The sequence below is a fragment of the Gemmatimonadota bacterium genome (genome assembly GCA_030747075.1).
Taxonomy (GTDB): Bacteria; ARS69; ARS69; order ARS69; family ARS69; genus ARS69.
The window spans coordinates 1-46,680 of the sequence record JASLLL010000021.1; the positions used below are offsets into that span (position 1 = coordinate 1).

A 46,680-nucleotide genomic window follows, 5' to 3' on the forward strand; every position below is an offset into this window, starting at 1 on the left:
GCAGCGGGTATATCGCCAACCCGTTGAGTCAGCGTGAGATGCACAATCTCGGTGCGGGCAGGCATTGGGTCGAATCGCTTCCATGCCCGAATACCCTGCACGAATCGGGCCAACAACAATCTTCAGAACACAACCGAAGCCTCACACGCCCCGCTGCATACAGCGTCAGTCTGCCAGCGAATCCAGCATCCGCCGCGTCCGCGCGAGCCGCTCCTTCCGGTCCCGGACAAACCCCTCGATCCCCGCAAAGATGTCCTCTGGCGACAGGTGCGCCTCGGCCATCACTTCGTCCACGGACCCCCCCGTGCGCCACCGGTCGTCCCGGTCCGAGGACATGGCGTACTCGTGGGCCACAGGATTCTTCACCCAGTCGTACATGAGTCGGCGAGAACGGTTCGTGACAAAGGTTATGTCCAACTGCGCCTCCGGCGGGAGAATGCTGTTTCGATACTCCTCTGGCTGCCGCGCAAAGAGCTGGGGGCTGACCGCCGCGACGATCCGCGCGTTCAGCCCGGCCCGATCGATCTCGGGAAGAACCTTCAGCAGATTGGCGGTACTCATGGTTCCCTGGACGAGCACCGTCCCGCCCTTTGGCTTTCCTTCCTCCCAGTCCCGAATGAGGTACGCCCCGCGAGCGGCCTCAAGGTGCGACGCCATACCCAGCGCCTCGCGGTCAGGAATCTCCACCGGCGGACGGGTGAGGTGCAGCGCCACGATCGGATAGTCCATGGCGAACGCCGCACCAAGCATAACCGGGACTTCGTTGTACTCCCACGGATGCAGATTCACCACGCGCCCCTCCGGGAAGAGGTCGGTCACCCCCGGCGCGAAAACGCCGAAGTGCGTCCGGGAGTCTTCCGCGGTCTCCGGCCCGGAGTGGCCTGCGACCCAGAGCACCTTGCCCACCCGAATGTCGGAGTCCTGCGAGATCTGGCTGAAGAGCCGCATGGGGCCGTACTTCAGGTAGCTGAACGAGCCGTAGGTGGAGCAGGCCGAGTAGAACCCGTTGAACTTCTCAAGCGGCGAGATGGAGAGATTGGTGCACGCCAGCCCGGTGCAGATTCCGGCGTTCGCGAACTCCGTGATCTCCTGGGGGAGCAGCGCCCCCTCGGGGTTCTCGCTTCTCTCGTACCAGCCCCAGCCTTCCTCCCCGCCGAAGCCCTTGGCGAAACCGGAGATGTTGGTGGAGTCCGCAAGATCCGCGGACATCGCCAGGAAAAGCGGCCGCCCGTAGTCCTTGCGGCCCAGCGTGTTCACGAACGCACCCCATGTCGCCAGCGCGGCCCGGTTGGGCTTCTTCTCTCCCGGTTTGGCCCACATTTCCTCCGGGTAGTTGCGATAGTCCCAGAAGCGGGCGTCCTCGAAAGGAGTCCGCTCCGGATTCACCTGCACACCGGGAACCGAATCCGGGACCATCCCCCCGATCTCCACAAGTCGGTCCGCAATATAGTCCAGAAGTTCAGGATCCTTCTCGAAGAGGCTGAGCACGCGCTGGAGATTGGCGGCGTACTGCTCCCGCTGAGCCTTGGGATCTTCCGGCGCACGCTGGTCCGTCCCCTCGAAGTCGATGCCGTACTTCTCCGTGAACTCCTTGCGAATCGTCCAGAAGGTCTCGGAGTTCATCTTGTGCGGAGCCCCGTGCGAACTGGCCCCGGTGACCATGTACCCGCGCCCCTTGATCGTCTTCATGTAGGCGCAGGAGGGAACGCTGTCCGGATTCTCCGCCTCGATGGCACCCTGAAGCGCGCGCGTCACATCCGCCCATGCCGAGCCGTCTTCCGCAGCCGACACTCTCCAGCCGGAGGAGCCGAACCAGTCCTGCGGAGTCCCGTAGACGACCGAGGAGGCCGAGCGCGGATCGATTCCGTAATCGTTCCAGTCGACGACATACACAAGATTGTCCAGACCCAGCCCCCACGCACTGTTCTTCGTTTCGTGGATGGCTCCCGCGGTCAGACCGCCTTCTCCCTCGAACGCGAAAACGCGAACTCCGCCCGCGCCCGCACGCTTGAGCGCCATGGCCTGCCCGGCAGCCGCCGGCGAACCGTGCCCTGACGGGCCCGTGTTGTACTTGAGGAAGAGCGTCTTGCCTTCCATCTCGGCGTGTCCGGCGAGCCCCCCGTTGCATCGGAAGTCCAGCAGGTCCTCCCAGCGGAGCATCCGCCGGTCCGCATCCGTCACGAGGTACTTCTCATCTCCGGTCTGGTCGTACTTCAAGCGAAGCGCATGGTTCAACACGGTCAGCACCGCATAGACCAGTGGCACCGTGTGTCCCGCCACGAGCACAACGCGGTCTCCGTAAGGCTTTTCCGGATTGCGAATGTCCCAGCGCATGAACCCGCCCAGAAGAGTGGCCACCATGGCGTGGACCTTGGACCGGCTTCCGCCCGGGTGGCCGCTCTGCCGGTAGTTCAGCATCAGGTCGATCAGGGAGTCGACCATGTCCTTGGTCTTCTCCCAGTGCGGGAAATGCCCTTCCAGTTCGGTGAAGCGCGTCTTCGGGTCTGTCGATTCCATGGTCTTCACAATCCGCTTTCCTTTGCGTGCCGGGAGGCGCGGCCCCCCTCGGTCGATGACTTTCCCGCGCCACCGGCCGGGACTTTGTCGTTCCACGGGAGTACTCCGTACCAGAATACCCGGAATCGGTCAGGAATCGAGGCCTGAACGCACAGCATTCCCCGCCCGGATGGATGCGCCACCCGGACGCGGGCGCAGTGAAGAAGGTGGGAGGCCGGATGGGGCACGCCGTCCGGAGGGCCATAGAGCCGGTCGCCCGCGACCGGATGCCCCAGATGGGCCGCATGGACACGAATCTGATGCGTCCGGCCGGATTCGGGAACCACGCGCACCAGCGTCCGAACCGGCCCTTCGGGCGGCTCCGAGTACCCCAGCGGCACGAAGTGCGTCCGCGCAGGTTGCCCGGAGGCGTCCACCATCCGCCGGGAAGTGCGCCCGCCATCCGCCCTCGCGACCCGGGCGTCCACCTGCACTTCTGCGCCGAGACGCCCTTCGAGGAGCGCCGCGTAGGTCTTCGCCACGCGTCGCTTGCGAAACTCGCGCTCCAGATGCCGCGCCGCATCCGCGGACTTCGCCAGGACCACCACCCCGGAGGTGTCCCGGTCCAGACGATGCGCCGGGCGCAGATCCGCGCCCCACCGCTCCCGAAGAATGGCGATCAGCGTGTTGGAGATATACGCCCCGCCCGCGTGCACCGGCAGATTCCCCGGCTTGTCGACCACCAGCACCTCTTCGTCCTCGTGCAGGACGGCGATGCGCCGGTCTACCTCCGGCTCTTCGTGCTCAAAGGAGTAGGTCACGCGATCCCCCTTGCGCACCACCGTCTCCGCGGCCGCCGTGACTCCGTTGACCGCCAGCGCACCCCGGGCGATGCGCACGGCCCAGACCTCCCACGGGCGGTAACGAAACCGGTGGCAGAGGAACTCGCGAAGCGTCCAGCCGGAACGGTACGGGTCTACCTCGCAGGAGCGTGTGTACTCGCGCAAGTCACTCTCCCAGGAGGTTGGTGAGAAGCCGAAGTGTGGTCACCACATCCAGCCTCCCGTGGTGCAATACGGGGACGAGCAGTTCGGCGTCTCCCGTTCTCACATACTCGTGATAGACGGCCGGGATTTCATCTCCCGGGATGTCTCCGGCACGATGAAGCCCGGTGACATGGCGTTCCAGAGTCTGGAGACGGCAATCCGGAAGTTCATCGCGATACCGACGACGCGCCGGGTGAAGAAGGTCCAGGTGGTTCATCTGTGCCGCAATGACATCCCCGACGCCGTGAAACCCCCCGCGCTCCCGAAGAAAGGGCGCGTCAAACGACTTCCCGTTGAAAGTCACCAGCACCCTGCGTTCCGCCAGCAATGCGCTCGCTGCACGAATGACCGCCCCCTCCCGGGCGTAGTCCGGGGCCAGCAACTGAAGCGTCACCGCACGCCCGTTCTCCACCAGCAACAGCCCCACCAGAAAGAGCGGATTCCCCCACAAGCCCGCCGTCTCCAGATCCAGTACGACCAGATCCTCCAGGGCACACCCCGCGGCTTCCGCGAGACCGTGGTCCATGCTCTCCGGCGGCCTCCTCGCGAAGTCCGCGAGCGCCCGACGCGCCCGGGCCTCGGCATCTTCGCCCGGCAAAAGCTCCGCCAGTTCCCGCCGAATGGCCGTCACTTCCACGCCACCCGCGGAGAGAGGTCCCGCCCCCGGGATATCCCGCAAGTCCCGCGCCGGAGCGGTCACGCCGGACATGACGCCTCAGCCCGCGCCACCAGTCCTTCGAGAATGAAGAGCGCGGCCTCCCGATCCGGAATGGGCCACGCACCGCCTGCTTCGGGATCCTGATGCTGCGCTGGCCGAAGAACCGGCAGCCCCACACACGAAGGGCACCCCCCGGAGCACGGGCACTCCCGCACAAGCTCCAGGCAGGCGCGAAGCGCGCGAGCCGGATCCCGGAACGCGTGTTCCACGAACCCGAGCCCTCCGGGATAGCGGTCGTACAGGAAGATGGTCGGCTGCCCCAGATTCCGGCTGTCCACAACGCCGCCAATGTCCGCCCGGTCGCACATGGCAAACAGGCCGATCACGCTGATCAGCAGGTTCCTCACGCCGACCAGCCCCTCCACCGGCTTCTTGCCCTTTCCCGTGACCTCCCGCCGCAAGTCCTCTCCCACGGTGATCCACGAAGAGGTGGTTTCCATATGCTGCTTTGGAAGATCCAGATTGCCGTACCCGATGGAGTCCGAGGAGAAGAACTTCACCTTCTTGAAGAAAGAGGTGAACCACGACACCGTCACATCTCCGAAGCCGAGCATCGCCCCGGCCCACTCTCCTGCTTCTCGTTCATTCCGGAGGAGTACGGTCTGCTCGATGACCGGCGTCGTGTAGTAGTCCACTTCCCGGCGCTCCACGAAGGCTGTCTTCCCGGTGAGGTCCAGTTCTCGAACGACAAAGGTCTCTCCATCGTGAAGGTAAACAGCCTCCGGGTAGAGCAGTTCCAGAGCCGAGATGGCATCCACATTCCCGATGACGCGCGCGTCTTCCGAAGCCGGACCCTCTTCCCGCACCACGGGCCGGAACGCGGAGCCGGCCTGCCCGGGCGGCGGCGCTTCCAGAATGGTGTAAGTGTCCGACGACATATGCCGAAGGCCCACATTCCGAGCCGGGAAGTCTGTGTTCGCCCAGTAACTGCGCCCGTCGAGGCGACGGGTTCTTCCCGCACCATCCAGTCCGCGCACAAGTTCTCCTGTGCGGGGGCCGAAGTGCTCTCCGTCTGAATCCGTCAGCGGAAGCTCAAACGCCGCGCATTCCAGATGCGCCGCCAGAATGTGCGGATTCTCAGGGTCGATGACCGCGCTCTCCGGCGATGACCCGAACAGATAGTCCGGGTTCCGCGCAAGATACTGATCCACCGGATCGTTGTAGGCGACGAAGACGGTGAGCGCGTCCTCCTTCCCCCGACCCGCGCGACCCGACTGTTGCCAGAGCGATGCCACCGTCGAGGGGAAGCCCACGACAATCGATGCTTCCATCGTGCCGATGTCAATGCCCAGCTCCAGCGCATTCGTCGATGACACCCCGAGGAGTTTCCCGCTGAAGAGGTCCTTCTCGATCTCCCGCCGCTCCTCGGGAAGATACCCGCCACGATATGCGCGCACCGAGTCCACCAGTTCGGGCTTTCTGCGCTGGAGTGACTCCCGGGCATACCGGTGGATCAGTTCCGCAGTCACCCGTGCCCGCGAGAAACAGATGGTCTGCACGCGGTCCGCCACCAGCGAGGAAAAGAGATGTTGCGCCTCCACATGGGAGCTGCGCCGGTCCATCTTCGCCGTGTCCAGGAAGGGCGGATTCCACACCACGAAACTCTTGCGCCCGCGCGGAGAACCGTCCTGATCCACCAGCGAAACCGGTTCTCCCACGAGTCGCCCGGCAAACTCCCCCGGGTTCGCAAGCGTGGCGGAACCCAACAGGAAGCGCGGGTCTGACCCGTGATGCCGGCACACGCGACGCAGGCGGCGGAGCACATTGGCCACATGGGATCCGAAGATCCCGCGATACGCATGAATCTCATCCACCACCACAAACCGAAGTCCGGACAGAAACCGCGTCCACTTCAGGTGATAGGGGAGTATCCCCGAATGAAGCATGTCCGGATTCGTGAGCACGAGGTTGCCCGAATCCCGGAGCTTCCGGCGACCGTGCGCGGGAGTGTCTCCGTCGTAGGTGCCGGTGCGCAGGACTTCCGCCACGCCCGGGGACAACTCCGCAACGCGCAGAAGGCCGCGTAGTTGATCCTGCGCGAGGGCTTTGGTCGGATAGAGGAAGAGCGCCGTGGAGTCTGGATCCGCAAGCAACGACTCCAGAACCGGCAGCGTGTAGCAGAGCGTCTTCCCGGAGGCCGTGGAAGTGACCACCGCCACATTTCGGCCCGCACGCGCTTCCTCCAGCGCATGAACCTGATGGCTGTAGAGCTGCTCTACCCCCAGCCCTTGAAGTGCCTTTTCCAGCGGCTCCGGGAGTGGGTGGCCCGGCCGGGCGAAGCACGCCTCTCGCGGGGGGATCTCTTCCACATGGGCGATCTGTCCGTCGTAATCCCTGGATGCTTCCAGCTTGTGAAGACAACGCGCGACATCCACCGGCACCCCCCCTTCGCCCGAGACCGGCACAGTACTAGACATCTGGCCAGCGGTCAAGTGCGCCCCCCGGCGGACCGAGTGCAGTATATTACAAGTAGGACGGCAGCCCCCCGAATACGCCGGGAGACCGCTCATGCCGCGCTTCAGACAGAGAGGACGCGCAGTGGCCGGCGCGCTGGTGACGGTAAGTGTCTCGGTCGTTCTGTCGTTTGTCGTGGCCGAGACCGCCTTTCGCGCGGTCGGAGTCGGCAAATCGCCCGAACCGAGCGCCTCCGCCGGACGGCCGGCCCCGGGAGCACCGACGAGGGCCGGATTCCTGCGGTGCCAACGCGACTCCCTGGTCGGCTGGATCTTCCCGCCTTTCGCGGAGGGCCGATTCCCCAGCGACCATCACCCGACCCCCGTTCGCTCCGATGCTCTCGGCCTGCGAAACTCCACTTCCGTCGCCGATGACGGGGGTGATGTCATTCGCGTGCTCTTTCTCGGCGATTCCTACGCATTCGGATGGGGGGTGGCGGAAGAGGAAGTGTTCGGCCGCCGCGTGGGAGAAATCCTCCGAACGCGCCATCCCGGCATCCCGATCCGAACCGTGAATGCCGGCATTCCCGGATACAGCGTCTTTCAGCAGAACGCGCTCCTGGACCGAATCCTCCAGGACGCATCCATCGGCGTGGTGGTCTCTTCGTTCAGTCTCGCGAACGATCCGGTCGATGAGTTGCGCATTCGCCGGTTCGCCCCCGACCGCCTCGACGAGTATCGCCCGACCATCCTCGATCCGAATGCGTTGCTTCCGAAACTCATCGCGCGAAGCCGGGTTCTGAGCTGGGCCGCAGGGCGAACACGACCGCTTCAGTTCCATGTCGCCAACGGGAGCGGGGACGCCATTCGCGCCGCCTGCTCGTCACGGGAGAATCTCGCCGCGCGGTGCGCCCGGGAGAACATCCCGCTTCTGCTGGTCACGATTCCCCGGAGAACCGAAGTGGTGGGCAACGCAGTCATGCACCGCCTGAGCGCGCTGACCACGCGGCACTGCCGCGGCCGGCTCCGCAGACTCACGCCCGCGGAGGGGGTGCGGGTCGTCGATGTGACGGGAGCGCTGAGCAGGGTTCCGCGCCCGGAAGAGGCGTATCTGGCGAACGACCGGCACTGGACGGCCTTGGGGCATCAGACGGTCGCGGAGGCGGTGGCGCGCGAGATCCCGCCAGAGTGGATCCGTCAGGGCCGGTGAACGACCTTGCCCGTCGCCCCGAATCCCCCCGCGAAGAGCCGGACGAAGTACACACCCTGTGAGACCCGGCGACCGGAATCGTCCCGGCCGTCCCAGAGCCGCGCATGACGCCCGGCCGGAAGCGCCGTGTCCTCGAGAATGCGCACCCGGCGGCCCGCCACATCATGAACCGAAAGCACCACGGGGACGCTCCGGGGCAACGCAAAACGGATCGTGGCGCCCACGCGGAACGGGTTCGGGACCGGCGGTGACAGCGCGAACTCGCTCGGCAGACCCGGCGTCACGACTCCGGTCACGCCGTCACCCGCAACCGTCGCCGGATCCCCTTCGTTTCCGGCAACATCCACCGCCGTCACGAAATACCACCCGGCGGGATCCCCGGTCTCTTCCCAGATCCACTGGGTTGTCTCAGCGATGAGTTCCGCGTCCGCAAGTTCGGAAGTGGGCGATGCATACACGCGGCAGAAATCGAGATCTCCGTCAACCGGAGGAACCCACGCCAGAGTCGGCGCAGTAAAAGACAGCCCGGTGGGCCTCCCCGGCGGGAGGTTGTCCACGGAAACGCCGGTCACCGGAGAACTCACAAACCAGACGGCCGGGTCCACCGTATGAACCGACACGACATACACGGACTCACCCGAGTGCTGCGCCGTGGAGTCGGTCGGCGACCGCACGGTGACCGTGTAGGATTCCTTCCGGCCGGCGGGAAGGGCCTCCACGGCCGCCCAGGTTCCCGGGGGAAAACCTCCCGAGCGACCACGCAGAGAGATCGTATAGAGGGCGCCGTTGAGTTGCTGGACATCCAGCCCGTCGACCCCCCGCGATCCTCCGCCCCGGAGTGTCGATTCATCCGAGGACTCCTCGGCACGCCGCACGCGATCGCGAAGCACCGGATCCTCCACGCGACGCCAGAGGTAATACTGCCGGGCCGGAGTGGGGATATTGTCGAAGTCGTGCCCGGACCGCGTGAACGCAAGGTCCACCCAGCCTCCCTGGTCCTCGGGAACATCGGTGGCGCTGTGGAGAATCGGGGGATCGTAGAGCCACTCGATCTTCAGGCTGTCCACCGACGGTGCTTCTCCGGGCACCGGTTCCCTCAGCGCACACCGCCAGCGGATGTCGTCGCCGGTGCCCCACAACCACGCCCACGAGCCGTCCGCGGGGAGTTCCTGCCAGGTCTCGCCTCCGGACGGACTGAGTTCCCATTCGACTGCCGGTGATTCCGCCGTCGTCAACCGGGCCCACAAGACCCCCATGTCCCGGTGCGGCAGCGACAGGGAGGTCGCCGTGTTCGCCGTCTCTTCCCGCTCCAGCGAGTAGACGCTCCACAGCCGAAGGCGCTCCCGCGTGTGCGGCCAGTAGTTGTCCGCCAGAAGCAGGAGGTCTCCGGAGAAGGCAAGTCCGTCAAAGTCCCCCGGCACATTCATGGAGAGGAAGGGCGAGGACGGATCGGTGATATCGATCACCTGCAGACCGGCATACCGGGCGGCGGCATAAGCGCGATTCCCGGAAATCACGATGTCGTGAATCTCCCCGGACGGATCCACGCTTCCCGTCACTGTGGGAAGCGTCGGGTCGGTGATGTCCACCACCAGCACCCCCTTCCAGCCGATTGCGGCGCACACCAGGTCCCCGTCGATGTCGACACCCTGGAAGTCCCCGGGGACATCCAGCGTCCCCACGAGGTCAAGATTGCCGGGGTCGGTGGCGTCGATCACCTGAAGCCCCGCCCAGTGGTTCGCCACGACTGCCAGGTCACCATCCACCGCTACGGCGCTGGTGATGCTGGTCGTGGGTACGCTCCCCAGAGTGACGGGCGCGAACGGGTCGCTGATGTCCACCAGAACGGTGCCTCCCAGTCCCGCGGCAACCCACGCTCGCCCCCCGTCCAGAGCGACATCGAACGCCTCCCCGCCGACGGCGTGCGTCGAAAGTGTGACGGGTACCGAGGGATCCGTGACATCCACCAGGGACAGGCCTTCCGGCCCGTCTGCCACCGCGACCAGCGTCCCGGATACCGCGACATCCAGCGTGGACCCCGGGGTGATGAGTTCGCCGATGAGCCTCGGCCGGGAGGGTTCGCTGATGTCGAGGATCTTCATCCCCCATCCCTCGATGGCCAGAAACGCCAGGTCTCCCTCGACGGCAACGCCGCGGGAGGTCCCGTAGCTGCGCCAGAAGCCCACCGGAACGGGCTCGATCCGGGAGGCGCGAACGCGCACCACTCGAACGCCCCCGACCCCGTCCGCCACCCACGCGTGCTCCCCGGCCAGCGACAGCATGCCGGCGACTCCGGGCGTGTCGACGGTTTCGCCGAAGGCGGGATTCACCGGGTCGGTCACATCGACCAGAAGGACTCCTCCGCTTCCGAAAGCCACGCACGCGAAGTTCCCGTCGACCACGATGGCGCGGGCATCCCCGATGCCGGACCACCCCCCCGCCCGGAAGGGTGCCGACGGGTTGGAAATATCGACCACGGACACACCCTCGGGCCCGTCCGCGACATAGACGAGCAATCCGGCGGGAGCGACGCCCATTGCGGACCCGGGGGTGGAGACGCTGGTGAGAAGAGCGGGCGCGAAAGCGTTTGAGACATCAATCAATGCGACGCCGGAAGGCCCGTCCGCAACGCAGGCGTACTTGCCGGTCAGTGCCACATCCGTTGCGTGGCCGGGAGTCGGAGTGGTCGAGACGTGCGCGGGGATTCCACCACCCGAGAGGTCGCAGATCACCAGTCCGGAGTCTCCCGCCGCCACATAGGCGTGCCCGCCGTGCACGACGACTCCGAACGCGCCGCCGGGGGTAGGCAGGGTGAACGCCCGCACGGGAGCCGAAGGGTCCGTCACATCCACCACCGCCACGCCCGCCGAGCCGCAGGCCACATACACGCGATCTCCGGAGTGCGTGAGCGCGAGCGCATCGCCGGGCATGGGGAGCGTGGCGAGAGTCGCGGGGGTGCCGGGGTCGCGAACATCCAGCACCGCAAACCCGGCGGTACCGGCGGCGACGAATGCATGATCCCCGGCGGAGACGACGGCGTGCGCTTCGCCGGAAACTGCCACCATGCCCACCTCCCGGGGGATTGCCGGGAGTTCCAGCCGGTCAACCGTCGTGTCCCAGTTCAGCGTCGTTCCACTGGCGTCCATGTAATCCGTCGTCGCAAAATCCTCCACATACGCTGCCGATGCGTGCGTAGCGACCAGTGTTATGCACGCGGCAATCCCCAGACCGCGAGCCTGCCGCATCATCCAGTCTTCCAACCGACGACTCCTCTCGCGCACCTCGACGCAGAGACGCTCCTCGCCCGCACCCGCATTCCCCGTCAGAATCACGCTGCTACCTCAGCCTCAGTACCTTCTCCGTCGCCATGCGCGACCCCGACTCCAGTGTCACGAAGTAGATGCCCGGCGCCGCCGACGCGCCGAGTTGGTCCAGCCCGGACCAGTGCACCAGATGCCTTCCGGCCGCCGCCTCGCCGTCGAACAGCGTGGCCACCCGACGACCCGACACATCGTGAACGGCCACAACAGCCCTTCCCGCATCGGGGATGTCGAAGGAGATGACGGTCGCGGCGCGGAAGGGATTCGGACTGCCTCCGAAGAGCGCGAACGACGCCGCGCCGGAGGCCGATTCGTCCGCGCCGGAAGCAGTCGCACCGGAGACCGTGGCCGGATCGCTCTCGTTCCCCGAGTAGTCGAGAGCCGTCACGAAGTACCATGGGTACACCGCGCCGGAGACATCCATGGTCGTGTCCAGCGTGTGCGCCACGAGTGTTGCGGCAGCGAAGTCATCGACCGGTCCGCCGTACACACTGAAGTGCGCAAAGTCCGCGCTCGGGGAGAACTCCCATGCCAGGCTCTGAGACGCGAACACCAGGCTGTCGGGAACGGCGGGCGGAAGATTGTCAACTGAGACGCCGCTGTCCGCTGCGCTTACGAACCAGATGCCCGGGTCCACCGTATGCGCGCTCACGACGAACACCGACTGAACGACCGCAGCGTCTGTGGAGTCGCCTGCCGTATGTCCTTCGACGAGGTAGTGGTCCCACTGCATGGCGGGAGCACTTCCGACCGGGGTCCATGTCCCGGGCGGGAAGTCGCGCGCCATCTCGTCCTTCACGAAAAGGTCATCGTCCACGATCAGAACCGCCCGATCGGCTCGCGCGCCGCGGGTATCGACACGCCGCCAGAGCGTATAGTTCGCTGCGGGCAGGGGGAGTCCCGGGAAGTCGTAGCCGGATCGCTCGAACTGGACATAGACCCAGCCGCCCTGATCGGAGGGCACATCCGCAACGGAGAGAATCGAAGCGGACTCACTCAACCAGTCGACCGTCAGCGAAGAGACGGACGGGTTCACATCGAGCGCGGAAACGGCGTGGGTCGAACGCCAGGCAAGGGAGGTCCCCGGCGCAAGCCCGCTCTGCCACTGCCCGTCCGCCGGGATCTGCGCCCAGCTTGCCCCGCCGTCGAGAGTGACTTCCCAGTCGACGGTCTCCGATTGCACCGTCGACAGCCGAGCCGCCGCCATGTTGTCTGCGGTCACCACCACGGGGAGAGATCCGGCACGATTGGCCGTCCGGTCGAGGTCGTCGTCGAAGACGCGAAGAACATGGAGTCCGGAGTACTCGTCGGAGAGAACCGCCGAGTTGCCGAAGAAGAGGACGCCTCGCGCGAAGTCGGGCGAGTCCCATGTTCCGAGGTGGGCGGGTTGCGTCGGGTCGGAGACATCGAGCGCGATGAGTCCGCTGTACCGGTCGCAGACCAGCAGCAAGTCCCCGGAGGCGGCCACGCCGTACGCCATGTCGGGCGTGTCGTAACCGCCCACGATCACCGGTGACAGGGGGTCGCCGATGTCGAGAACTGTCACGCCCTGAACTTCGTCCACGGCATAGGCGGTCGTGGCCTCGATCACGATGTCGAATGTGTAGCCGGGCATTGTGACGGTGGTCTCCAGCACGGGAGTCGCCGGGTCGGAAATGTCGATCACGGAGAGTCCGCCCGCGCGCGAGGGAACAAACGCGTGGTTTCCGTAAAGGGCCACACCCTCCGCGGAGCCCGGGACATTCACCGACCCGACGACGGTCAGGTTCGTCGGGTCGGTGATGTCCACAATCACAAGCCCGGCGTACTTCGAGGCCACAAACGCGTAGTCGCCCGCAACCTCCACCTTCATCGCACGATCCCCGGTGATCACGGAGCCGATCTCCACGGGATTCGTCAGGTCGGAAATGTCCACCGACACGAGGCCGCTCGTCCTGCACGCGACATAGGCGTAGTCGCCGTCGACATCGACATCGAGACAGGGAATCGGGATCGACGCCGTCCCGACCACGGTGGGCGTGGCGGGATCGGACAGATCGACGATGAGAAGGCCGCCGGTCCAGTCGGCGACAAACGCGTGGTTCCCGGCGATGTCGGAATTGAACGCCCGAGTCGTGGAGAGCGCCCCTTCCGTAATCGGCGGGACAGGCGCACGAACAGCGACGATGGCGAGCCCCCCCGCTCCGTCCGCCACGAACGCGCACCCTCCCGCCAGCACTACGGCATCCGCGCTGCCGGAGGTCGCCGCCGAGTCGACAACCGCCGGGAACACGGGGTCGGAGAAGTCCACTTTGCGAAGTCCGGACGACCCGGCCGCCACCCATGCGACCTCTCCGGACACGGCGATGGAAGACGCGTCTCCCGGGACTGGCGCGGTGCCGAGAATCGCGGGCGCCGAGGGATCGGCAATGTCGAGCACACACACGCCGGACGCTCCATCGGCGACCAGTGCGTGATTCCCGGAGAGAGCGAGGGACCGGGCATCCCCGGGGGTGGACAGCGTGGCGACCAGCACGGGGGCCGACGGGTCGGCGGTGTCGAGGACGACCAGCCCGCTCCCGTCGGCGACAAACGCGCGATCTCCGGCGACGGCAACGGCTGCCGCGTCGCCCCCGGTGGAGAGCGAACCCAACGCAACGGCCGCCACGGGGTCGGTCAGGTCGAAGAGCGCCAACCCGGCACTGCCCGCGGCCACGAAAAGCAGGCGCCCGTCCACGGCCAGCCCGCGCGCGGAACCCGCCGTCGCGATGCTCCCCGCCACGAACGGCAGGGACGCGTCGGACACATCCACCACGACAACACCGGAAGCTCCGGTCGCGACATACGCGTGGGGGCCGCGAAGCACCACCGCCGAGGGCGAACCGCCGAGACCCACGGATCCCAGAAGGACGGGGGCGGCGGGATCGATCACATCCGCGACGGCAAGGTTCCCGAGGGCGTCGGTGACATATGCGCGATCATCCGCGACAAAGACGGCGGACGCGGCCCCGGACAGGGAGAGCGACCCCAGGACCTCGGGTGAGTACGCGGGAAGTCGCACTTCCGTCGCCGCCGTGTCCCAGAGCGCCGTCGTGAAGGCGGGATCCCGGAACGCAGTGCTGGAGAAGTCCTCGGTGAATGTGCCGGACGGGGCCGGACCCACCATGAGGAGCGTGGCGAGAAGTGACATCCCCGCTGGGCGAAGCATGGCCATTTGGTTCCCCCGGACGCAAAAGCACGATGCAGTCGCCCCTTCCCGGACTACGAAGGGAAGGAGCGCACAAGCTGGGTCGCCAAAAGTATAGCATATGGCTGGGGGTTTTGTCGCATTGTTGATTTCCGCAACGAAGCGTCAATTCCTGCAAGAAGCGGCGGAGCGTCCCTGGAAAGGCCCTGTGCGCCTGTTTCGATCCGGGGAAGGGCGCGGCCTATCGGACGCGATGCACGCGCCTCACGGCTTCCCGCCCGGCCGCCTTCACGCGCACAAAGTAGATTCCCGCGGCCGTCTCCGCGCCGCCTGCGTCACGCCCGCTCCAGCGAAGGGTGTGCTCCCCCGCCGCCTGGAGTCCCGCGCGCAGCGAAGCCACGCGGCCACCACGAATGTCGTGGACCGTGATTTCGACGAAAGCAGGAGCGTCCAGCGCATAGGAGGCGAGAACGCCGCCCCGGGTGGGGTTCGGACGCGGGGCATCCAGACGGAGTCCGGCGCCATCGACGGCCTCCGGCGCACCGTTCCCGGACCCGATCACGCCCGTCAGCGGAGAGATCAGGTTGGGGCGGTCGTTCAGAAGCGTGCTCAACGCCTTCGCCTCTCCGTCGGGCGTGAAGGTATCCCGACAGTGCTTCAGCGAGTAGGACATGTACTGCGCGGGGTCCGGTGCGTAGGGGTCTCCATTGGCATCCGTCTCCCCGCCGACATACTCACATGCGTTCGTGACATTTCCGCTCCCCAGTCGCGGGTCCGCCGGGGTGTCGCACAGGAGATCCCCCGCCACATCGCAGTTGGAGCCGTCCACGAGTTCGTCACCGAAGTACGGCTCGTGGGTGTGGAAGAGGTCGAAGTAGTGCCCGATCTCGTGCGGGAAGGTCGAGTGGTTCGTGGCGGTCGCCGTGCAACTGTTCCGCATCGCGATCGCCTGCACGGAACTGGTCGTGAATGCGGAGATCCCGCACAGGCTCCCGTTCTCGTACGCCAGAACTTCGGTGAAGTAGATGTTGATCGCGTCCGGGACCGTGTTGGTGGTGCGGAGGTCGTTGATCTCGGCCAGGGTGCTGATCCCGGAGTAGAAGGCGTCGTCGTCGATGTAGTCGATCGCGCCCAGCGTGTAGAACACCATCCCCGTCGCGGCATACGCGGCGTTCGCATCGGCCAGCGCGTCCTCGTAGCGCGACTCCGCAAGGCCGCCGCTCCCGTCCGTTCGGCGCACGATGTGCGGCGCGATCGAAACATAGTGCGGCCCGGCGGGAAGGACACGGTCGGGCATCCCGCTTTCCGCTTCCCACTTTTCGAGAAAGGCCCGCCCTTCCTCGGCCGTCACATAGGAACCGCAGGCGTCCTGCGGGCGTGGCGCGTCCGGAACGGGCGCCGTGTGCGTGTCCAGCGCAACCGCGGACGAGGGGCCGAACATCACCAGGGCAAGCAGCAATCCGGAAGCGAAGAAGAAGTGACGGCGCGGCATGGCTCAGACCTCCGTAGCGAGGTGGCAGGTTTCCGGGACATCGCGCCGGGGGAAATCGAGGAAGCCGGACGGCCCGAATCAAGGGGGTCCCTATGATACCGCGAGCAGGGGTGAGCCCTCAAGGAGCTTCCGGGTTGGCACGGAACGACCCCAGCCAGGCGGCAATCTCGCGAGCGGCAAATGCGTTTCCGTCGAGATTCCAGTGCGTATTGCCCGGATCGTAGAGAGTCTCCGTGCGCGCCGCTTCCCGGGATGCCGCCAGCAGGTCCAGCACGGGAATCCCCTCGTGGCGGCAGAACTCCACAATCCCCCGCTGCGGCTTCTCCCAGTCGAAGAGACGGCCATCCTTGCGCAGACGCGCCAGAATCTCGTCTCTCTCGTTCGGATTCACCTGGAAACGGTCGGGGATGATCACGACCCGAAACTCGACTCCGGCGGCTTCCACCTGATCGTGGAGGTCGCCCACGACATCGGTCAGGCGTGCCAGCATCTCGACGAAGTACGCGTGTTGCGACGCTTCGCACAACCGCGCTCGCTGCGACTCCACCTGCATGAGACGCTCGCGGGAAAGGAACGGCGGGCGGGCCAGGTACTCCTCTCGATACCCGGGCATCTCCACGCCTCCGGTGCGCGCGCTCTCGCCTTCGGCCGTGCTTGAACTCTCCGCGTGCAAAGACCCCTTTCGCGCAGCGAGAACCCGCAACCCGTTGCGCACGAGACGCACAGCGTAGCTTCTGCGCGCCAGCCCGGCCGTCCATGCCTCGTCGGAGTCCGCTTCGTAGTGGTCGGTGAAGTCGTTGCCCACGAACAGTTGGAGAAGCAGAACATCCGGCTCCATCCGCGAACCCTCTATTTCCCACAACCGCCGCTCGAAGAGAGGCCCCACGCCGGGCGCGGCCAGAGTCAGAACTTCCACCGTCTCCGCGCGCTGGTCCTGGAGCCGCGCTTCCAGAAGTTGTGGCCAGTGCTCCGCAAATGGAATCCCCGCACAGGAGAACGCGAAGGAGTCTCCAATGATGACGACTCGCCGCGTGCCGTCCTCCTTCTCCAGGGAATACTCGGGTGTCCGGAAACCCCGGGAGTTGCTGAGAAACCCGGCGTGCCGTTCATACGGGGAGTAGCCAATGATCGTCCGGCTCATGAGGTCGGGAAGTGTGTCGAGTTCATCAAACTCGCTGGTGATGGACGGCATGAAGAGAAGCACGCGAAGCGTGTCGCTCCGCGAGTGAAGAACACGAAGACCCACTTCGCCCACGAGGAGAAGGATGGCCAGTTGAACAGCCACGAACTTCACAACCCATGGGATCCTCTTCACGCTCGTCTCCGTGAGTTCGCGCGGGTGGTCGGAAGAGGCGGGAGCCTACCACGGCCGTGCGCGAAGCGAAAAGAACGCGGGAGCTTCACCGTTATAGTCTGGAGTCGGGCAAGTGGGGCAGGCTAGACTCCCGCGTTCCATCCAGCCGACCCGGGAGTGCATGTGACGGCAATACTTGGCATCTCGGCGTTCTACCATGACGCGGCCGCCGCGCTCGTCGTGGACGGAAAGGTCGTGGCCGCCGCGCAGGAGGAACGCTTCTCCCGCGTCAAACATGACGACCGATTTCCGACGCAAGCGGTGGAGTCCTGCCTGAAGCAGGCGGGGATCGCCGCGCAGGATCTCGACTTCGTCGGCTTTTACGACAAGCCGTATCAGAAGTTCGACCGCCTGCTGGAAACACACCTCGCGTACGCACCGGCCGGGTTCCGGGCTTTCGCGAAGGCGCTTCCCCTCTGGATGAAGGTGAAGCTCCGCCTTCCTCGCGAGATGAACCGCGGCCTCGGAAACCAGTACGGCAAGAGTTTCGTCTTTGCGGAACACCACGAATCCCACGCGGCCAGCGCGTTCTTCCCGTCGCCGTTTGAAGACGCGGCCATACTGACGCTCGACGGGGTCGGGGAATGGGCCACCGCCACCTGGGGCGTCGGGCACGGGAACCGGATCGAGTTGACGCACGAGCAGCGGTTCCCGCATTCGCCGGGGCTCCTGTATTCCGCGTTCACGCAATACGCGGGCTTTGCGGTCAACAGCGGCGAGTACAAACTCATGGGGCTCGCGCCGTACGGGGAACCCCGCTACGCGGACCTCATTCTGGAACGAATGGTGGATCTGAAGGACGACGGTTCGTTCCGGCTCGACATGCGGTACTTCAACTACTGTCACGGGCACATGATGATCTCGGCGAAGTTCGAGCAACTCCTGGGCGGCCCGGCCCGGAGACCGGAGTCGCCACTCACGCAGCGCGACATGGACATTGCCGCATCCATCCAGCAGGTCATCGAGTGGATCATGCTGCGTGCCGCGGCCCATGTGCACAAAGAGACCGGACAGCAGAACCTGTGCCTTGCCGGAGGCGTTGCGCTGAACTGCGTGGGAAACGGGCGCATCCTGCGAGAGGGCCCGTTCGAGAATGTCTGGATTCAACCTGCCGCGGGGGACGCGGGCGGCGCGCTCGGGGTGGCGCTTCTCGTGTGGCATCAACTTCTCGACAATGAACGGGTGCCGGAAGCCGGGGATGCGCAGTCCGGATCGCTTCTGGGCGAGTCCTTTGACGATACGGAGATCGAGGACTTTCTGGAGAGCGTCGGGGCACGCTATGAGCGTGTGGACGACAAGACCGTTCTCTGCGAAGAGGTGGCGGCCTCACTTGCCGATGGAAAGGTGGTCGGCTGGTTTCAGGGGCGCATGGAGTTCGGGCCGCGCGCGCTGGGTTGCCGGAGCATTCTCGGCGACGCCAGAGACCCGCGCATGCAGTCGGTGATCAACCGGAAGGTGAAGTTCCGCGAGGGCTTCCGCCCCTTCGCCCCCATCGTGCTCCGGGAACACGCCTCCGAGTACTTCGAGATGCGTCCCGATCAGGAGAGTCCGTACATGCTTCTGGTCGCCCCCGTAGCGGAAGACAAGTGTGTGCCACCGGAAGATCCGGACGCCGAGGGACTGGACCTTCTTCAGCAGCGGCGGTCGGTCATCCCGGCTGTCACGCATGTGAACGGCTCCGCTCGCGTGCAGACCGTGGATGCGGAACGCTTCCCGCTCCTGCACCGGCTTCTTCGCGCATTTCACGCAAGGACGGACTGCCCTGTTCTGGTGAATACGAGCTTCAACCTCGGGTGGGAACCGATTGTGCGATCCCCCGCGGACGCGTATGACACCTTCATGTCTTCCGGGATCGATGTGCTGTGCATGGGGAACTTCCTGCTGCGCAAACAAGCGCAGCCCACCGCGGGCCCGTTGGTGGATTCCGCGCTCGCGGACGCGCTGGCGAGTCCGTGCTGCGGAGCGCGACTCATGCCTCGCGACGGGAACCTTGTCTGCGAAGCCTGCAATCACGCGTTCGCCTGTGAAGGGAACATCCCGCGTCTCTTTCATCCGCATGAAAACTACGGCGATTCCGATGACATCACGGATCGCATCCGGTCCTTCTACGAAGAGACCCCGTTCCCGAACTATGACGAGTTCGACTCCGTTCGTTCGCTGATCGAGAAGTCGCGCCGGGGTCTTTACGCACGCCGTCTCGACGAGACGATCCCCCACAATGCCACGGTACTGGAAGCCGGATGCGGGACGGGACAGTTGGCGAACTTCCTCGGGATGTCCTGTCGGCATGTGATCGCAACGGACCTGTGTCTGAACTCGCTGCGGCTCGGAGAACGCTTCCGGCGCGAACACGATCTCGACCGCGTGCGGTTCATCCAGATGAACCTGTTCCGTCCCGCCGCAAAACCACGGAGTTTCGATGTCGTGATCTGCACGGGAGTCCTGCATCACACCGCGGACCCGTTTGCCGGTTTCGCGGGGCTTTCGGAACTCGTGAAGCCGGGAGGACACATCGTGATCGGTCTGTACAACCGAACCGGGCGGCTGTTCACCAACCTGCGCCGCCAGTTCTTCCGTGTCACAGGCGGCCGCGCCCGGTGGATCGATCCGATCCTCCGCGCAGGAGGAGCGGAGAGCGAAAAGGCCCGCACCTGGTTTGAGGATCAGTACCGCAACCCGCATGAGTCGCTGCATACCTTCGGGGAAGTGCTGGGTTGGTTTGAGCGCACCGGAATCGACTTCGTGCGGGGCGTGCCCGCCATGCGACTGGAGGATGATGGACTCGGGGGCGGGCACCTCTTCGAACCCCAGTCGCCGGGAACGGCACTCGACCGGTTCCTCGTGCAGGCCACGCAGATCGTCGCGCCGGGGCAGAAGGAGGGCGGGTTTTTCGTCATGATCGGGAAGCGGCCCGAAGACGACAGGACCGGGGGGCACCCGTGAGCATGATTGAACTCAACCGGCAGCCTTCGCGACGCGATCTCCTCTGGTTCGGGGTTATCCTCCTCGTGTTCTTCGGAGTGATTGGCGCAGTGGCACGCTTCCGGTTCGATGCCCCGACTGCGGGAGCGGCGATGTGGTATGCGGGAGGCGTGGTCACGGCGGGTTATTTCGCGGTAGACAGGCTCCGAGTCCCAATCTACCTGGGGTGGATGAGGCTCTTCTTCCCGCTGGGGTGGACGATCTCTCACCTCGTGTTGGTCGTGCTATACTTCGCGATTATGATGCCAATCGGGCTTCTGATGCGAATCGGGAGGTATGATCCGCTTTGTCGGCGGAAGGACCCCGATGCCCCTTCATTCTGGCAGAAGCGGAAAGTGGCCGGAGATTCCTCCCGGTACCTGCGACAGTTCTGACAAGGTGCGAGCGTGACCGAAATGAAGCCCGACCAAAGCGCAAAGGCTCGCCGGTTCGCCGAACAGGCCGGTGGAAAGCCCCGGGGAATGCTGAGTGAGTTCTGGGGCCTGCTTCGGGAGAACAAGAAGTGGTGGCTGACACCCATCATTCTGGCGGCGGTTCTTCTGGGCGGGTTCATGATTCTGATGGCCACGCCGCTGTCCCCGCTGATCTACACGCTGTTCTAGGAGAAGTCCGACGGGCACCCTCCGCAAAGGTGATCCGGTGCCCTCTTTCAACGACGCCCCCCGAACCCGATCACTCTTTCTCCCCAGCGATCCCTGATTCCGTCCACCGCCTGAAGCAGGGATTCCCTCTCCTGAGCGTTTTCAAACAGCTCCTCCTGTCTTCCCGAAGAACCCTCCTCCAGTCCGGACACCGACACCCCGAGCAGACGCACCGGAAGGGAACCGGCGGAGTCCCAGAGGTTGTGGGCAATGCCGGAGATCTTACGGCCGTCATCCGTGGGAAAGTCCAGCGTGCGATTGCGGGTGATGGTCTTGAAATCCGGGAAGCGAATCTTCAGTGTGATCGTTCTTCCCGATCTGCCCTTCTTGCGAAGTCTGCGTGACACCTTTTCCGACAGAGACCTGAGAACTCCGCGCACCTCCGCAGGATCCGCCATGTCTTCCGCCGGGGTCACCTCGTGTCCCATCGATTTCTCCGGGACCTGCTCGAAATAGGGGACGACTTCCGCTTCCAGTTCCCCGCGTGCCGAGCGACCCAGCCACAGACCCGCTTCTCCCAGGCGATCCGCCAGCAATGAGGGATCTGCTGCCGCCAGGTCCTTCACCCGCACGATGCCCATTCTGTGAAGAGCGGCCTCTGTTTTCTCTCCGACTCCCCACAACTTCCCCACCGGCATTTCCCCCACGAGACTCCGAAAGCCGCTCCTCGTCAGCACCGTGACCCCGGCGGGTTTGTTGAGACCGGATGCGATCTTGGCGATCATTTTCCCCGGTCCCACTCCGACCGATGCCGTCACCCCGACTTCGGTGGCAATACATTCCTGGATCTTCCGGGCCGCTTCCCGGAGATCCGGCCATCGACGCTCCAGTCCGTTGAAATCCAGAAAGGCCTCATCGACCGATGCCGGTTCCACCCACGGAGTAAATCGATCCAGAATCTTCAGTACCGCCAGAGAAAAGTGGCGGTACTTCGCTCCATCCGTCGGCACCCTCACAAGCCCCGGACACAACCCCATGGCACGCCCCAGGGGCATCCCCGACCCCACACCGAAACCCCGTGCCCGGTAATTGGCCGTCGACACGACTCCCCGGCTTCCCGGTTCCCCTCCCACCGCCAGCGGGACTTTGGAAAGCGGAGGCCTCATTTTTTCTTCGACCGACGCAAAGAACGCATCCATATCCACATGAGCAATCCGAAGCCGGAGGATTTCCTCTTCCCGGGGAGAAAGGGGCGTCATCCTTCGAGATAGATGTTCATGAGTTTCCACCGGCTGGTTCTTGGCTCATAGCTGATCTCGTAGTAGTCCTGTGTGCCCACCCCGAGAGAAAAGAAATGCACGCGATCCTCTCCCACCCGTTTGATCCAGGTGCCGGCCACCTCGGCGACCGTAAAGTCGCGGTTTCTCCACCGGAAGCGCATGGGGCGAATCCCCCCTTCACCAAACCGGACCAGGGCGACAATGGGTTCCTCGATTCTTTCGATGGCCATCTTTGTTTTCTCCCTCGCTCTGTCGGACCCACCCCACACTACCAGACACCTGTCTGGTAGTCCACCCCTCTGCGTCTGCTATTTGTGGTCCGATGAGTGTCCCGGATCGGGGACATTCTTTCGCAAGCGGCGTCCCGGATCGGGGACACCGCCTCCCGAGATGGCGTGGCGGGAGACCGGACGAGAATCTGCAAGGGGTTGATTTTTCACCGATTAGGCGGTCTTTGCGCGGAGGGCACACAAATCGGCCCCATCCTTGCGTAGAAGTTGGGCAAGCGGGGGTGCCCTCTCCCAACGGTTGGCGCGCGGAGGTGTGTCGCCGACGACCGGGAGCGAACGGAACCCCCACGGTGATCCCGGCGGACAGCCTGCTCGGGGAATCGTTCAGGGGACGAGGAAATGGCCTCCTCGTCCCCTTATTTTATGCTCCCGAGAGAGGCACCTCCCTCTCCGGGGCCAGGCCGCTCCGCTGCGATGGCCACCGTCGCCCGCTATCTTCCGCACATTCCCGGACGGCATTCAAAACCCGCCCCGGCGCGTGTCCGATTCCAGCAAGCACAGGATCCCGTACCGGGGGCCGGATGAGTCGCTCTTACTCACCTGACGCGCATCGACCCCCTCACCCGCGCTCCCCGGGCCGGGCCTGATCGCTTCCCTTCACGCATTCAGACGATTCCCGCTCATTCGCTTTCGCGACGAAGGCAGGCGGGGCCTTGAGCCCCGTTGAGGATCGGCCGCGCTTTCGCGACGAAGGCAGGCGTCGTCACGGGAACCCGCAGCACCGGCGGGAGAGACGCCCCGAACCAAAAGGCCCGGGGCGCGTCGACTTTCCCTGCAGTTGTTCCGTCAGGAGGCCGTGGGTTCCGGCCGTGAGGCCTCCGAAGCTCCCACCATCCTCCGGTGCAGCTCTTTCCAGCAATCCCGGACGCGTGACCTCGTCCGGCGGCGGCGTACGATTCTCTTGCGGAATGAAGTTCCCCGAACGCGGGGTCCTCCCCTCATCAGGGCTTCCGCCTTCCTGTCCCTGGTGACCTCCCGGACCCGCGAGGGGACTGCGCACGGACGCCGGCAGTGCCATGGAAATCGGGCGCGGGGTGAGCGGCGGAGGCTGCTGACCCGATCCACGGCACCATAGAATGGGGACGACCGACGGTCAAGCACCGCATCTTGCGGTATGATCCCGCGACCGAAAAAGGGAGCGCGAATGCGTCCGGCGACGGCAAGAACACAAAGCGAATCCTCCGGGCGGATGGCGCTGTACGCGACGGCGCTCGGTACCGTGGTGCTTGCCGCGCTCTGGTTCGCGGGTAGGGCAGCCCATCCCGGGCCGCTCGGGTTCCGCCTCGACGACGCATGGATCCACATGGTGTACGGGCGCGGCCTTGCGACCGACGGCTTCCTCTCCTACAACCCCGGCATCCCGTCCACCGGTTGCACTTCGCCCGCATGGGCGGCCGTCCTGGCCCTCGTGCATCGGGCAGGATTCGCGCTGGAGGCACGCGTCGCGGCGGTGCTCCTGGCAGGCGCTTCGCTCCACCTTCTCGGCATCCGCGAGGCCTCGCTCCTGGCCGCCCGGATCTCCCCGGGCCGCTGGGCCGGCCCAACCGCGGGAGCGCTCACCGCGCTTTCGTCCGCCTATGCCGTCGCGGCGTTTTCGGGAATGGAAGTAATGCTCTGCGCGCTCCTGCTCCTCGCGACGGTCCGCGCGGTCCTGGAGAATCGTTTCCTGCGCGCGGGCATCCTCGCGGCACTCGCCGGTCTCGCACGACCGGAGTCCGCAGCGGTCCTGGCCGTCCTCCTCCTGCACGCGTCACTCCAGCGCGACGAATCCCGCGCGAAGAACCTCGCCCGCCTCGCACTCCCGCCGCTGATCGCCGGAGCCGCGCTCATGGCGTGGAACCTCCGCGTGGACGGCACCGCCCTCCCCGCGACCTACCACGCCAAGGCCTCCGCGCTCCTCGCCGAACTCCCGGGGCGCACGCTCCGGGGTTTCCGCGATATTGTGATCGGTACGCTCCCCTTTGCCGGCGGCATCGGGTGGTTGGCTCTCGTCGGGGTCGCGCTCCCCCGCCGCAACGGCGGCCCATCCCGAACGGATGCCGCGCTTCCCCTGGCCGCGGGCGTCGCCTTCCTTCTGGCCAATCTCGCACTCATCGACCCGGTCGATCCCGCTGCCTTCTACCATCGCCGCTACCTGCTCCCCGCCGTTCCACTCCTGCTGACAGGCGTGGCGATCGGTGCGGACGCACTCGGGAGACGCATCCGCAAACCTCAAGCGCCGCTCGCGGTTCTGGTCGCCCTGGCCGCCCTTGGCTCGGTCACCACTCTCCGAACCGAAAGCCTCCACCTGCACCACGACACCCGCAACATCCACGAGGTGCAGCGCTCGCTGGGTGAGTGGCTCCACCGTCACATCCCCGACGGCCGATGGGTCGCCGCCTCGGATGCGGGCGCGATTCGCTACTTCTCCGAACGGCCCACCGTCGACCTTCTCGGACTCAACACCCCGGGCATTCTCCGCGAAGGGGAATCCTTCGTCCGTGAGCATCCGGTTGCGGCGGTCGCGTGGATGCCCGCCTGGTTTCGCCCGATGGAGGCTCCCGGCATGGAAGTCCTCTTCGCCGCGGAAACAGCCGGTTACACGGTGACCTCGAACCCGAAGATGGGGCGGCAGTGGATCACCGGCGTCCCCGGAGATGCGGGGGATTCGCCCACGCGGCTTCGCTTTTCAGGATACCGGTCATTCGAAGTGGACTGCCTGCCATGGACGGAAGGAGCCGCGTCTCCCTGACGCAGCCCACTCCCACGCCACCCTTCCCGCGACCTCTTCGGGAGGCTATGCTCCGCGTCGGAGGTGCACCCTGGAAGACCATGGCAAGCTCGACCCGGCACGAGCCATCGCGAAGCGCCTGTCAGGGGCCGGCCACCGGGCGTTGATCGCGGGGGGAGCCGTGCGCGACCTTCTCCTCGGCAGGCCGCCGCACGATGTGGATATCGCCACCTCGGCCCGCCCGGAGGAAGTCTCCGCGCTCTTCCCGGACTCCCGGGAAGTCGGCGCCGCATTCGGGGTGGTGCTGGTGACGCACCGGGGCGAGTGCGTGGAAGTGGCCACCTTCCGCAGCGAAGGACCCTACCTCGACGGGCGACACCCCAGTTCCGTGCATTTCACCGACGAGCGCGAAGATGCCCTCCGCAGGGACTTCACCGTGAACGGCCTTTTCCTGGACCCGGAGACGGACGAGGTGCTCGATTTCGTCGGCGGAAGGGAGGATCTCGAAGCCGGAATGCTGCGTGCCATCGGCGACCCCGCCACGCGCTTTCGCGAAGACCACCTCCGTATGCTCCGCGCGATTCGCTTCGCGGCGCAACTCGGCTTTGCGATCGACCCGGAAACCCGCGCGGCCATCCGGGACATGGCGCCCCGGTCAGAACGCGTCGCCCCCGAGCGAACGCGCGACGAACTTACGCGCATGCTCGTCGGCCCCGCCCCCGGGAAGGCTCTGCGCCTTCTCCACGAGACCGGGCTTCTCCGCGTGCTCCTGCCCGAAGTCGCCGCGATGGACGGCGTGGAGCAACCGCCGGAGTTCCACCCGGAGGGCGATGTCCTCACGCACACGCTCCTCTTGTTCGAGCACATGGACTCGCCGTCGGTGGAACTGGCCTTCGCCGCGCTCTTTCACGATATCGGCAAGCCGCCGACCATGCAGCACGGGCCTGATCGGATTCGCTTCCCGCGACATGCCCGCGTCGGGTCGCAGATGACCGATGCCCTGTGCCGCCGCCTCCGCTTCTCCAATGCCTCGCGGGAGACGATCGTGGACCTGGTCGACCAGCACATGAAGTTCGCCGATGTTCGGAAGATGCGGGAGTCCACGCTCAAGCGCTTCCTCCGGACCCCGGGATTCAGGGACCACCTGGAGCTCCACCGCGTGGACTGCCTCTCCAGCCACCGGGACATGGACCACTGGGAGTACATTCGCGATCGACTTGCCGAACTGCCGGTGGAGGATCTTCGGCCCGCTCCGCTTGTGACCGGAAACGACCTCATGGATCTGGGGTACGACCCGGGACCGGATCTCGGGGCGGAACTTCGGAAACTGGAGGACCTCCAACTGGAGGGGAAGATCCGGACGCGCGAAGACGCACTGGAACGCGCCCGAAAGGACCTCGGGGGCGGCGACTGACCGCTCCGTGTGGTCGATAGCCGCTGGGGGCCGAACTACCGCCGCCGCGCCGAAGCCTTCAACGCGTACATGCCCGCCTCGGTTTTCTTGAACCGGCCATCGCGCGTGAGCGTGACGGCCACCGTGGACAGCAGGTTCTGGCTCCGCGTGCGGTAGAGATCCCGCTCCACAAGTTGCCGCGAGAGTTCCTTGTAGTGCATGGGTTTGGTGCGGCGCTCCATCACCTTGACGATGGCGTCGCCCAGCGTGATGTCGTTCAGCCGTCGGGCGTTCGACTTCCGCGCTTTCGACAGCGGGCCGCGACCGTCCTTCGCCTTGTCCAGCTGACGCTCCAGCTTCTTCAGTTCGAACTTCAGGTCACGCTGCTGAATCAGAAGGGCGTTGAGCCGTTTCTCCTCGGCGGCGCGGCGCTTCGCAACCAGTCGCTGGAGCACCTTGAAGTCCGCATTCTCAATAATCTCCGCAAGCTTCTTGTCGTTCATCAATCCTCTCCGAGATGCATGGGGCACTGTCCCGAACCAGACTTCGGGGCCCGGGGGTCATTGGCAATAGTGCTTACAACTCCATTACGCCAGTCCACACTCTATGTGAACACACTCCCGCCAGAATGCAAGGGGCCACACCCATTTCTGTACAGGGCACATTCCGGCCACTTCCCGGCAGGATGAGAGAGGTTACGCGAATCTTTCTATTCGTGCCACCAGGAATCCGGAGGCCCGAGACGCGCTCGCCGGAGAGCGCCCGGAAGGCCGGAGCGCAAGGAGTGCCCCCCCTCCGGAGCACACGCAACCGCGCCCGGAAGGCCGAAGTCAGCGGTCCTGAATGCCGCTTGCGGGAGCCTGTTGAAGCGCGTCGCGGGCGGCCGTCAGTTCCGGATCCAGCGCGAGGGCCGCGCGGAAGGCGGCCCGGGCGACCGGTTCATCACCCGCGGAGCGCGCCACCAGCCCCCGGCGATATCGGAGAGAGGCATCGTCGGGCCGCCGGGCGAGGGCCGCGTCCAGGAGTTTCGCCGCCTGCGGGAGGACCCCCGCGCGAAAAGCCGCGTGTGCCTCCGCCGCCCACGACCGGACCGCCGCCCCCTCCAGAGAGGTCTCAGCCCGCTCAGCGCGCCACCCCCCCCGGTCCGCCACGCCCGATGCCGCCACCAGAAGTGCCGCCACGCCAAGCGCCACCCACCGGCCACGGGGAGCGGAGGCGGAGTCGTCGGGAATCGGGAGACCCGGGAGCCGCCCGGGGAATCCACGCGCCAGGAGAAGCGCCAGGAGAAGCGCCGCCACCACGGAGATTCCGGCACCCCACGGAAGCGTTCGCGGGAGGTGCCGGACGGAGACCCCCCCCCCGCTCTCCGGCGCGGGAAACGCCAGAAAGAGTCCATCCGCGCGGAACGCCGGAACCGGATCGCCAGCGGCGTCTTCCACGCGCCAACCCGGATCCCACGACTCGGCGAGCACGACCATCCCACCACTTCCCGCCGGCACTTCCACCTCCCACCGACCCGGGCCCGTCTCTCGCGCGGCAAGCGGGCGATCCGTTCCTTTTCCGGCGGACTCCGGGGGCAGGCCGGGTGGCGGTGCCTCCAGAAGGACCGCCGTGCGCGGGTCGTGATCCGCCGACCGCACGCGCTGCAGCACATCCTCGCGCGACCGCGTTGTCCAGGAGGTCGCCAGCCGGACGCGGGGCAGCGGATCCCGATTGCGCGACACCCAAAGCCCCCCCGGCGTCTCTACCGGTTCCCACCCCTCCCCCGCGATCGGCGACCCGCTGGAGATCACCGCATCGAGCGCGAGAAGGTCCGCCTGCGCTTCGCTGAGGTCGGGCCGGGGCGTGGCGCCCGGCGCAGTGGGCGTTCCCATCCACTCCAGCCACTGCCGGGGGATGAGCGAAGTGAAGCCCTCGCCGGAGTCCACGCCATAGAGCAGTTGCGAGTTCGGCGGAAGGCCCCATGCGCCCGTCGCGTATTCGCTCTCGTGCCCGTCCCATCCCGGCGTGAAGAGATCCGCGCGCGGCATCCCGGCGGCGCGCTCCCAGTACTCCGCCACCCCTTGACGGAACACGCGCGGACGGGGCGCGGTCCGGGGAAGCGCCGACACCACGGGCGGCGCGGCGCGGATTGCGGCCGGGTCGATCACGGGATTGAACGAACCCCCCCAGGCGAACAGATCCACCAGCAGCACTCCCGCGGGAAGCCACCCGGCCCACGCGCTCGGCCGCTTCCGCAGAGCCAGCGGCACCAGAGATGCCAGTGCAAGCCCCACGAAACCGACCATTCGCATGGCGGAGTGATCGGCCGCCACGGCGATTTCCGCGACACGCCCGGCCCACTGTCGACCTGTCGCGAGAAGCGCGGAGTCCGGGGCGCGAGCGGGGGCACCTTCGACCCAGGCGAATCCGGCCAGCGCCACCACAATCAGTGCCCCGACCCCCAGCGCGCGCCGCCGCCGCGCGGGGGACGCCTCCCGAAGAAGTGCGTCCAGACCCAGTCCCGCCAGCACCGCCAGACAGAGAGTGAACGGCAGGGCGAACCTCCCGGGGAGTCGCGTCGAGCGGAAGAGGGGCAGATACGACAGGAGATCGTAGGCGGGCGTGAACTTCCCCAGCATCAGCACGAACGACGCGGCCAGCCCCCCCGCGAACAGCCCCGCCAACCGTCCGCGCACCAGGACGAGCGCCGCCCCGGCCAGCGCAAGCGTCCCAATCCCCGCATAGGCGGCCGTTTCCGCAAAGTGACTCCAGTCCCGCCCCGCGAAGAAGGTGCCGTCCACCGGTGTGCCGCCTGCATCCGGGTTCACCAGCCCCGCGATGCTCCACGGCGGGAACGACCCAAAGGTGAGGAACGCCCGATCCACCCCGTCCCCGCGTGCGGTCTGCGGCAGAAAGTCCGCCGTCGGCAGCACCTGCACCGCGGCGACCGCCGCGCCCAGACAGACCGCCCCCGTCAGAACCGCGCCCCCCCCGAGAAGCGGCGCAAGCGCCCCCCGGGACACCACCAGCAGGGCAAGCCCCAGAAGAAGGAGCGTCTGGAGCGTCGCGTACGGATGCGCGCCCAGGAGCAGGCACGCCACGGCCCCCGCCAGAAGTGCGGCCGAACGCCCGTTCCCCCGCCACGCATCCAACGCGAAGCGGAGCGCCCACGGCATCCAGGCCGCCCCGGTCAGCAGGTTGAAGTGAACGACATGCGTCACAAGGAAGCCCGAGAACTGAAACGCGACCCCCGCCACGGCCGCCCCGGCACGCCCCGCACCGAGTCGCCGCAGAAGGAGATAGACCCCCAGACCGGCGAACGCAAAGTGCAGCACGACACTCCACCCGAAAGCGACCGTCGCGGGCAGCGTGCTGAACAGAAGGAAGGTCGGCGGGTAGAGCGGCCCGGTCTGCGTCTCCGCGAAGAGCGGAAAACCGCTCAGCATTCCCGGGCACCAGGTGGCGAAGTGCCCCTGCCCCAGTTGCGCAAACCACCACGCCCGGAAGGTCAGGTTCTGGAGCCAGGTGTCGTAGTGAAAGAACGCGCCCGCACCCGAAGACGCCTCCGGGAAGAACGCAACGGCAAGCCCCGCAAACGCCAGCGCCGCCACCGCTCCTTCCCGTCTCATGGCAGCCCCCTTCGCTTTCGGATTCCCCACTCCAGCCCGAGCAGGCCGACCAGCACCGCAAACAGCACCGGGCTTTCCCGGAACGGCAGCTCGCGAATGGTACGCTCCACGACCGGTGTCACATTCACCAGCGACGGAATCCGGCTCGCCTCCGTCAGCGGAATGAACGCGCCGCCGCTCGCGCGCGCGACCTCGCGCAGAAGTTCGGGGTCGGGCCCGGGATTCACAAGTTCCAGACGGAACGGCGTGACGGTCATTTCCGCTTCATCGGTCCCCAGCGTCACCTCACCAAGCCGCGCCCGACTCTCGATCACATAATCCCCCGGGGGAAGTCCGGTGGTCGACACATGGTAACGGCCGTTGCCCTGATCCACGAGGGCAACCTCCCGCGATCGAGAACCCGCCCCGCCCACCGGCCCGCGAATGGTAGAACGCACATCCGCACCGGCGACCGGGCGGAAATCGTCGTCGAACACGCGACCCTCCAGCACCACTTCTTCGGCCCCGTCGAACAGGTTCTTCGCGGGGCGCACGGACACCTGCCGGAGATCATCCCGGGCCACGAGCCACCTCACACCCCGCGACACGAGCCGCCGAAAGGAGTCTCCCGGTCGACCCAGCCCCCACGAAGCCAGATCCCACTTCCAGTACGGCGCTCCGCAGAGAAGAAGAACGCGGCCTCCCGCAGTTCGCCCCGCGACGATGAGCGGGAGCTCGCGGCGGGCGACCCCGTCCACCTCGCCGCGCACGAGAACGCGGCCACCCGGATGCACCGCGTCGAACACCGGCGCGGAGGCAATCGGCGGCAACCCGCTCCAGCGGCGTTCATTGCCTGCCGGGTCGGGAAGAAGCTGTGTCACGGGGTGCGTCGCCCCGGACGGGGTCAGCCTGGGGAAGATCTGCCCTTCCCACGCGCGAAGCCGCGGCCCCGTGTCCACCGGAAGCAACTCGACCAGCGCGGTACCCTTCAGGTCGAACGCTTCAGGCGGGCCGGCCAGCGCCAGCGCCCCCCCGCGTTCCTCCACAAACCGCCGGAGCATCCGGAACTCCCGGGCGGAGAGGTCGTCCCGGCGCACATCCGCCAGCACCACCAGGTCAAGCTGCGCCAGATCCCGGTCTTCGGCGGGAAATGCGGCCGCGTCTCCACCCCACACGCCCCCCAGTTCCCGCAGCGAGAGAATGATCGTGTCCACGGAAAGGGACACATCCGCCTCCAGTGCACGCTTCAGGAAAGTGGTGTCGAAGCCGGGACGCCCGGCCACCAGAAGGACGCGGATCTTCTCGGCAAGAACCCGGACGGCAAACGGATGCTCGTTATTCTCCGTGGAGATTTCGGCGGCCTGCTCCGGGGTCCACACTCGATACCGGTGCAACCCCTCCCGATGCGGCTCGTAGTGCAGTTTGACCTCCGTCAACGCGCCGCCCTCGGGAATGCCCACCCGCACCGAGTCCAGCACGACTTCGCCTTCCGACAGAAACACGACCATCTCCCGCGCTTCGCCACCGGTAGACCGAATCCTCGCGGAGATCGGAACGCGATTGTCCAGGTACGCCACCGGCGAAGCTGAAACCCCCGCGATCGACACATCCGCCACGCCGCCGCGGTCTCCGACCCCCACCGCGATCACCGGGACACCCAGCCGCGCAGCCTCTTCCACCGGGTCCGCCCCCGCGGTTCGCACGCCATCACTCACCAGCACCACCGCTGAGAGCGCGTGACGACGCGCTCCCGCCAGTTCCGCCAGCGCGTGCGCCGGGTCCGTCCGGTCAAGCGAAGGGGTGACGGCCGCCGGGAGATCGTCAGGGTCCGCCGGGACGACTTCTCCCCCGAAGCGCAGAAGCTCCACGCGCCCCATTCCGCGAAGGTCGCGAATCGGACCCGCCAGTGCTTCCGCCACACGATCGGCACGCGTGGGGGGGGGCGTCGGGGATGCCCCCTCCTCCTCCGCGCGCGGGAACGGAAGCGACATCGACGCCGACGCATCGAGAAGCACCACAATCCCGGGCGGAACCTCCCGGCGAGTCTCCCGGGAAAGCACGGGCGCCAGAAGCAGGAGGACAATCAGAACGAGTGACGCCGCCCGCAGGCTGCCGAGCAAGAGTGCCGTCGGTGGCGAAACCTCCGGCTCGGGACGCCGGTAAAGCCGGAACGCAAGAACCCCCAGCAACAGAGCCAGCCCCCCAAGTACAGGGGTCCACGGCTCCAGGAAATCCAGAGATCCGCCGGGGAGGCTCACGGAGACTTCGGCCCGGCGTCGCCCCGTGCCCGCGTGACGGCCTCCACCAGTTCAGGCAACAGGACGGCGGACGGCCCGCGAAGAGACACATCCATCTCCGCAGTGAGTTCACTGCGTGTGGGATTGATCTCGATGGTGAAGGCTCCCGCTTCCCGCGCAAGACCGGGAATCCCGGCAGCGGGCCAGACCACGCCGGAGGTTCCGATCACCAGCATCACCTCGCACGCCTCGGCGGCAGCCAGGGCATCGCGCACGGCGTCCTCCGGAAGCGCCTCGCGAAACCAGACAACCTCCGGCCGCAGCATCCCCCCGCAGTCGCACAGGGGCGGAACCTGCGGCGATGGATACGGAAACGGATCCTCCACGCGCCCACACCCGGCCGCGCATCGCGCTCGCCAGAGGCTCCCGTGCAGTTCAATCACTCGCGTCGACCCCGCGGAAGCGTGCAGCCCGTCGATGTTCTGTGTGATCACGGGGACTTCGCCCAGGAGCTTCTCCAGTCTTGGCAGGGCCGCATGCCCGGCATTGGGTTCGACGGAACCCATCCTCTTCCGGCGCTCCTCATAGAATCTCCAGACAAGAACGGGGTCACGGTGGAACGCCTCCGGCGTCGCAACCTCTTCAATGGAGTGCCCTTCCCAGAGACCGTCCGCGCCGCGAAATGTGGGGACGCCGCTCTCCGCGGAGACCCCCGCTCCGGTGAAGGCCGCCACGGACTTCGCATCCGCAAGCGCGCGGACAGCTCGCGCGAATCCGTCCACAAAGGGGCCACTCACGGCGAGGGATGCTCCTTCGTGTCCTCCACAAGCACTCGTACCGCGTGCGGGAGGACGGGGGCCAGCGCGGCAAAGACCTCCACGACAGCCCGGGGGCTCCCGGGAAGATTCACGATCAGCGAAGACCCCCGGGTTCCCGCCACCCCACGGGACAGCACGGCAAACGGGGTCTTCTCTCGTGACACGCGGCGCGCTTCTTCCGCGAGTCCCGGCGCCTCACGGTCCAGGACCAATCGCGTGGCCTCCGGGGTGATGTCCCGAGGTCCGAGGCCTGTCCCGCCCGTGGTCAGAACCAGCGGCACGCGCGCTTCGTCGGCCAGGCGGCGCAATACGGCCACCAGTTCGGTGGCCTCGTCCGGCACGATTTCCGCGGAGATCACTTCCCAGTCGCCCGCTTCCAGCGCCGCTCGAAGGGCCGGACCGCTCGCGTCCTCGCGCTCGCCGCTCGCCGCCCGGTCGCTGACCGTAACCACCGCCGCCCGCATCACGCCATCGGCCGTCATCCGGCGTTCGCCTTCCAGTCTCCGGACCGCCCGCCCCGCTTCTCCAACAGGCGGACCCCTGTGATTCGCAGGTCCCGGTCCACCGCCTTCAGCATGTCCCACGCCGCGAGAAGCCCCGCCGAGACCGCGGCCAGTGCCTCCATTTCGATCCCCGTCCGTGCTGTAGCCGTGACGGTCGCCGTCACGCGCACCCGCCCTTCGGCAGGATCCGGCTCAACAGACACCTGCACGAAGTCGATGGGTAACGGATGGCAAAGCGGAATGAGTTCGGACGCGCGTTTGGCCCCCGCAATGCCCGCCAGCTGGACAACCGGACCGAAGTCCCCTTTCGGGAGGGAACCCGTGGTCACAAGATGGAGCGTCTCGGTGGAAGCCTCCAGACAGCCCTCTGCGACCGCCGTCCGCCGGGACACCTCCTTCTCCGAGACATCCACCATGCGGGAGCGACCCTGTCGATCCAGATGGGACAGTTCCTTCACCACTCATTCCTCCCATGGTTCAGGGAACGCGTTCGGGACTGAAAACGCCAGAATCCTCCGCCCGTTCCGCCAATGCAACCCCCAATCCCGGGATTTCCTGACCGAAGTTCCACAGAAGATTGAAGAGTGCCCCCGTTCCTGCCGAAGAGTAGTCGGGAAGCCGCGCGAAACCCGCGAGGCCACGGAAGCAAGACCCGAACGGAGGCAAGGCCGGACGAAGTGCCACAATCCCCGAACAGTCCAGCGGATTCACCGGGGAGAGCGCGGCAGGCATCAGAAGCCACCGCGAAGCGCGACGAATCACCACCGGCGACCAACATCGCCAGACGAGGGAGGACGAATCAACTTGTTTGATACCAGCAAGTTTCTCCCGTTCAGATGTCGCGGTGTGCTAGTATTACTGTCCGACTGTGGCGGAAGGGCTGAAGGTTTCAAGGAGCACGGGGGCCGAGTTGCACCTGATGCGTGCCTGATTGCAGACGCAAGGCGGGAGTACCATGCTGAATAACCTGAATCTGGCCACCGGTTCTCCCTTGGGCGGTGGGTCCACCAGTCTCTTGACCGTGGTCGTCGTCGGGGCCATTTCAGGGATCATTCTGTTCGCGTTGAGTTACGCCCTCCGTGTCATTCTTTCGCGGCGCGGCAAGGCCCGCGACCTCGACCAGGAGTCCGCGCCCGGCCGGGCCCCACTGACGGCCCTCATCTGGGTTTGTCTCCTCATCGCCGTGGTGGGAATCGTCCACGAAACATCGGGGAGGCGAGTCCTCGACTCCCAGGGGCTTCTCTTCGGCGACAACCTCTTCTCCGTGATGCCGCGGCCCGGCTATATGCCGATGTTCCCCGACCATCGTTCGAGAGTCCATGAGGGCGACGCGCTGGTCACCTTCTACCGGAAGGAGCAAGAGGAGGAAGTCGCCTCCTACGGCCGACGGCGGGAGATCCTGCAGGAAGAGTACGACCTGATCCAGTCGCACCCGCTGGAGATCGACCCGAGCGTCCTGCGAGCGCACGAGAGAGCCCGCGGCGCCATTGTGAAGCTGGAGCAACAGGAGCGCAATCTTCTCGAAGAGCGGGACGCCATGGTCCGTGACGCCCCGCGCCAGAAGCTCGACAACGACTCCCGGCGAAACCGGATCGACCTGACGCTGAGCCAGATTCAGCACGAGGTCGAGCAGGCCCGCGTCTTCCTCGCGACGGCTCGCAAGGGATACGACTCCGCGGAGAACCTCTACAAGGACGGATTGGTCTCCCAGCGGGAACTGGACCTCCGGAACGAAACGCTGGAGATCTCCAAGAGCCGCCTGGAGCAGCTTCTGGAGAGACAGCAGATGCTGGAGGACGAGCGCGGCGAGGTGAACCGGCTTCTCGTGGCGTCGGAGGACACCTATGACGAGTTGCTGGACAGTCGGCAGCAGTATCTGTTTGAGGTCCGGGACAGTCTGGAGTCGGCCCGGGGGAACTTCGTGGGGGCGGAAGACGCCCTGACCGAGGACAAGGGCCGTGCGCGCTCCATTCGCGACAAGCGACTCCGGCAGATCGCCATCCAGATCGAGGAGTGCGACGCATTCCTGGGCGAGCCCGGCAAGACCATCGCCGTGGACGCTCCCTGGGATGCGCTCGTCGGCTTCCGCACTACTTCTCCCGCCAGCCACATGAATGATGGGTCACCGCTTCTGGTTCTCTACCAGCCGGAGCAGATCTGGGTCCGCCTTCATGTCACCGCGTCTCAGGCGCAGTCGATGGTCGGCGGGGACATGAAGATCGCGCTCCATGCGTTGACCAGCGAAACGATGAACAAGGTGTTCTACGGGACCATCCTGGAGGCCACCCCGCTTCTGAACGAAGTGACGGAACTGAGGATTGCGTGCGACCCGCCGGAGGCCGCCATTCGCGAGGTCGCCACCGGTGGAACGGTCCCCGTGAGCGTGAATGTCCGCCGGACTTCGACGAACTTCGGATGGCCGCTCGGGCTTGCGCTGGGCGCACTGGTAGCCCTGCCCGTGACCGGGATCGCCCGTCGGCGTCGGCGTGGCGACAATGGCGCCGGACCGGTCGCCATGACCCCTCCCACCGAGCCGACTCCGCCCGCACCCGCCCCGCCCGCGTTCACGCCCCCCGTGCCGCCGGCCCCCGCGCCTGCCGCCCCGGAGACCATGACCGTGGCGCCTCCCGTGCCGACGCCGCCCACGCCGCCCGTGCAGCAGGCCCCGGAGACCATGGCCGTAACGCCGACCGCACCGCCCGCGCCGGTGGCCCAGGCCCCTCCCGGGAGCGGCTTCCAGGGCGAACTGGCCGAACCGGGCCACGACGAGTTCGTCGAGTTCGACCCGACCCGCGGAACGACGGTATCCGGAGAGATCGTGCGCGAGCATATTCCTGCCCCACCCCCTCCCGCACTACCCACGGCGGGCTACTTCGCCACGCCGATTCCCGCGGAACCCGCAACCACTCCGGAGTCCTTCATGAACCCGGTCTTCGAGGAGGCTCCGACGGCGGGCGCGGCTGCCGCCCAGCCGATTCCACAGCCGGTCGAGATCCCGGTCGAGGAAGCGCCTGCACCGCAGACTCCTGTGGCCGAACCCCCCTCCCCCGAGTTGTCGGATCTTGGGGTTCACCTGAAGGAGAGCATCGCGGACGGAAGCGTCTCAGCGGATGTGGTGCTCACGCTGGATGAAGTCCTTCGCGCCGAGGGCTTCGGGAACATCGCGACGATCGCCATGGGTTTCGGCGCCACCCCGGACGCAAAGGATGTGTCCGACGCGGGTTGCGTCCTGCTCGGGCAGGGGATCGAGAACTCGGTCCATGGTCGCGACACGCTGGAGCGCGCCGTGGGAAGCTGCGCGGCCTATGTGCGGATTCTCCGGATGCTCGGCGATGAGGAACTCCACGGCACGCTGGACCACCTCCGTGGCGGCCTCATGGCTGCGGCTCGCCTTGCGGCCGTTCGACAGGGATGGTCGGGAGAGCGACTCGACAGCCTGCTGGCACCACTGAGTTCCGCATGAGTACGGACACGACCACCGACATCCATGTCCAGCCCGCGGGACGCCGCAGCGCGGAAGGAAGCGGGTCGCCCTTCCCCTTCCTCGCGCTGGGACTGGCGGGCGTGGCCATTCTGCTGAGTGCGCAGATCTACTACTTCATGAAGCTGGATGACATCACGGCGGAACTGACCGGGCCGGGCCGGATCCTCAGCGTGATCTTCGGGTGTTCGTTCCTGATCTTCACCTTCATCTCCGCAACACGCTACAGCATCATGATGGCCTTCGCGTACCTCGGCTGGTCAAAGTCCAAGACCTTTCAGAAGCTCCAGCCCAAAGTGTGGCCGAAGGTTTCGATTCTCGTGCCCGCCTACAACGAAGCGCCACGGATCGAGCGATCGCTCCAGTCGATGCTGGAGCTGGACTACCCGTCGCTGGAGATCGTGGTGGTGGATGACGGGTCCAGTGACGACACATTCAAGATCGCGTCGCAGTTCACCGGCACACACGGGGGCATTCACATTCGTGTGTTGCGGAAGGCGAACGGCGGCAAGTCGAGCGCACTCAATCTGGCCTTCCGGGAATCCTCGGGTGACTTTGTGCTGTGCGTGGATGCGGATTCGCATCTGGACACGGCCGCTGCGCGCAAGCTCATCCGGCCTTTCGCAAACCCGAGAATCGGCGCGGTGGCCGGACAGGTTCGTGTCCGTAACCGGCAGAACCTGATCACGCGTCTCCAGGCTCTTGAGTACACGCTGATGAATGGAATGCCGCGATTCGCGCAGAGCCACTTCAACTCCGTGCTGATTTCGCCCGGGCCGATCTCCATGTTCCGCCGATCCGTCCTGAATCAGGTGGCCGAAAGGTGGGGACGGCGACGACGCGAAGCGGACCGGAGCCCCGGCTATGTCGAAGGGCCGTGGGAGAACGACACCTTCGCCGAGGATGCGGATCTCACGCTGAATGTGCTCATGACCCATCACGGTATCGTGTATGAGCCGGAGGCCATCTCGTTCACGGCCGCGCCTACATGGACCTTCTCGCTTCTGAATCAGCGCTACCGCTGGCTCCGCGGGAATGTCCAGGCGATCAACAAGGTCTGGCACCGCTGGCGGGATACGCCGGGGTCACCCGCGGGGCTTCCCATCTGGATGGGAGTGTTCCTGGTCGAGCAGGCGGTGTGGCCTTTCGTCAACATCTTTGGACTGATCATGTTTGCCGCGCTTCTCGCTTCGGTTGGAACAGCGGGCCCGGTCCTCTACTGGTTTGCGTATCTCCTCCTGATCGATCTGAACGCGGCGGCCTTCAGCGTACGGGTCGAGCGGGAGAGCAAGTCTCTGCTTCTCTTCAGTCCGCTCTTCAGGATGCTCTACAATGTCATCCTGGATGTGAACACACTGATCGCGCTGACCGACGAGTTCCGCGGCAAGCGCATGACCTGGTCCTGACGGGACGCGACACGGCGCGACGAACGGCCCTCCGGGAGTCATCTGTTGAACCGAGTCTCATCGCTTCTCGCACTCGCCTCCCTCACACTCGCCGTGGCGTCGTGCATGATCGCCTCCACCGAAGGAGATGCGGCTCCCGAACCGACACCGGGACCCGCCAGAGTCTTCGGCTATGTGGAGAGCATCTACGGAAACCTCCCCGCGGACTCGCTCGATCTCCGTCCGTTCACCCATCTCATCGAGGCGTTTCTCATTCCGGACGCGACCGGCAATGTCACGCCGACGAACGGCATCCCCAGGCAGGCGATCCTGAATGAGGCCCATGACGCCGACTGCCTGGTGCTCGTGTCGGTCGGGGGAGCAACGGTACCGGCGGCCATCTTCTCGGCCATCGCGGCCCACGCATCGCTCCGCGAACAGTTCGCCGCGAATGTCTGCGCGTTCGCGGAGAACGCCGGATACGACGGCATCGACATCGACTGGGAGTTTCCCGCGGACGGGGAGCGCGCGAGCTATGTGGCACTGGTGCGGGCGTTCCGGGACCGCATCGACGCCGGTTCCTGGCGGACCTTCCACGGAGAGACGCCGCTGCTTGGAATCGGGGTGACCACGGGGAGCCGACTCCGGGGATACGACTTCGCGGCCCTCTCGGAGTGGGTCGATTTCGCGATCTACTTCGGCTACGACTTCCGCAACCCGGCGCTCGGTCCGTGGTCTCACAGCGCGGACTTCTGGCCCGACGGCTATGACCACCCGCTGGAGGCTTCGATTCGCGGAGTCGCATCTGAAATCGTCCGTCTGGGAATGGCACGGGAGAAGCTCATCGTCGGGCTGCCCTTCTACACGAGTACCGGTTTGCCGTGGGCAATGGTGCGTGATCGCGCCGCAGAGTCCGACGCGCCGCTTCACCCTCTCTATCTGGAGAAGTGGATCGATGGCGCATGGGTCACCGATGCCGAAGCATTGGGGGCGAAGGTAAAGGCCGTCCTCGAAAGTGCCGAAATCCACGAAGGAACGGTCGGCGGTGTCGCCATATGGCAACTGGGCCACCAGGGATCCGGGCGAGAACTGACGGAAGCTCTCGCGGCGGCACTGGCCGGAGACGGGGACCGATGAGACGCACCGATTGCGCGCGGCGCAGATGGAGAGAGCAGATGACCGACCGCACACGCACTCAGGGGTCCGCATGGGTCGCAGGCGCTCTGATGCTTGCGGCATGGGCAATCGGGGGCGCAACTCCCGCGCAGGCGCTGGAACCCTACTCACCGTTTCGCGGCAGCACGCCGTCCGTCTTGCGTTCCGCCGACAAGACTCCGGGCGGTTCCGGGCCATCCATTCGCATCGTTCAGGCTCCCGGTGAGGCCGACCGGGGAGCGGGGGGCCAGCACGCGCAGGCGGCTCCGCAGAGGATGTCTCTGACGCTCCGTGACGCCATCGTGCAGGCCATCGCAAATGAACCGTCCCTCGGGGCGGCGTGGATGAATGCGGTCGCCACGGACGCGGAGGTGGGAGTCGCGGATGGCCAGTACGACTACCATGCATTCGGCACGGTCGGATTGGGAGAGGGTGCGTTCTTCGTCGGGCGGTCGCTCCTCATGGTCGGCGCCCGGAAGAAGTTCGAGTACGGAACGACGGTCGAGATCAAGCACGACCTTCAGAAGGCGTCCTTCCTGCGATTCGAGCAAAGGGAAACGGGAACCCTCGATGTGGAGGGCAACCCCGTCTACACCTACGACTATGTGAACGACAACCTCTACCGCCGAATCCTGAGCTTCGGCGTCCGGCAGCCGCTGATGAAGGGGGCCGGGTGGGGCGCGAACCGTTCGATCATGGAGTCGTCCGAGAGTCTCTCCAAGGCGGCCGTGTCCCGCTACCGGTACCTGGCGGAGGAACTGACCTACCGCGTGGAGGCGGCCTACTGGGCGCACTTCGCTGCGCAGGAGCAGGAGACCGTCGCGCGGCTGGCTCTGGAGGCCGCCGAAGAACTCCTGGGCATCGCCCACCGCCAGATGGAAGAGGGCGAGATCAGCAGGATGGATGTGCTGGTGGCCGAGAACGGCGTGGCGACGCGGATCGATGCGGTCATCCTCGCGGGGAAGGATGTCGGGGATACGGGCGACCAGCTCCTCCGGCTGGCCGGGCTCATCGGCGGGATGTCATCGGTGACTCCCGACATCACGCTGGCGGATGCTCCCCGAACGGACCTGGGCAGCCATGTCACCGCACCCGCGCTGCAGGAGATTCTCCAATGGCGCTCCGACCACGCGGAGGTTCGACACCGGATTCGCGCACGGGAGAAGGCGCTCGAAGTAGCCCACGGTGAGGCGGCGGCCCAGGTGGACGCCATCGCCGAGATCAACCACACCGGGATCGGAAACGGGCTGGATCGGGCGGTCACGGTGGAAGAAGGGGCGGCGAACGATGTCACGCTGGAAAACGGCACCGGCTGGTTCGTCGGAGTGGAGTTCGACTATCCCTTCCCGAACAAGACCGGGAACGCGGTGATCGAGCGTGCGGAGGCGTTTCTTGCCGCCGAGAAGAGATCGCTGGAGGGACTGGAGCGCGACATTCTTCTGTCCGTGCGAAATGGAGAGCGCGCCGTGCGGGCCGCCGGGCAGCGCGTGGAGGCGAGCGCAACCGGGGTCATCCTGGCGGAGCAGCAGCTGGAAGGCGGACACAACCGGCTGAAGCTCGGGCACAGCTCCTTCCGGGATGTGCTGCAGTTCGAGCAGGAGCTGACGCTGGCGCGGAGGCGCGAAGTGATCGCGCTGGCGGATCTTCAGATCGCCTGGGCGCAGCTTCAGCTGGCGCGTGGAACGATCCTCCCCCGGCACGGGATCGAGTTCGAATAGAACCGATCTTCTTGTCCGGCGGGAAGCGGACTAGCTGTCGTCGGGAGTATGATCCGTGGTTTCCTGAGCGTTCTTCTCCGCAGACTCCGGCTCCTTCAGTTCTTTCCGAAACAGGCGAATGCCCTGCCCCATCCCCTTCATGAGCGTGGGAATCCGCGTCCCCCCGAACAGAACCAGAACGATAATCCCGACAATGAGGAGTTCCTGCCCCCCCGGCATACCGATCAGCAGCATTCCGGACACCTCCCAGATAGGTGGGTTACGGCACAACGGCTGTCTCCCGCCCACAATCCCCGCAAATGCCGCCCAAGACAAGCGTTGTGTTGGGGAGGATTGGGTACACGCCCGCCCGGGCGCGTCCACTTCCTGAACACCCATTCTGTTCAACATCTTGTCTGGAGGCTTCTCCCGCCCCCTGCCGATTCCTGAAGCAGGTGCCGGACCCCGTCCGGGTGAGGGGCAACCGTGCGACGACCCATCATCGGAAGGAGCTTTCCATGACCAAGAGAACCGGCGGGAGGGTGAGTGGCTTTCTCCTGGTGTTCGGCACGCTGATTCTCGGCGGCTGCACCAATGTCCTCGAATGGACAGTGGATCCGGAGGACTTCGACTCCCACATGGCCAGCGGGCGGCAGGCACTGCGGGACGCCGACTACCCCATGGCCGAGGCGGAGTTCGCGGCGGCGATGGACCAGCGGCCCGAACATTCTGACGCGCGCTACTACCACGCCAAGGCGGCGGTGCTCAACGCGGGAGTCGACATCTTCGAACTCGTGACGACGCTGACCGACTCGACTTCCGCGTCGGGAGACGGCGCGGTGTCTGTCTTCGAGTCCTCGACCGATTTCGCGGACGCCGTTTACCGCGTGAACCGCGTCGTGCTCGACGACCTCGGACCCATCCACGACGGGATGACCACGGACGGAACCATGGGAGCCGGGGATGTCGGCGTGGACCTTGCGGTCGCGTTTACGCTGCGGGGGATCCTGCGCCTTCGCGACACGAATGCGGACGGCTTCATCGACGCGTTCGACATCCCGATCGAGGACTTCGCGCTGGCCGGTGACGACGGGGACTTCTCGCTGGACGGTCTGGAGAATCTCCCGCCGGAGGATCTGAACTCCATGATCGACGATGTGGACGCCCTTCTCGAGGACGGCGGCGACCTGCTGACGGACATCCTCGACGGGACCGGCGTTGATGTGGAGGACCTGGACGGACTGATCGATGACCTGGGCGGGGACCTGTCCGCGTACTACATCAACACCGGCGTTCCCGGGAACTCTGGCGAAGGCGACAACGACGGCGACGGCCTCATCGACGAGGAGTGCCTGAACGGACTGGACGACGACGGCGACGGCGTGGTGGACGAGGACTCGCGGATCATCGGATGCACGGGAGGTGGCGCATGACCCGGAAACAGGCAATGGCGGCAGGACTCCTGGGCGTGTGCCTGGCGTGCGCCGCGCTGAGTCCGGCGCGCGCGCTCGACAACCCGCGCCTCGACGGCATTCGTCCGCTCGGCATGGGGAATGCGTTCCTGGCTGTATGCGACGACCGAAACGCGCTCTACACGAATCCCGCGGGACTGTCCCGCATCGGTGGGCTCGGCATCAGCGGACTTGGGTTCTTGGGCGGCGTGGACGCCGAGTTTCTGTCGCTGGCGGATTTCATCCGGAACAACAGCGATCGCCTCTCCGGAGACACGCCCGTCGACAACGAGTTTCACGAATCGCTCGCGCCCTATGACGACCGGTGGGTGTCCGTGGACGCGAACGCCTACACCGATGTCACGATGCGCGGGTTCGGCGCGGGGGTCTTCACGACCGGCAGCGTGAGCGTGCGGATCGACCGGGGCGTATACGAGCCCCGCGTGTATGCGGAAGTCTCGGACGACCTCGTCGCCGTGGTGGGCGCGGCGCTTCCCGGGAAGTGGCACGGGTTCACGGCGGGCGCCACCGCCAAGGGCATCTGGCGACGAAACTCCAGCCGCGCCCTTCGCGCCACCGAACTCGCGGACTTCGACGCGGCCGAGATCGCTTCCGAGCTGGAGTCTTCCGCGAATGGGTTCGGCATGGACTTCGGCCTCTTGTGGAATCAGCCGAGATCGCGCGTGTCCGCCGCGGCGGTCTTGCGGGATGCTGTCGGCGTCGTCGGTGGCGAGGCGATCGGCGCATCGCTGGACTTCGGGTTGGCCTATCGACCCCTGCGCGGGAGCCTCGGCATTGTGCGGGATATCGTGCTGGCCGCCGACTTCCGCGACGCGATGCGCACGGAGGTCGCGCCCGGCAACCGTCTCGATCTGGGTGCTGAGTTGAAGATTCCGTTCGTGTCCTTCCGGGGCGGCGTGCATCAGGGGTACCCCACCGCCGGGATCGGAGTGCATGCGTTCATCTTCTCCCTCGACTACGCCTTTGCCGGGCGCGAACTCGGCACACACCCCGGCGCCGACGGCCAGTACATGCACTATCTGGAGATGCGGATCGGCGGCTGATCCGACACTCCCGGCGGCTTCCGGGGCGGCGCGGAAACGCGCTTCCCCGGGTCGCTTCCTTGACACTGGCGGGACCGGCCGATAGAGTGGCGCCTCACCCTATTCCCGCTACCCGGGAGGCACCATGATCGGCAAGAAGCCTGCGCCCGAGAGCGCTCCCGAGAGCGTGAAATCGTCCTCGGCCATCGGTGAACGCTCTTTCTTTGAAGGCTCGCTGGATGTTACCGGAAACCTCCGGGTGGACGGCAAGTTCAAGGGGGAACTCCGTGTGTCGGAGGACCTCGTCGTCGGGAAGAACGGCCTTGTGGAAGCGGATGTTCATGCCAAGAACGCGCTCATCACGGGCACTGTTTGCGGAAACCTGAACGCCTCGGAGAAAATCTCCCTCCGAAGCGGGTCGCGCCTTGAAGGTGAAATGGTCACGGCACGGCTCGTGATCGAGGAAGGCGTCACCTTCCAGGGCCGCTGCAATACCGCCCCGGACCAGAAGGCCGCATCGGCCTCTCCCGGCCCGAGGCCCCAGACGCCTGCGGAAGACGCTCGCGCACAGGTCGAGAAGATCGCGCGGGAAGTCGCGGGCTCCTGACGGACTCTCGCGCTGATTCCGGGATGAGCGTCGCCTTCGTGGTCAACCCCGCCGCGGGGCGGGGTGCCTGTGGTGCTCTCGCGGAGACGCTGCCGGGTCTCTTGAAGGCGCGCGGCATGGATGCAGAGGTTCTCCGCACGAACGCCCCGGAAGAAGCCGTTCATCTTGCCCGGGGTGCCGCCCAGGACGGGCGGATCGTGGTCGCCGTCGGAGGAGACGGCACCGCTCACGAAGTGGTGAATGGGATCGCCGGAACCGGCGCGCGGTTCGGACTGATCCCCGCGGGCACCGGCAACGATCTTGCCCAGGCGATGGGCATTCCCGCAGACCCCGCCGCCGCGCTGGATGTTCTCGTTCACGGACGCCACGCCTCTTTCGACCTCGGCCGGTTTGACGATGGGTGGTTCGTCAACAGCCTCGGCCTGGGATTCGAGGCGCAGGTGACCGCGGAAAGCCGGCGCATCCGACGCATTCGTGGGTTCGCCGTCTATCTGGTCGGACTCATCCGCGCGCTGACCCACCTGCACTGCCCCAGACTGGATGTCCGGATCGACGGGGAACGCGTGGAGGAACGAATGCTCCTCGTCTCCATCGGGAACGGGCATCGTGTCGGCGGCGGCTTCCTTCTCACACCGGATGCAGACCCGGCCGACGGGCTTCTCGATGTCTGTCTGGTCCGCGCGATGGGGCGTTCCGGCGTTCTCCGAATGCTCCCGCGCGCGCTGACGGGAAAGCACATGGGCGCGAACGGAGTCCGAATGCTCCGGGCGCGACAAGTCGAGATCACCTCTCCGGACGGCTTCCCGCTCCATGCGGACGGCGAGATCCGCGGGATGTCCCGCAAGCGGCTCTCGGTCTCGGTCCACCCCGGCGCACTGCCAGTGGTCCTCCCCGCGGAGAAGGCGTGTCCCGCGCCTGCACGCTAGAGTTTCTGCCGATCCATCCGATCTTCAAACTCCGTGACGAGATAGAACCGCCCCGCGCGAACATCCGTGAACCGCTGCGTCAAGTCTGACGCGGGCCAGTAGACTTCCACCGCCGCAATCCGATCCGCCGCACCCAGTCCGATCTCCGAACGAATGCTCGACGCGCCGAAACTCCCCGACGGCCAGACCCACTGGTAGATGTCGCGGGTCCGTCCTCCCTCTTCCACCGTGACGCGAATGCGCGACCCGAACCCGTCCCGGTTCGACTGCACGCCGCGCAGAGAGATGGTGATCCACCCGTTCCCGTGCCCCGGGTTTTCGAAGAGGCTGTTGAAGAACGGATCGAACGCATACATCCCGCCGCTTTGCAGGTAGATGTCCTGATCGCCGTCGTTGTCGATGTCTCCGAACGCAATCCCGTGCCCTTTCTGGAGACTGCCCATGCCTGCCGAGAAGGTGACATCCGTGAATGTGCCGTCGCAGTCGTTTCGGTAGAGAACATTCGGCATCACGGCGTCGAAGTCCGGCGTTCCCGTACCCAGATAAAAGTCCGGGAACCCGTCGTTGTCGAGATCGCCGAAGTTCGCGCCCATCGTGAGCGAGTGACGGTGAAGCCCCGCCTCCTTCGCGCGATTTCGAAACACGCCTCCCTCGTTATGGAAGAGCGCGTTCAGACCGAACTCGTCGGAGGGAAACATATAGCTCCTTGCGACCGTGTTGATGTCCCCACCGTATCCGGCCACGAAGAGATCCAGCGCACCGTCATTGTCGTAGTCCCAGAACCAGACGGGAAAGCTGAAGTGCGGTTCGTCCAGACCCATCTCCTCCGCGATGTCCGTGAAAGTGCCGTCTCCGTTGTTCCGATACATCCGGTTCTTGTCGAACTGGTTGGAGACATAGAGGTCGGGGTCGCGGTCTCCGTCGATGTCTCCCCACGCCGCCCCCTTCGCCAGTCGGAGATTCTCCACGCCAGCCGCTTTCGACACATCCGTGAAGGTACCGTCCCCGTCATTACGGAATAGCTGGCACGGATAGTCCACACGGGCCTCCGGAGGGGGCTGCTCGTTCCCGAGAAAGAGATCGAGATCCCCGTCCAGATCGTAGTCGGCAAAGCTCGCGTTCTGGCAGGGGTAGTCGTCCGCAGCCAGTCCGGCGTCCTTTGTGACATCACGGAACCGGCCGTCGCCCAGATTTCGCAGCAGCGAATTCGGATGCCGGCCCCAGGTGCCGAACCAGCCGCCGCGAAGCACCAGGATGTCCCGGCGGCCGTCGCCGTCGTAGTCGGCACACACGAGATTCAGCCCGCCTAGTTGCCCGGTGAGGCCCGACTCTTCCGTGCGGTCTTCGAAGGTTCCG

At 66.0% G+C, this 46,680-nt stretch carries 32 protein-coding genes and 1 pseudogene; 15 read left to right on the forward strand and 18 right to left on the reverse strand.

Translation table 11 applies throughout. The features are described 5' to 3' along the window. Nucleotides 1-165 precede the first annotated feature (165 nt). Genes QF819_07675 through QF819_07690 form a run of 4 tightly spaced genes read right to left on the reverse strand, consistent with a single transcriptional unit; the run spans nucleotide 166 to nucleotide 6,677 of the window. A complete protein-coding gene (locus tag QF819_07675) occupies nucleotides 166-2,517 on the reverse strand; it encodes a transketolase (protein ID MDP6803038.1) in 2,352 nt (783 codons plus the stop codon). A gap of 5 nt (nucleotides 2,518-2,522) precedes the next feature. Next, nucleotides 2,523-3,503 (reverse strand): RluA family pseudouridine synthase, encoded by a 981-nt coding sequence (locus QF819_07680; GenBank protein ID MDP6803039.1) that lies wholly within the window; start codon nucleotides 3,501-3,503, stop codon nucleotides 2,523-2,525. A 1-nt stretch (nucleotide 3,504) separates the two neighbouring features. Then, nucleotides 3,505-4,251: a ribonuclease H-like domain-containing protein gene (locus tag QF819_07685; GenBank protein MDP6803040.1), complete on the reverse strand. Its 747-nt coding sequence runs from the start codon at nucleotides 4,249-4,251 to the stop codon at nucleotides 3,505-3,507. After that, a complete protein-coding gene (locus tag QF819_07690; GenBank protein MDP6803041.1) occupies nucleotides 4,239-6,677 on the reverse strand; it encodes a DEAD/DEAH box helicase in 2,439 nt (812 codons plus the stop codon). Before QF819_07690 ends, QF819_07685 begins: the two co-directional genes overlap by 13 nt. A gap of 91 nt (nucleotides 6,678-6,768) precedes the next feature. Here QF819_07690 and QF819_07695 point away from each other — a divergent pair, with 91 nt between their 5' ends. Continuing rightward, the gene (locus QF819_07695) at nucleotides 6,769-7,863 is read left to right on the forward strand and encodes a GDSL-type esterase/lipase family protein (GenBank protein ID MDP6803042.1); all 1,095 of its coding nucleotides are present in this window, start codon (nucleotides 6,769-6,771) and stop codon (nucleotides 7,861-7,863) included. Here the strand turns inward: QF819_07695 and QF819_07700 are convergent. From QF819_07700 to QF819_07715, 4 genes are all read right to left on the reverse strand, one after another. Then, nucleotides 7,851-11,195, reverse strand: coding sequence for a FlgD immunoglobulin-like domain containing protein (locus QF819_07700; protein ID MDP6803043.1), 3,345 nt, complete (start codon nucleotides 11,193-11,195; stop codon nucleotides 7,851-7,853). The genes QF819_07695 and QF819_07700 overlap by 13 nt on opposite strands. Nucleotides 11,196-11,199: 4 nt before the next feature. Next, nucleotides 11,200-14,376 (reverse strand): T9SS type A sorting domain-containing protein, encoded by a 3,177-nt coding sequence (locus QF819_07705; protein MDP6803044.1) that lies wholly within the window; start codon nucleotides 14,374-14,376, stop codon nucleotides 11,200-11,202. 214 nt (nucleotides 14,377-14,590) lie between these two features. Beyond that, on the reverse strand, nucleotides 14,591-15,841 hold the full coding sequence (locus QF819_07710) for a FlgD immunoglobulin-like domain containing protein (GenBank protein MDP6803045.1): 1,251 nt from the start codon (nucleotides 15,839-15,841) through the stop codon (nucleotides 14,591-14,593). Between the two features lie 118 nt (nucleotides 15,842-15,959). Beyond that, a complete protein-coding gene (locus QF819_07715; protein ID MDP6803046.1) occupies nucleotides 15,960-17,156 on the reverse strand; it encodes a hypothetical protein in 1,197 nt (398 codons plus the stop codon). 162 nt (nucleotides 17,157-17,318) lie between these two features. On the opposite strand from QF819_07715, the pseudogene QF819_07720 reads away from it, so the two are divergent. The 4 genes and pseudogenes from QF819_07720 to QF819_07735 all read left to right on the forward strand — a co-directional run bounded on the left by QF819_07720 (nucleotide 17,319) and on the right by QF819_07735 (nucleotide 20,779). Then, nucleotides 17,319-19,097: pseudogene (locus tag QF819_07720) on the forward strand (carbamoyltransferase). A gap of 69 nt (nucleotides 19,098-19,166) precedes the next feature. Next, nucleotides 19,167-20,138: a methyltransferase domain-containing protein gene (locus QF819_07725; GenBank protein ID MDP6803047.1), complete on the forward strand. Its 972-nt coding sequence runs from the start codon at nucleotides 19,167-19,169 to the stop codon at nucleotides 20,136-20,138. Between the two features lie 2 nt (nucleotides 20,139-20,140). Next, entirely contained in the window at nucleotides 20,141-20,551 is a 411-nt protein-coding gene (locus tag QF819_07730) for an SxtJ family membrane protein (protein MDP6803048.1), read from the forward strand. Between the two features lie 21 nt (nucleotides 20,552-20,572). Beyond that, on the forward strand, nucleotides 20,573-20,779 hold the full coding sequence (locus QF819_07735; GenBank protein MDP6803049.1) for a DUF5989 family protein: 207 nt from the start codon (nucleotides 20,573-20,575) through the stop codon (nucleotides 20,777-20,779). A 47-nt stretch (nucleotides 20,780-20,826) separates the two neighbouring features. Here QF819_07735 and dinB read toward each other — a convergent pair whose 3' ends face one another. Further along, nucleotides 20,827-22,017, reverse strand: coding sequence for a DNA polymerase IV (dinB, locus tag QF819_07740; protein MDP6803050.1), 1,191 nt, complete (start codon nucleotides 22,015-22,017; stop codon nucleotides 20,827-20,829). After that, complete coding sequence (locus tag QF819_07745; protein ID MDP6803051.1) at nucleotides 22,014-22,268, reverse strand: hypothetical protein; 255 nt, start codon at nucleotides 22,266-22,268, stop codon at nucleotides 22,014-22,016. The genes dinB and QF819_07745 overlap by 4 nt, the downstream gene beginning before the upstream one ends. A 1,249-nt stretch (nucleotides 22,269-23,517) precedes the next feature. On the opposite strand from QF819_07745, the gene QF819_07750 reads away from it, so the two are divergent. Then, nucleotides 23,518-25,059 carry a hypothetical protein gene (locus tag QF819_07750; protein ID MDP6803052.1) on the forward strand — a complete coding sequence of 514 codons (1,542 nt, stop codon included), beginning with the start codon at nucleotides 23,518-23,520 and terminating at the stop codon, nucleotides 25,057-25,059. Nucleotides 25,060-25,219: 160 nt separating this feature from the next. Further along, on the forward strand, nucleotides 25,220-26,452 hold the full coding sequence (locus QF819_07755; GenBank protein MDP6803053.1) for a CCA tRNA nucleotidyltransferase: 1,233 nt from the start codon (nucleotides 25,220-25,222) through the stop codon (nucleotides 26,450-26,452). Between the two features lie 35 nt (nucleotides 26,453-26,487). On the opposite strand, the gene QF819_07760 is transcribed toward QF819_07755, so the two are convergent. The 6 genes from QF819_07760 to moaC form a co-directional block, all read right to left on the reverse strand. Continuing rightward, entirely contained in the window at nucleotides 26,488-26,934 is a 447-nt protein-coding gene (locus QF819_07760) for an HTH domain-containing protein (protein ID MDP6803054.1), read from the reverse strand. A gap of 327 nt (nucleotides 26,935-27,261) precedes the next feature. Next, complete coding sequence (locus QF819_07765) at nucleotides 27,262-30,042, reverse strand: hypothetical protein (protein MDP6803055.1); 2,781 nt, start codon at nucleotides 30,040-30,042, stop codon at nucleotides 27,262-27,264. Continuing rightward, nucleotides 30,039-32,279: a VWA domain-containing protein gene (locus tag QF819_07770; GenBank protein MDP6803056.1), complete on the reverse strand. Its 2,241-nt coding sequence runs from the start codon at nucleotides 32,277-32,279 to the stop codon at nucleotides 30,039-30,041. The genes QF819_07765 and QF819_07770 overlap by 4 nt, the downstream gene beginning before the upstream one ends. Beyond that, a complete protein-coding gene (locus QF819_07775; GenBank protein MDP6803057.1) occupies nucleotides 32,276-33,055 on the reverse strand; it encodes an NAD-dependent deacylase in 780 nt (259 codons plus the stop codon). The genes QF819_07770 and QF819_07775 overlap by 4 nt, the downstream gene beginning before the upstream one ends. After that, nucleotides 33,052-33,543: a MogA/MoaB family molybdenum cofactor biosynthesis protein gene (locus tag QF819_07780; protein MDP6803058.1), complete on the reverse strand. Its 492-nt coding sequence runs from the start codon at nucleotides 33,541-33,543 to the stop codon at nucleotides 33,052-33,054. The genes QF819_07775 and QF819_07780 overlap by 4 nt, the downstream gene beginning before the upstream one ends. Nucleotides 33,544-33,554: 11 nt before the next feature. Beyond that, on the reverse strand, nucleotides 33,555-34,037 hold the full coding sequence (gene moaC, locus QF819_07785; protein MDP6803059.1) for a cyclic pyranopterin monophosphate synthase MoaC: 483 nt from the start codon (nucleotides 34,035-34,037) through the stop codon (nucleotides 33,555-33,557). A 497-nt stretch (nucleotides 34,038-34,534) separates the two neighbouring features. On the opposite strand from moaC, the gene QF819_07790 reads away from it, so the two are divergent. From QF819_07790 to QF819_07805, 4 genes are read left to right on the forward strand one after another with little or no spacing between them, the layout of a single operon-like run. Continuing rightward, nucleotides 34,535-37,042: a hypothetical protein gene (locus QF819_07790; GenBank protein ID MDP6803060.1), complete on the forward strand. Its 2,508-nt coding sequence runs from the start codon at nucleotides 34,535-34,537 to the stop codon at nucleotides 37,040-37,042. Beyond that, on the forward strand, nucleotides 37,039-38,466 hold the full coding sequence (locus tag QF819_07795; GenBank protein MDP6803061.1) for a glycosyltransferase family 2 protein: 1,428 nt from the start codon (nucleotides 37,039-37,041) through the stop codon (nucleotides 38,464-38,466). Before QF819_07790 ends, QF819_07795 begins: the two co-directional genes overlap by 4 nt. Before the next feature lie 45 nt (nucleotides 38,467-38,511). Beyond that, a complete protein-coding gene (locus QF819_07800) occupies nucleotides 38,512-39,582 on the forward strand; it encodes a glycoside hydrolase family 18 protein (GenBank protein MDP6803062.1) in 1,071 nt (356 codons plus the stop codon). 38 nt (nucleotides 39,583-39,620) lie between these two features. Beyond that, the gene (locus tag QF819_07805; protein MDP6803063.1) at nucleotides 39,621-41,318 is read left to right on the forward strand and encodes a TolC family protein; all 1,698 of its coding nucleotides are present in this window, start codon (nucleotides 39,621-39,623) and stop codon (nucleotides 41,316-41,318) included. Between the two features lie 30 nt (nucleotides 41,319-41,348). On the opposite strand, the gene QF819_07810 is transcribed toward QF819_07805, so the two are convergent. Continuing rightward, nucleotides 41,349-41,552: a twin-arginine translocase TatA/TatE family subunit gene (locus tag QF819_07810; protein ID MDP6803064.1), complete on the reverse strand. Its 204-nt coding sequence runs from the start codon at nucleotides 41,550-41,552 to the stop codon at nucleotides 41,349-41,351. Nucleotides 41,553-41,815: 263 nt separating this feature from the next. Here QF819_07810 and QF819_07815 point away from each other — a divergent pair, with 263 nt between their 5' ends. The 4 genes from QF819_07815 to QF819_07830 all read left to right on the forward strand — a co-directional run bounded on the left by QF819_07815 (nucleotide 41,816) and on the right by QF819_07830 (nucleotide 45,324). After that, nucleotides 41,816-42,730 (forward strand): hypothetical protein, encoded by a 915-nt coding sequence (locus QF819_07815; protein MDP6803065.1) that lies wholly within the window; start codon nucleotides 41,816-41,818, stop codon nucleotides 42,728-42,730. Further along, nucleotides 42,727-43,812: a hypothetical protein gene (locus QF819_07820; protein ID MDP6803066.1), complete on the forward strand. Its 1,086-nt coding sequence runs from the start codon at nucleotides 42,727-42,729 to the stop codon at nucleotides 43,810-43,812. The genes QF819_07815 and QF819_07820 overlap by 4 nt, the downstream gene beginning before the upstream one ends. 124 nt (nucleotides 43,813-43,936) lie before the next feature. Beyond that, nucleotides 43,937-44,398 (forward strand): polymer-forming cytoskeletal protein, encoded by a 462-nt coding sequence (locus QF819_07825; protein ID MDP6803067.1) that lies wholly within the window; start codon nucleotides 43,937-43,939, stop codon nucleotides 44,396-44,398. 23 nt (nucleotides 44,399-44,421) lie between these two features. Then, nucleotides 44,422-45,324 carry a diacylglycerol kinase family lipid kinase gene (locus tag QF819_07830; protein ID MDP6803068.1) on the forward strand — a complete coding sequence of 301 codons (903 nt, stop codon included), beginning with the start codon at nucleotides 44,422-44,424 and terminating at the stop codon, nucleotides 45,322-45,324. On the opposite strand, the gene QF819_07835 is transcribed toward QF819_07830, so the two are convergent. Continuing rightward, nucleotides 45,321-46,680 (reverse strand): CRTAC1 family protein (locus QF819_07835; GenBank protein ID MDP6803069.1); only part of this gene is annotated, 1,360 nt, incomplete at its 5' end. The two genes, QF819_07830 and QF819_07835, sit on opposite strands and share 4 nt — an antisense overlap.

Bases quoted from the DNA above. Each gene is read 5' to 3' on its own strand.
- QF819_07710 (MDP6803045.1), bottom strand. From the start codon at position 15,841: ATGCCGCGCCGTCACTTCTTCTTCGCTTCCGGATTGCTGCTTGCCCTG.
- QF819_07735 (MDP6803049.1), top strand. From the start codon at position 20,573: ATGAAGCCCGACCAAAGCGCAAAGGCTCGCCGGTTCGCCGAACAGGCC.
- dinB (MDP6803050.1), bottom strand. From the start codon at position 22,017: ATGACGCCCCTTTCTCCCCGGGAAGAGGAAATCCTCCGGCTTCGGATT.
- QF819_07825 (MDP6803067.1), top strand. From the start codon at position 43,937: ATGATCGGCAAGAAGCCTGCGCCCGAGAGCGCTCCCGAGAGCGTGAAA.
- QF819_07795 (MDP6803061.1), top strand. From the start codon at position 37,039: ATGAGTACGGACACGACCACCGACATCCATGTCCAGCCCGCGGGACGC.
- QF819_07760 (MDP6803054.1), bottom strand. From the start codon at position 26,934: ATGAACGACAAGAAGCTTGCGGAGATTATTGAGAATGCGGACTTCAAG.
- QF819_07765 (MDP6803055.1), bottom strand. From the start codon at position 30,042: ATGAGACGGGAAGGAGCGGTGGCGGCGCTGGCGTTTGCGGGGCTTGCC.
- QF819_07745 (MDP6803051.1), bottom strand. From the start codon at position 22,268: ATGGCCATCGAAAGAATCGAGGAACCCATTGTCGCCCTGGTCCGGTTT.
- QF819_07675 (MDP6803038.1), bottom strand. From the start codon at position 2,517: ATGGAATCGACAGACCCGAAGACGCGCTTCACCGAACTGGAAGGGCAT.
- QF819_07830 (MDP6803068.1), top strand. From the start codon at position 44,422: ATGAGCGTCGCCTTCGTGGTCAACCCCGCCGCGGGGCGGGGTGCCTGT.
- QF819_07690 (MDP6803041.1), bottom strand. From the start codon at position 6,677: ATGTCTAGTACTGTGCCGGTCTCGGGCGAAGGGGGGGTGCCGGTGGAT.
- QF819_07685 (MDP6803040.1), bottom strand. From the start codon at position 4,251: ATGTCCGGCGTGACCGCTCCGGCGCGGGACTTGCGGGATATCCCGGGG.
- QF819_07695 (MDP6803042.1), top strand. From the start codon at position 6,769: ATGCCGCGCTTCAGACAGAGAGGACGCGCAGTGGCCGGCGCGCTGGTG.
- QF819_07810 (MDP6803064.1), bottom strand. From the start codon at position 41,552: ATGCTGCTGATCGGTATGCCGGGGGGGCAGGAACTCCTCATTGTCGGG.
- QF819_07790 (MDP6803060.1), top strand. From the start codon at position 34,535: ATGCTGAATAACCTGAATCTGGCCACCGGTTCTCCCTTGGGCGGTGGG.
- QF819_07705 (MDP6803044.1), bottom strand. From the start codon at position 14,376: ATGGCCATGCTTCGCCCAGCGGGGATGTCACTTCTCGCCACGCTCCTC.
- QF819_07805 (MDP6803063.1), top strand. From the start codon at position 39,621: ATGACCGACCGCACACGCACTCAGGGGTCCGCATGGGTCGCAGGCGCT.
- QF819_07750 (MDP6803052.1), top strand. From the start codon at position 23,518: ATGGCGCTGTACGCGACGGCGCTCGGTACCGTGGTGCTTGCCGCGCTC.
- QF819_07815 (MDP6803065.1), top strand. From the start codon at position 41,816: ATGACCAAGAGAACCGGCGGGAGGGTGAGTGGCTTTCTCCTGGTGTTC.
- QF819_07730 (MDP6803048.1), top strand. From the start codon at position 20,141: ATGATTGAACTCAACCGGCAGCCTTCGCGACGCGATCTCCTCTGGTTC.
- QF819_07820 (MDP6803066.1), top strand. From the start codon at position 42,727: ATGACCCGGAAACAGGCAATGGCGGCAGGACTCCTGGGCGTGTGCCTG.
- QF819_07725 (MDP6803047.1), top strand. From the start codon at position 19,167: ATGCCTCGCGACGGGAACCTTGTCTGCGAAGCCTGCAATCACGCGTTC.